The sequence below is a fragment of the Streptomyces sp. NPDC047982 genome, from assembly GCF_043204165.1.
Classification (GTDB): Bacteria; Actinomycetota; Actinomycetes; order Streptomycetales; family Streptomycetaceae; genus Streptomyces.
Genome location: NZ_JBIDBS010000015.1, coordinates 146,119 through 197,415 on the forward strand (window position 1 = coordinate 146,119; position 51,297 = coordinate 197,415).

The 51,297-nt window shown below is 71.5% G+C and carries 34 protein-coding genes; 15 read left to right on the forward strand and 19 right to left on the reverse strand.

All coding sequences use genetic code 11. The features are described from left to right. Positions 1 to 126: 126 nt before the first annotated feature. The 3 genes from prfB to ACGF2V_RS19990 all read right to left on the reverse strand — a co-directional run bounded on the left by prfB (position 127) and on the right by ACGF2V_RS19990 (position 4,534). Positions 127 to 1,233 (reverse strand): peptide chain release factor 2, encoded by a 1,107-nt coding sequence (prfB, locus tag ACGF2V_RS19980; RefSeq protein ID WP_362620802.1) that lies wholly within the window; start codon positions 1,231 to 1,233, stop codon positions 127 to 129. Positions 1,234 to 1,393: 160 nt separating this feature from the next. Continuing rightward, positions 1,394 to 2,632 (reverse strand): serine/threonine-protein kinase, encoded by a 1,239-nt coding sequence (locus ACGF2V_RS19985; RefSeq protein WP_362707280.1) that lies wholly within the window; start codon positions 2,630 to 2,632, stop codon positions 1,394 to 1,396. 201 nt (positions 2,633 to 2,833) lie between these two features. Next, positions 2,834 to 4,534 (reverse strand): protein kinase, encoded by a 1,701-nt coding sequence (locus ACGF2V_RS19990; protein WP_362620806.1) that lies wholly within the window; start codon positions 4,532 to 4,534, stop codon positions 2,834 to 2,836. Between the two features lie 533 nt (positions 4,535 to 5,067). On the opposite strand from ACGF2V_RS19990, the gene ACGF2V_RS19995 reads away from it, so the two are divergent. From ACGF2V_RS19995 to ACGF2V_RS20010, 4 genes are all read left to right on the forward strand, one after another. Further along, the gene (locus ACGF2V_RS19995) at positions 5,068 to 8,856 is read left to right on the forward strand and encodes an FHA domain-containing protein (RefSeq protein WP_362707460.1); all 3,789 of its coding nucleotides are present in this window, start codon (positions 5,068 to 5,070) and stop codon (positions 8,854 to 8,856) included. Between the two features lie 206 nt (positions 8,857 to 9,062). Next, on the forward strand, positions 9,063 to 10,430 hold the full coding sequence (locus ACGF2V_RS20000; RefSeq protein ID WP_362707278.1) for an ABC transporter substrate-binding protein: 1,368 nt from the start codon (positions 9,063 to 9,065) through the stop codon (positions 10,428 to 10,430). A 4-nt stretch (positions 10,431 to 10,434) separates the two neighbouring features. After that, positions 10,435 to 11,853: a sugar ABC transporter permease gene (locus ACGF2V_RS20005; protein ID WP_362620810.1), complete on the forward strand. Its 1,419-nt coding sequence runs from the start codon at positions 10,435 to 10,437 to the stop codon at positions 11,851 to 11,853. Beyond that, the gene (locus tag ACGF2V_RS20010; protein WP_362620811.1) at positions 11,850 to 12,749 is read left to right on the forward strand and encodes a carbohydrate ABC transporter permease; all 900 of its coding nucleotides are present in this window, start codon (positions 11,850 to 11,852) and stop codon (positions 12,747 to 12,749) included. Before ACGF2V_RS20005 ends, ACGF2V_RS20010 begins: the two co-directional genes overlap by 4 nt. A gap of 149 nt (positions 12,750 to 12,898) precedes the next feature. On the opposite strand, the gene ACGF2V_RS20015 is transcribed toward ACGF2V_RS20010, so the two are convergent. From ACGF2V_RS20015 to ACGF2V_RS20035, 5 genes are all read right to left on the reverse strand, one after another. Next, positions 12,899 to 13,273: a hypothetical protein gene (locus ACGF2V_RS20015; RefSeq protein ID WP_362620813.1), complete on the reverse strand. Its 375-nt coding sequence runs from the start codon at positions 13,271 to 13,273 to the stop codon at positions 12,899 to 12,901. A 133-nt stretch (positions 13,274 to 13,406) separates the two neighbouring features. Beyond that, positions 13,407 to 14,921 (reverse strand): bifunctional glycosyltransferase/class I SAM-dependent methyltransferase, encoded by a 1,515-nt coding sequence (locus ACGF2V_RS20020; protein ID WP_362620815.1) that lies wholly within the window; start codon positions 14,919 to 14,921, stop codon positions 13,407 to 13,409. Between the two features lie 129 nt (positions 14,922 to 15,050). Beyond that, positions 15,051 to 16,259 carry a hypothetical protein gene (locus ACGF2V_RS20025; RefSeq protein ID WP_362707275.1) on the reverse strand — a complete coding sequence of 403 codons (1,209 nt, stop codon included), beginning with the start codon at positions 16,257 to 16,259 and terminating at the stop codon, positions 15,051 to 15,053. 277 nt (positions 16,260 to 16,536) lie between these two features. Then, entirely contained in the window at positions 16,537 to 20,202 is a 3,666-nt protein-coding gene (locus tag ACGF2V_RS20030) for a CDP-glycerol glycerophosphotransferase family protein (protein WP_362707458.1), read from the reverse strand. Positions 20,203 to 20,558: 356 nt separating this feature from the next. Further along, positions 20,559 to 21,182: a TetR/AcrR family transcriptional regulator gene (locus ACGF2V_RS20035; RefSeq protein WP_362707272.1), complete on the reverse strand. Its 624-nt coding sequence runs from the start codon at positions 21,180 to 21,182 to the stop codon at positions 20,559 to 20,561. A 130-nt stretch (positions 21,183 to 21,312) separates the two neighbouring features. Here ACGF2V_RS20035 and ACGF2V_RS20040 point away from each other — a divergent pair, with 130 nt between their 5' ends. Then, positions 21,313 to 22,254: an ABC transporter permease gene (locus ACGF2V_RS20040; RefSeq protein WP_362620820.1), complete on the forward strand. Its 942-nt coding sequence runs from the start codon at positions 21,313 to 21,315 to the stop codon at positions 22,252 to 22,254. Beyond that, positions 22,247 to 23,044, forward strand: coding sequence for an ABC transporter ATP-binding protein (locus ACGF2V_RS20045; protein WP_362620822.1), 798 nt, complete (start codon positions 22,247 to 22,249; stop codon positions 23,042 to 23,044). The genes ACGF2V_RS20040 and ACGF2V_RS20045 overlap by 8 nt, the downstream gene beginning before the upstream one ends. A gap of 189 nt (positions 23,045 to 23,233) precedes the next feature. Here the strand turns inward: ACGF2V_RS20045 and ACGF2V_RS20050 are convergent, their stop codons facing one another. Next, positions 23,234 to 28,288, reverse strand: coding sequence for an NAD-glutamate dehydrogenase (locus tag ACGF2V_RS20050; protein WP_362707270.1), 5,055 nt, complete (start codon positions 28,286 to 28,288; stop codon positions 23,234 to 23,236). A 390-nt stretch (positions 28,289 to 28,678) separates the two neighbouring features. On the opposite strand from ACGF2V_RS20050, the gene ACGF2V_RS20055 reads away from it, so the two are divergent. Beyond that, positions 28,679 to 29,248: a DJ-1/PfpI family protein gene (locus ACGF2V_RS20055; protein ID WP_362620826.1), complete on the forward strand. Its 570-nt coding sequence runs from the start codon at positions 28,679 to 28,681 to the stop codon at positions 29,246 to 29,248. Positions 29,249 to 29,497: 249 nt separating this feature from the next. On the opposite strand, the gene ACGF2V_RS20060 is transcribed toward ACGF2V_RS20055, so the two are convergent. Then, a complete protein-coding gene (locus ACGF2V_RS20060; protein WP_362620828.1) occupies positions 29,498 to 30,169 on the reverse strand; it encodes an HAD family hydrolase in 672 nt (223 codons plus the stop codon). 129 nt (positions 30,170 to 30,298) lie between these two features. Beyond that, the gene (locus ACGF2V_RS20065; protein WP_362707267.1) at positions 30,299 to 30,805 is read right to left on the reverse strand and encodes a DUF6912 family protein; all 507 of its coding nucleotides are present in this window, start codon (positions 30,803 to 30,805) and stop codon (positions 30,299 to 30,301) included. Positions 30,806 to 31,094: 289 nt separating this feature from the next. Here ACGF2V_RS20065 and ACGF2V_RS20070 point away from each other — a divergent pair, with 289 nt between their 5' ends. Continuing rightward, positions 31,095 to 31,523 (forward strand): Rv3235 family protein, encoded by a 429-nt coding sequence (locus ACGF2V_RS20070; RefSeq protein ID WP_362620832.1) that lies wholly within the window; start codon positions 31,095 to 31,097, stop codon positions 31,521 to 31,523. Positions 31,524 to 31,811: 288 nt separating this feature from the next. On the opposite strand, the gene secA is transcribed toward ACGF2V_RS20070, so the two are convergent. Continuing rightward, positions 31,812 to 34,631, reverse strand: a complete 2,820-nt coding sequence (gene secA, locus ACGF2V_RS20075) for a preprotein translocase subunit SecA (RefSeq protein ID WP_362620834.1) — start codon at positions 34,629 to 34,631, stop codon at positions 31,812 to 31,814. A gap of 240 nt (positions 34,632 to 34,871) precedes the next feature. Here secA and ACGF2V_RS20080 point away from each other — a divergent pair, with 240 nt between their 5' ends. Further along, complete coding sequence (locus ACGF2V_RS20080) at positions 34,872 to 35,447, forward strand: GNAT family N-acetyltransferase (protein WP_362707264.1); 576 nt, start codon at positions 34,872 to 34,874, stop codon at positions 35,445 to 35,447. A 153-nt stretch (positions 35,448 to 35,600) separates the two neighbouring features. Further along, positions 35,601 to 36,776 (forward strand): DNA glycosylase AlkZ-like family protein, encoded by a 1,176-nt coding sequence (locus ACGF2V_RS20085; RefSeq protein WP_362620836.1) that lies wholly within the window; start codon positions 35,601 to 35,603, stop codon positions 36,774 to 36,776. A 178-nt stretch (positions 36,777 to 36,954) separates the two neighbouring features. On the opposite strand, the gene ACGF2V_RS20090 is transcribed toward ACGF2V_RS20085, so the two are convergent. The 7 genes from ACGF2V_RS20090 to mtnA form a co-directional block, all read right to left on the reverse strand. Next, positions 36,955 to 37,695 carry a response regulator transcription factor gene (locus ACGF2V_RS20090; protein WP_362620838.1) on the reverse strand — a complete coding sequence of 247 codons (741 nt, stop codon included), beginning with the start codon at positions 37,693 to 37,695 and terminating at the stop codon, positions 36,955 to 36,957. 185 nt (positions 37,696 to 37,880) lie between these two features. Beyond that, positions 37,881 to 38,570 (reverse strand): ribosome hibernation-promoting factor, HPF/YfiA family, encoded by a 690-nt coding sequence (gene hpf, locus ACGF2V_RS20095; RefSeq protein WP_362620840.1) that lies wholly within the window; start codon positions 38,568 to 38,570, stop codon positions 37,881 to 37,883. Between the two features lie 318 nt (positions 38,571 to 38,888). After that, the gene (locus ACGF2V_RS20100) at positions 38,889 to 39,668 is read right to left on the reverse strand and encodes a ComF family protein (protein WP_362707261.1); all 780 of its coding nucleotides are present in this window, start codon (positions 39,666 to 39,668) and stop codon (positions 38,889 to 38,891) included. Positions 39,669 to 39,823: 155 nt separating this feature from the next. Further along, the gene (locus ACGF2V_RS20105) at positions 39,824 to 41,647 is read right to left on the reverse strand and encodes an LpqB family beta-propeller domain-containing protein (RefSeq protein ID WP_362620844.1); all 1,824 of its coding nucleotides are present in this window, start codon (positions 41,645 to 41,647) and stop codon (positions 39,824 to 39,826) included. A gap of 34 nt (positions 41,648 to 41,681) precedes the next feature. Continuing rightward, positions 41,682 to 43,715 (reverse strand): MtrAB system histidine kinase MtrB, encoded by a 2,034-nt coding sequence (gene mtrB / locus ACGF2V_RS20110; RefSeq protein WP_362707258.1) that lies wholly within the window; start codon positions 43,713 to 43,715, stop codon positions 41,682 to 41,684. Between the two features lies 1 nt (position 43,716). After that, positions 43,717 to 44,406 (reverse strand): two-component system response regulator MtrA, encoded by a 690-nt coding sequence (mtrA, locus tag ACGF2V_RS20115; RefSeq protein ID WP_007448372.1) that lies wholly within the window; start codon positions 44,404 to 44,406, stop codon positions 43,717 to 43,719. A 4-nt stretch (positions 44,407 to 44,410) separates the two neighbouring features. Continuing rightward, the gene (gene mtnA / locus ACGF2V_RS20120; protein WP_362620847.1) at positions 44,411 to 45,559 is read right to left on the reverse strand and encodes an S-methyl-5-thioribose-1-phosphate isomerase; all 1,149 of its coding nucleotides are present in this window, start codon (positions 45,557 to 45,559) and stop codon (positions 44,411 to 44,413) included. 140 nt (positions 45,560 to 45,699) lie between these two features. On the opposite strand from mtnA, the gene ACGF2V_RS20125 reads away from it, so the two are divergent. Genes ACGF2V_RS20125 through ACGF2V_RS20145 form a run of 5 tightly spaced genes read left to right on the forward strand, consistent with a single transcriptional unit; the run spans position 45,700 to position 51,114 of the window. Continuing rightward, the gene (locus tag ACGF2V_RS20125) at positions 45,700 to 46,902 is read left to right on the forward strand and encodes a glycerophosphoryl diester phosphodiesterase membrane domain-containing protein (protein ID WP_362707254.1); all 1,203 of its coding nucleotides are present in this window, start codon (positions 45,700 to 45,702) and stop codon (positions 46,900 to 46,902) included. Positions 46,903 to 46,906: 4 nt separating this feature from the next. Further along, complete coding sequence (locus ACGF2V_RS20130) at positions 46,907 to 47,593, forward strand: DUF4129 domain-containing protein (RefSeq protein WP_362707252.1); 687 nt, start codon at positions 46,907 to 46,909, stop codon at positions 47,591 to 47,593. Continuing rightward, positions 47,590 to 48,795, forward strand: coding sequence for a DUF4350 domain-containing protein (locus ACGF2V_RS20135; RefSeq protein ID WP_362707249.1), 1,206 nt, complete (start codon positions 47,590 to 47,592; stop codon positions 48,793 to 48,795). Before ACGF2V_RS20130 ends, ACGF2V_RS20135 begins: the two co-directional genes overlap by 4 nt. Beyond that, positions 48,792 to 49,793: a MoxR family ATPase gene (locus ACGF2V_RS20140; RefSeq protein ID WP_362707246.1), complete on the forward strand. Its 1,002-nt coding sequence runs from the start codon at positions 48,792 to 48,794 to the stop codon at positions 49,791 to 49,793. Before ACGF2V_RS20135 ends, ACGF2V_RS20140 begins: the two co-directional genes overlap by 4 nt. A 10-nt stretch (positions 49,794 to 49,803) precedes the next feature. Next, positions 49,804 to 51,114 carry a DUF58 domain-containing protein gene (locus ACGF2V_RS20145; RefSeq protein WP_362707243.1) on the forward strand — a complete coding sequence of 437 codons (1,311 nt, stop codon included), beginning with the start codon at positions 49,804 to 49,806 and terminating at the stop codon, positions 51,112 to 51,114. Positions 51,115 to 51,297 lie beyond the last annotated feature (183 nt).

The window sequence follows — 51,297 nt, forward strand, 5'->3', positions numbered from 1 at the left end:
CCCCACCACCCCCGCCGGGGGGGGGGGGGCCCCCCCCCCCCCCCCCGCCCCGGGCCCCCCCCCCCCCCCCCCCCCCCCCCCCCCCCCCGTCAGGTCCGGGGCCGGGAAGCCGGCCGGTGGAACGGGCTACTTCTCCCGCTGCTTGCGCCAGCGGATGCCCGCCTCCAGGAAGCCGTCGATCTCACCGTTGAAGACCGCTTCCGGGTTGCCCATCTCGAACTCCGTACGCAGGTCCTTGACCATCTGGTACGGGTGCAGGACGTAGGACCGCATCTGGTTGCCCCAGGAGTTGCCGCCGTCGCCCTTGAGGGCGTCGATCTTGGCCTGCTCCTCCTGGCGGCGGCGCTCGAGGAGCTTCGCCTGGAGGACGTTCATCGCGGACGCCTTGTTCTGGATCTGCGAGCGCTCGTTCTGGCAGGAGACGACGATGCCGGTCGGGATGTGGGTCAGGCGCACCGCGGAGTCCGTGGTGTTGACGCCCTGACCGCCGGGGCCCGAGGAACGGTACACGTCGACGCGCAGCTCGGACTCGTCGATCTCGATGTGGTCGGTCTGCTCGACCACGGGCAGCACCTCGACGCCCGCGAAGGACGTCTGGCGGCGGCCCTGGTTGTCGAAGGGCGAGATCCGGACGAGCCGGTGGGTGCCCTGCTCGACGGAGAGCGTGCCGTAGGCATACGGGACCTGGACGGCGAAGGTGGTCGACTTGATGCCGGCCTCCTCCGCGTACGACGTCTCGTAGACCTCGGTCTTGTAACCGCGCTGCTCGGCCCAGCGGAGGTACATGCGCTGGAGCTTCTCGGCGAAGTCGGCCGCGTCCACGCCACCCGCCTCGGCCCGGATGTTGACCAGGGCCTCGCGGGAGTCGTACTCGCCGGAGAGGAGCGTACGGACCTCCATCTCGTCCAGCGCCTTCTTGACGGCCTCCAGCTCGGCCTCGGCCTCGGCCAGCGTGTCGGCGTCGCCCTCGTCCTGGGCGAGCTCGAAGAGGACTTCGAGATCGTCGATGCGGGAGCGGAGGGCCTCGGTCTTGCGGACCTCGGCCTGGAGGTGCGAAAGCCTGCTGGTGATCTTCTGCGCCGCCTCGGGGTCGTCCCAGAGGGAGGGCGCGGCCGCCTGCTCCTCGAGCGCGGCGATGTCCGCCCTCAGCGCATCCAGGTCCAGGACGGCCTCGATGGACCCCATGGTCGAGGAGAGGGACTTCAGCTCTTCGGAAATATCGACGACTGCCACGGGTCCAGCGTAACGGCTGTCGGAGCGGACCTTCCCCGGGCCGCGTGATCACGTCTTGGCGACACCGTCGACCGCGTCCCCTCGACGCCGGTGATCACAGCCGTGGTTCCGGCTCGGCGACCGGGTGCGCGGCGCGCGGGAGAGGCCCGGGCGGGCCGGCTCAGGGAGTCGCCGGTGCCGAGTTCTCCGTGTCCTGCGGGGGCGCGTCCGAGGAGTCGCCGCTCAGCGCCAGCCGGCCGCCCACGGCCAGCGCCGCCACCAGCACCAGGGCGGCGGCGCCCAGGGTGAGGCGGCGCTTGCGGACGGCCGCGGCCTTGTTGCGGGCCGAGCCGGGGCGGGGCGCGCCCGGGGAGCGCGGGGCGCGGGCGGTGCCGCGGGGGCCGCCGGAGAGCTCGTCGGGGGCCGGGACACGCATGCTGGTGTGGGTGTCGCGGTTGGAGTCCGTGGAGGAACCCGGGACCAGCGGGACCGCGCCGCGGCGGCGGGGCTCCTCGGAGGCGGGGGCGTACGGCTGCTCGTCGTACGTCCCTGGCTCGGGGTCGGTACCGGGCTCGTCCACGTCCAGCGGCGGGATGCCGGCCAGTTGCGGAAGCATTTCGCGCAGCCGGGACGCGAGCTCGGAGGCGCGCAGCCGGGAGGCCGGGGCCTTGGCCAGGCACTGGACGAGGAGCTGCCAGAGTTCCTCGGGGATGCCGGGGAGGGGGACGACCGTCTCCGTCACATGGCGGCGCAGCACGGCGCCGGAGTGTCCGCCGCCGAACGGGGTGAAGCCGGCGAGGAGTTCGTACAGGACGGTCGCGAGGGCGTAGATGTCGACTGCGGCGCGGGGCGGGAGGCCCTCGACTATCTCGGGGGCCAGGTAGTCCGGAGTGCCGATGATCTTGCTGGCTCTCGTGCGGCCCGGGGTGTCGATCAGCTTGGCGACACCGAAGTCGGTGAGCAGGGCCGGGTGCGCGTTGCCGGGGCCCAGCGGGCCCTCCATGTCGAGGAGGATGTTCTCCGGTTTGACGTCGCGGTGCACCACTCCGGCGGCGTGTGCGGCGGCCAGGCCGTCGGCGACGTCCGCGATGATCGCGACGGCGGCCTCGGGGGCGAGGCGGCGTTCGCGGTCGAGGCGGGTGCGCAGGTCCGTGCCGCGTACCAGGGTCATGACGAGGGCGAGGTCGTTGCCGTCCACCACGAGGTCGCGGACGGCGACGATGTGGGGGTGGTCCAGGCCGAGCAGCGCGGTGCGTTCCTGGACGAAGCGGCCCACGAGCTCCTGGTCGGACGCGAGGTCCTCGCGGAGCAGCTTGATGGCCACCGGGCCCTCGGGCCCCTCGCCGAGCCACACCGTGCCGGCGCTGCCACGCCCCAGGACCTGGTGGGCGGTGTACCGGCTGCCGATTTTCCGTGCCAAGACTGCTCCCTCAGCGGCTGGCGATGGATCGTCGCATGACCCCCGGCCGACAAAGTTACGCGTCGGCCGGGGGGTTGAGCGTCCGGGATGGCGCCAGCCCTCGCTTCCGCGGGCGAATTGCGGTGGAATCACGACGGATTCCGCCCCCGCGGAAGTCGACATAGATGGTGTTCCGGCCTCGCCGTCACGTCGGACGAAGCCTCAGGGACCGCTACCGGCACCGCCGTTGCCGCCGCCGGCGCTCTCACCGCCGCCGAGCTTCGAGATCCAGTCGGTGATGCCGGAGACCGTGTCGGTGATCGCCTGCCAGTAGCTCTTGCCCTGGCCGATCCAGTCCTGGAGCGGGGTCAGCTCCCAGATCAGCCAGCCCGCGACGAAGAGCAGGACCAACGTGAACAGGCAGCCCTTGAGGCAGCCGAGACCGGGGATCCGCATCGGGTTGGCGCTGCGCTGCCGCGGCTCGCGCGGCGGGCGCGGTGCGGGCTGCTGCGGGGGCGCGTACTGCTGGCGCTGCGGGGGCGGCGGCGGGGGCTGGTGGGGCTGGGGCTGCGGATGGTAGGGCTGGGGCTGCGGGGCGTACTGCTGCGGCGGGTAAGGCTGGTGCGGCGGCGGCTGCTGCCCCCGCTGCGGCGGGTACGGCTGGTGCTGGGGCTGCGGCCGTGGTTGGGGCTGCGGCTGGGGCCGCTGGGGGCGGCGTCGCAGCGGGTCCTGGCTGGGGTCGAGGTACTGGACCTGCGTCTGCTCGTTGCGGTCGCGGGCCGCCCGGAGCTGGGACTGCCAGGGGTGCGGGTCCTCCGGCTGCGGGGGGCCGTCCGGGCGCGGGGGCACGGGCGGCATGACCGTGGTCGGGTCGGCCTGCCCGCCGGGGTCGGCCTGGCCGGAGGTGTGCGGCAGGACGCTGGTCGCCCCGTCGGGGTCGTACGAACCGGCGTTGCTCGGCAGCACCTGCGTCGGGGCGGCGGCGCCGGGGGTCTCCGGCACGGGAGCGGGCGACGGATCGGGGGCGAGCAGGGTCCCCACCGCGTCGGCCGCGGCGATCTCGGCGGAGCTGGCGTGGACGCCGATGCCGGCCGCGACGGTGCGCAGCGCGCGGGCCAGGTTCTCGGCGCTGGGGCGCCGGTCCGGGTCCTTGCTCAGGCAGCGCTCTATGACCGTCCACAGCGGTTCCGGGACGGTGGTGGGGCGGCGGGGCTCCTCACTGAGGTGCCGGTGCAGGACTTCGAGGGCGGTGCCGCCGGCGAACGGCGGGCGGCCGGTGAGCAGCTCGTACAGCAGGATGCCCGCGCCGTAGATGTCGACCGCGGAGGTCTGCGGGCGGCCCTCGGCGGACTCGGGTGCGACATAGGCGGGCGTGCCGACGAACTCGTGGGTCCTGGTGAGGCCCGGGGAGTCGGCCAGGCGCGCGATGCCGAAGTCGGTGAGCATGGGGCGCATCGCGCCGTCGCGCTCGTCGAGCAGGACGTTGGCGGGCTTCAGGTCGCGGTGGACGATGCCGTCGGCGTGACTGGCGGCGAGCGCGTCCGCGATCTGCGCGGTGAGCAGCGCGGCGGCGACCGGCGTGAGCGGGCCGTTGTCGCGGAGGTACCGGTGCAGGTCGGGGCCGTCGACCAGATCCATGACGAGGGCGAGGAGGTCGCCCTCGACGACCAGGTCGCGAGTGCGCACGATGTTCTCGTGGGTGAGCCGGAGCAGCACCGAGCGCTCGCGCAGGAACCGCATCACGACGTCCGCGTCGTTGGCGAGCTCCTCCTTCAGGACCTTGATCGCCAGGGTCTCGCCGGGCTCGCCGGCGACGGCCGCCTCGGCACCCGCGGTCTCCCGCTGGCGGGCCCGCCAGACGGTGCCCGTGGCGCCGCGCCCCAGCGGCTCCTCAAGCAGGTATTTGCTGCCTACCGGCCGCACGTCATGCGCTCCCTGCAGATCGTGGTGTTCACGGTGGTCCCGGATTCGCACCGGAGTTCCGGCCCACTCTAGAGGCTGTCGTCAAACCGGCGTCGTCACCCGAAGGGCGGCCGGGCGGAGTCCGGCGCCGCGCCGTCACGGAACAAGACGCTCCTTTTCGGCCGATGGTTGCCGCACGCGGGCCGAACGGCCGTCGCGGGCGAGGCGGGCGGGTGCCGACGGAGCGGCTCCGGTGCGGCGGCAGGGCTTCGAACGGGTCCCGGAACGGTGCGGGCACCGTGGAACGCCCTCCGAGCAGGCACTCCCGCGGGCACTTATGGGCGCACACTCGGCCAATCAAGATCATTTTCCTGCGGTCGCCGGGCGGACCGACGGTGGCAGGTGCGAGGATGCGTACAGCACGGACCGTGGGAGGAGAAACCCGGCGGCTCGTGACGATCCTGTACCGGACGACGCGTCCGTGCCGGGTGGGGGGAGATCAACAGGGCGTTCCCCCTGCCCGGCGCCCCGCGCAGAAGGGACCGCTGACGGCGATGCAGATCCGGCTGACCGTCCTCGCGCCGCGCAGCGGCCAGACCCCGGCGCGCGCCTGTGACGTGCTGGTGACCGCCCCGTCGGGGACGGTGCTCGCCGCCGTGGCGCCCGAGCTGGCCTCGGCCGTCTCCGGGCCCGACGGACCGCCCGGCGGCGGTGCCGTGGTGCTGTTCGCCGGGCGCGAGCGGCTCGACGCGCAGCGGTGCGCGCTGGGCGAGCCCCCGCTGGTCGACGGGGCCGTGCTCTCGCTCCAGGTCCCGGGCGAGGACGAGGCCGGGGACGAGGTCGTGCCGGCCCAGTTGCACGTGGTGGCGGGGCCCGACGCGGGCGGGGTCCATCTGCTGCACGGCGGCCGGATCAGCATCGGCCGCTCCGCCGACGCGGACGTCCCGCTCGACGACCCCGACGTCTCGCGGCTGCACTGCGCGGTGACGGTCGCCGAGGACGGGCTGGTCTCGGTGGCGGACCTGGGTTCCACCAACGGCACCCTGCTCGACGGCAGGCCGGTCCGCGAGAGACCGGTCCGGCTGAAGCCCGGCGCCCTGCTGAGGCTCGGCGAATCGACTCTCCTGCTGACCTCCGGCGCGCGTACGCCGACGCTGGCGACGGCACCGGACGGCGAGGGACACCTGCGGGTGTCCGGCACGGCGGGCGCGGCCGGCGCCGACGGCGAACGGGCCGAGGAGCACGATTCCGGCCCCGCGTACGCCCCGGGCGCCTTCCCCGGGACAGGGCACGGTCCCGGGGCCGCACACGGTTCCGGTTCCGGGCACGGTTCCGGTTCCGGGCAGGGTCCCGGGTCCGGGCGCGGGACGGTCCCGCACGACGCGCGGGAGGGCGGCGACGGAGGGCGCGGCGGCGCCACGACCGGCCGCCGGTCCGCCCCTTCCGGCCCCCCGGACAGCGCTTCCGGTCCCTCGGACGCCGCTCCCGACCCTTCCTCCACCGCTCCGGAGGGCGAAGCGCCCCGGAAGGGCGGGATAGGCGCCTGGGCGCGCCGGCTCGCGGGCGGCAGGGGCGAGACCGCCCATGGGGCGATGCCGGACGGGGCGGGGGCCGCTCCGCCGGGCACGGAGTCCGCCGCACTCCCCACGAAGTCGGTGGCGGGAAGCGTCTGGCCCGATCCCGCGGCCGTGCTGCTGACCGCGCTCGGCCCCGGCCTCCGGCTCTGGGAGCGCGACACCGTGCATCCGGAGGCGCTCGTGGTGCGGCTGGGCACGACCGACCGGGCCGAGCTGCCCGCCGTGCCGGTGACGGTGGGGCTGCGGGAGGCCGGATCGCTCGGCCTCGCCGGGCCGCGGAACCGGCTCCTCGGTCTGGCCCGTTCGACGGTCGCGCAGCTCGCCGCGCTGCACTCCCCCGCCGATCTGGAGATCGTGCTGATCAGCACGGACCGGGCGTGCGGCGCCGAGGAACGAGGACGCGAGTGGGCCTGGCTCGGCTGGCTTCCGCATGTGCGTCCGACGCGCGGCCAGGACTGCCGGCTGCTTGTCGCGTACGACCGTGAGCAGGCCGCCGCCCGCACGGCCGAGCTGGTACGACGGCTGGACGAGGGCCCGCTCGGTCCCGGCTGGGCGAGCCTGGACCGGGCCACGATCGCGGAGGCCGCCGCGCGGTACGCGGGGCCGTTCACCGTGCTGGTCGTGGACGGCGATCCCGGTTCGGCGGCGCTGCGCGAGAGTACCGCCCGCCTGGCCACCGCCGGTGCCGCCGCCGGGATCCATCTGATCTGTCTGGCCGAGACACCGGCCGCCACGCCCACGTCGCCGGTCGCGGCGACGTACGAGGCCGCCTGCCACGCCTCGATCGCGTTCCGGGAGTGCGGGGCGGTCGCGATGTTGAGCGGCGACGTGGCCACGGCCCTGCGGCTGCTGCGCACGGCCGACGGCCGGGCCGCGGGCCGCGGCACGGTCGCCGCGGTGGACGCGGTGTCGGCGCACTGGGCCGAGCGGTTCGGCCGGGCCCTGGCCCCGCTGCGCACGGACGCCCCGGCGTCGGCGCACGGCGGGACCGCCTCGACCGCGCTGCCGCTCTCCGCCCGACTGCTGGACGAACTGGGCCTGGCCCGGGCCACCCCGGCGTCCCTGATGGCCCGCTGGGCCTCCGCGGCGGACGAACGGCCCACCACGCCTCCGACGACCGTGGCGGCCGCCGCGTCCGCCGCGGCCCGCCGTCCCGTCGGTCCTGCGGGCGCCGGGGGCGGTACGGGCCCGGCCGAACCGGACGGCCCCGGCTCGGGCCGTACGCGGTACCCCGCCCAGCAGCCGCGTGGGGTGACCCCTCGCGTGGCCGCCCAGCGCACGGTTCTCGGCCCGCCGTCCGGTCCCGGTGAGTACGGCCCCGGCCCGGGGCACGCCCCGTACCCCGGCAGCGACACCGTCACGCACGTCGGCACGGTGGGTCACGGCCTGGCCCGCGACGACGCACGTGGAGCCCACGGGGCCCACGGCTCGCCGGAGGACGACGAGGGGCACGGGGCACGCGAGAACAGGGACTCCGGGCGCACCCCGTACCCCGGCACCGCCGCCTCCGGGGCCGACCACGACGGCGGACGCTACGCCGGGGCGCCCGCGCAGGCGCCGGGCTCCCGCACCGTCGCCGGGTCCGGTTCGTGGAACGAGGCGAGCGGCGCGGACGGAGCCGCGGCCGGGCGTGTCACCGTGCCCGCGCACGCGGGCGCGGGCACCAGCACGGACACGGGAGCCAGAACCGGGAGGGGAAGGGACACGGCCACGGCCGTGCGGGGCCGTGGCGCCTCCGCCTACGGCCGCCCCTTCGTCGTGCTCGGTGCCGGGCCCCGAGGCGCGGTCGGCGTGGACCTGACGGAGGAGGGCCCCCACCTCCTCGTCGAGGGGCCGCCCGGCAGCGGGCGCACTGAGCTGCTGCGCGCCGTCGCCGCCTCGCTGGCCGCCGCCGACCGGCCCGACCGGCTGGGCATCCTGCTGGTCGACGGCGCCGGTGGCGAGGGCCTGGCCCCGTGCGCCGAACTCCCGCACGCCTTCACGCACCTGGTGGCCTGCGATCCGGTCCGGATGCGGGAGTTCGCGCAGGCGCTGGGCGGTGAGCTGAAGCGGCGCGCCGAGCTGCTGGGCGAGGAGGACTTCGGCGCATGGCACCAGCGGCGGGAGCTGGCGCGGCGGATGGTCGGCCAGCGTCCGCCGAGCGCCGCGGAGCAGCGCGGCGACATCGACTCCCCGATGAGCGGGACGCTCCGGTTGCGCCCCGCCGGTGCGCGGCCCGCGGCCCCCGGGCCGTCCCCGCTGCCCCGGCTCGTCGTCCTGGTCGACGACTTCGAGGCACTGGTCGCCCCCGCGCTCGGCAGTCCGGGCCGTCCCGCCGCCGGTTCGGTGGTACGGGCCCTGGAGGCCGTGGCCAGGGAGGGCGGCCGGCTCGGCGTCCACCTGGTCGCGGCTTCGGCCCGCCCGGAGCGAACGGAGGACACGGACCTCGCGCAGGGGGCCCGGTTGCGCATCGTGCTCGACGCCCCGGCCGTCCCGCGCTCGCCGGAGGACCCGGCGCCCGGGCGCGGCCGCCTGGGTCATCCGGACGGGCGGGTGACCCCGTTCCAGGGCGGCAGGGTGACGGGACGCATACCGCGTACGGCGACGTCGCGGCCCGTCGTCGTCCCGCTGGACTGGGAGCGGATGGGCGATCCGCCGGCCCGCCGCCCGGTCCGTGAGCTGGGCAACGGCCCGACGGACCTGGCGCTGCTGGCCAGTGCGCTGGAGCGGGCGGCCCGGTCGGTGAACGCCGACCCGGTGGCTCCGCTCGGCCCCGTCCACTCCTGACCCGCCCGTCCCTGCCCCGGGACCGTCCGCTCCTGACCCGCCCGCCCTGTCCCGGAACCGTCCGAATACTTCGCACGGGCCACTGATGGCACGTCACGAGCCCATCACGATCAAGGAGTTGACGCCGGAAGCGGTATTGCGGCCCACGTGGACCCGGCGTAGGACTGTGCGCACACGACGACGTGAGAGACGGGGACGGGGAAGCTATGCGCACGACCCAACGGATCAGCAGAGCCGCCGTGGTGTTGACCGCCATCGGCGCACTGGCCCTCACTGGTTGCGGCGGCAACGACGGCGGCGGAAAAGGAAAGTCCGGCCGGAACTCCGGGGGCGGCGGGGGAAGCTCGTCGGGCGTGGCCCTGCCGAAGCTGGACGGCGAGAAGCTCTCGGTCGCGGCGGTCTGGACGGGGGCGGAGCAGGCCAACTTCGTCAAGGTGCTGGAGGAGTTCGAGAAGCGCACGGGCGCGACGGTCACCTTCGTCCCGGCCCAGGACCCGATCATCAACTTCCTCGGTACGAAGATCGCGGGCGGTCAGCCGCCGGACGTCGCGATGATCCCGCAGGTCGGCGCGATCCAGCAGGCCGCCGAGAAGAAGTGGGCCAAGCCGGTCGGGGCCGAGGCCCGGGCCCAGCTGGCCAGGAACTACGCGAAGGTCTGGCAGGATCTCGGCACGGTGGACGGCACCCAGTACGCGGTGTACTTCAAGGCCGCCAACAAGTCCCTGATCTGGTACAACGCCAAGGCGTTCGAGAACGCGGGCGCGTCCGAGCCGAAGACCTGGAAGGACTTCCTGGCCACCGCCGAGACCGTGTCCGCCTCGGGCGTCACCCCGGTCTCGGTCGGCGGCGCGGACGGCTGGACCCTCACCGACTGGTTCGAGAACATCTACCTCTCCCAGGCGGGCCCGGAGAAGTACGACCAGCTGGCCAAGCACGAGATCAAGTGGACGGACCCGTCCGTCAAGGACGCGCTGACCACCCTCGCCGAGCTGTTCGGCAAGCCGTCGCTGATCGCGGGCGGCGCCGACGGCGCGCTCCAGACGGAGTTCCCCGCCTCGGTCACCCAGACCTTCACGGGCGGTGACCAGCCCAAGGCCGCGATGGTCTTCGAGGGCGATTTCGTAGGCGTCAACATCGCGCAGACAAAGGCGAAGATCGGGACGGACGCCAAGGTGTTCCCGTTCCCGGCGGTCGGGGCGAAGTCCCCGGTGGTGACGGGTGGCGACGCGGCGGTGGCGCTCAAGGACGGCAAGGGCGCGCAGGCCCTGCTGACCTGGCTGGGCTCGGTCGACGCGGCGAAGATCATGGCCGAGCAGGGCGGTTTCATCTCGCCGAACAAGGCTTTGGACGCCGCCGCGTACCCGAACGAGGTGCAGCGCACCATGGCGAAGGCGCTGGTCGCGGCGGGCGAGGCGGTCCGGTTCGACATGTCCGACCAGGCCCCGCAGTCGTTCGGCGGGACGCCCGGTAAGGGCGAGTGGAAGACCCTCCAGGACTTCCTGAAGAACCCGAAGGACATCGCGGGGACCCAGGCGCGACTGGAGTCCGACGCGGCCAAGGCGTACAAGAGCTGACGCGATGACGACAGCCGCAGCGGGGGGCGCCGACGCGGTGCCCCCCGCCGACACGCATGCGTCCGCGCCGCCCTCGGTGCCGGCGCCCAGGAAGCCGTCCGGCGGTTCGGCCGTCGGTCCGCGCCGCCGTCGCGGGAGCGTGACCGGCACCCGCCGGGTCGTCGCCGCGCTCTTCCTCGCACCGGCACTGGTGCTGCTCGGCGCGCTCGTGGTCTATCCCATCGGGTACTCCGTCTACCGGTCGTTCCTCGACCAGGCGGGCACAGGCTTCGCCGGACTCGACAACTACAAGGCGCTGTTCACGGACGAGACGATCCGTACGGCGATCAAGAACAACGCGATCTGGGTCGTGTTCGCGCCGACCGTCTCCACGGCCCTCGGGCTGATCTTCGCGGTGCTGACCGAGCGGATCCGCTGGGGCACCGCGTTCAAGCTGATCGTCTTCATGCCGATGGCGATCTCCATGCTCGCCGCGGGGATCATCTTCCGGCTGGTGTACGACCAGGCCCCGGAGCGTGGGGTCGCCAACGCCGTCTGGGTGGGCGTCCACGACACCTTCGCCGAGTCGGCGGGCTTCCCCCACGCGCACCCGCTGCCCGTCCATCCGTTGAAGCCGGGCGGCGGTGGTTCGTTCGTCACCAAAGCGCCGGTCCGGGCCGGGGAGCCGGTGCGGCTGCCGCTGGTCGGCGTGGCACCGGCGAAGATGCCGTCGGACGCGAAACCCGCGAAGGCCGCCGCGGCGGAGCCGGGCAGGATCACCGGCACCGTGTGGCTGGACTTCACCAAGGGCGGCGGCGGACGGCCGAACGTCATCGACCCCAAGGAGCTCGGGCTCAGGGGCATCGACGTCGAAGCGGTCAGGGACGGCAAGGTGGTGGCCTCCGCGAAGGCCGGCGCGGACGGGCTGTTCACCCTGCCCGCCTCGGCCGACGGCGCCGCACTCCGGCTCCCCGCCTCGAACTTCAGGGAGCCGTACAACGGTGTCGAATGGCTCGGCCCGACCCTCGTCACCCCGGCGATCATCGGCTCCTACGTATGGATGTGGGCCGGGTTCGCCATGGTGCTGATCGCGGCGGGCCTGGCGGGGCTGCCGCGTGAACTCCTCGAAGCGGCCCGGGTGGACGGCGCGAACGAGTGGCAGGTGTTCCGCCGGATCACGGTTCCGATGCTCGCACCGGTCCTCTCGGTGGTGCTGGCCACGCTGATGATCAACGTTCTGAAGGTCTTCGACTTGGTCTTCATCATCTCGCCGGGCTCCTCGCTGGCCGACGCGAACGTACTGGCGCTCCAGCTCTACCGCTCCTCGTTCGACACGGACGCGGATCTCGGCATCGGCAGCGCCATCGCCGTGCTCCTGCTGCTGCTGGTGCTCCCGGTGATGTACGTCAACATCCGCCGGATCCGGAAGGAGGGGCGCCGATGACGACCGCCTCGACCACGTCCACCGGGGCCGCGCCGGTGCGGGCCGGACGGTCCCTCGCCGCCCGGGTCGCGGCCCGCGCCGGGGGCGGCGCGATGCGCGTCTTCCTCGTCCTGGTCGGCCTGTTCTGGCTGATGCCGACCGTCGGGCTGCTGCTCTCCTCGCTGCGCGGCGCGGACGACATCGCCGCCGACGGCTGGTGGAAGGTCTTCGCAGCCCCGTCGCAGATCACCTTCGACAACTACGCCCGGCTGCTGGACAACTCGACGATCACCCACTCCGTCCTGAGCACGATTCTGATCACCGTCCCGGCGACCGTGCTCGTCGTCGTGCTCGGCTCCCTGGCCGGATACGCCTTCGCCTGGATGGACTTCCCCGGCCGCGACTGGTGGTTCCTGGTCGTGGTGGGCCTGCTGGTGGTGCCGGTGCAGGTCGCCCTCGTACCGGTCTCGAAACTCTTCGGCGCGATCGGGATCTTCGAGACGACATTCGGCGTGGTGCTCTTCCACACCGCCTTCGGCCTGCCCTTCGCGATCTTCCTGTTGCGGAACTTCTTCGCGGAGATCCCGAGGGAGCTGCTGGAGGCAGCACGGCTCGACGGGGCGGGCGAGATCCGGCTCTTCACCCGGGTCGTGATGCCGCTGGGCGGTCCGGCCATCGCCTCGCTGGGCATCTTCCAGTTCCTCTGGGTGTGGAACGACATGCTGGTCGCGCTGATCTTCGCGGACTCAGGTTCGCCGCCGATCACGGTGGCGCTCCAGCAGCAGGTCCGGCAGTTCGGGAACAACATCGACGTGCTGGCGCCCGGAGCCTTCGTGTCGATGGTCATTCCGCTGGCCGTGTTCTTCGCCTTCCAGCGCCAGTTCGTCTCCGGCGTGATGGCGGGCGCGGTGAAGTAGCGACGGCGGGACGGTGATGTACCGGCGAAGCGGAAGCGACACGTCGGCCGGACGGGCCCGAGGGCGGATGGTGCGCCGGGTGCTGCGGGGCGAGGGGGCGGAGCCGGTCGCCGGACGGGCCCGGGAGCGGAACCCGTCCGGCGACGCGGTCATCGTTTCTGGCCGGCCATCACCGTGATCAGGCCGACGACCACGAGCAGTGAGCCGCCCCAGGTCCACAGCGAGGTCCGCTCGTGCAGCACCGTCGCGCCGGCCAGCACGATCAGCAGGTACCCGAGCGCGTTGAAGGGGTAGGCGATGGACAGCGGCACCGTCGCCAGGGTGGTCATCCAGGCGACGGCGGACACCGCGAAGACCAGCAGCCCGAGGACGACCCACGGACTGGTCGCGGCGCGCAGGACGACGGATCCGCCGCCGTGCGCGGCGGCGGCAGCAGCCCCCTTCATCCCGTGCTTGAGCATGATCTGCCCGCCCGCCGACGAGAACACGGCGAACAGCAGCAGCAACAGACTGGGGACGGTCAAGGTCTTGCTCCTGACTGTGGCGGCCGGGGGCCCGGTCGCCGGGGCGAGGGTGGGACGGGGAACGGCGGCCTCGGACACGGGCCCGGTCGTCTCTGGCACCGGACAGGTCGCCCCGGTCACCGGCCGGGGCGTCTCAGACGCCGATCCGGTCGGCGGGTACGTACTGTCGGTTGAGGATGTCCTGTACATCGACGTGCTCTCCAGCGATGATCGTCTCGGCCGCGTGCGGGGTGAGCAGGGCGACGTGCTGATAGCCGAACAGCGTCGGCCGGATCCGGGTGAGCAGCTTCGACAGCCCGCCGAGGACCGTGGGGAGCGGCCCGCCACCGAGCAGGGCCCAGAACGGGGCCCCGGTGGAGGTGAGGTCGAGGACGTCGTACCCGGCGCCGCGCACGGTGCGGCGCAGACTGGCCCGGGTGAAGAAGCGCAGATGTGTTTCGTCGAGGATGCCGCGCCGGTCGTAGTCGAAGACGCCGAGCGCGACCCGCAGCCGGGAGTACCAGTGGCTGAAGTTCGGCACGGAGAGCAGCACATGGCCGCCGGGCCGCAGCACGGTGGCGACCTCGGCCAGGAGCCGTTCGGGCCGGGAGAGGTGCTCGATGACGTCGCCGGCGACCACGTAGTCGTAGCCGGTGCCGATCTCCGGGGGGAGTCCCGCCTCCAGGTCGGCGAGGTGGAAGTGGGTGCACTTCTCGCGCACACCGGGGACCTCGACGTAGTCGACGCCCGTCACCTCGTGGCCGAGGGCTTCGAGGCGCTGCGCGAACAGGCCGCCGGAGCAGCCGAGATCGAGGACCCGGCCGGGTGGCAGACCGCGCATCCGTTCCAGGATGACGGCGTGCGAGGAACCGTCGCCCTCCTTGAAGGCGTACTCGACGGGCTTGGGGATCCAGGCACACGTGCCGAACCCCTTGACGGCGAGCCGGTATTCGAGGACGTCCTTGATGACGTCCTTCGCGTATTTCAAGCCGTTGACGTAGCAGATCTCTTCGCCGTAGTAGGTGGGGACGGGGATCTCCTTGATCCGCATTCCGGCGTCGAGCAGCTGGACGATGATCTGGGTGTCGAAGTCGAACGCGTCGGTGTTCCGGTCGATCGGCAGTTTCGCCAGCGCGGCGACACTGTAGGCGCGGTATCCGGAGTGGAATTCGGTGAGCCGCGATCCGAGAAGGCCGTTCTCCAGCCGGGTGAGAATGCGGTTGCCGAGCCATTTGTACATCGGCATGCCGCCCTTGAGGGCTGATCCGGATTTCATCATCCGCGAGCCGAAGACGGCCTCGCATTCGCCGCGTTCGATCGGTGCGACCATCTCGGGAAGGAATTCGGGGGCGTACTGCCCGTCGCCGTGCAGCAGCACGACGATGTCGAGTCCATGGGCGGCGGCCAGGGCGTAACCGGCCTTCTGGTTCCCGCCGTATCCGAGGTTCTTGGTGTGCCGCATGACGACGGTCCGCGGCATTCCCTCCGTCTGCGACCAGCGGCAGCCCGCGGTGAAGGTCGCGTCATGGCTCGCGTCGTCGAGAATGAGAATCTCGGTGACCTTGGACCTGAAGTCCTCCGGGATGCGGTCGAGGGTCCTCTCCAGCGTCGTCTCGGCGTTGTACGCGACCACCAGGATGCCGATCCTGAGGCTCGGGCTTTCCTTCACGAAACGTTCTCCAGTTGTGCTCGGTGCTGGGTGCTCGGTGCTGGGTGCTGGGGGCTCGATGCCGGGAGGCCGGGATCCCGGTGCTCGGGGGGCCGGTCCCGGAAGGGGGCCGGGGACTCGGCGGGGCGGTCACCTGACGGGGGAACCGGCGGGGCGCGGGGAGCGGGGCACGGTGCGCGGGGCCGGCCCGGCGGCGCACGGCGGCGAGGGCACGGACGGCGGCGCGGCAAGGATCACGCGGACTCCGCAGACGAGCCCGACGGCGAGGACGGCCCAGCCCGCCTCCCCCAGATGCATCACGGTGTCGCTCCAGCGCACGGCGGAGCGCCCCATGTAGCCGAGGAGGGCGGTCAGTCCGAGCAGACAGCTGTACGCGGCGCCCTCCCAGAAACCGATGACGAAGAGCCCGGCCGCCGCCCAGGTCAGGTACTGGAGGGCGGACGCGGTGGAGAGGAGCAGCAGCAGTCCCATCGTGAGGCCGACGACGACGGGCAGTTGCGCGGGCCGCAGCAGGGCCAGCCACACCCCGGCCGTCACGCAGGCCAGCACGAACAGGAAGTGCCCGTCGCCCTGGACGAAGGTGATGAACGCGTCCGGCAGCCCGGCCAGGTCGGCGAACCGGACGATGCCCCAGAGGCGGTGGCCGCCCGCGTACTCCAGGACGTTCTCCTTGAGGTTCTGCGGCACGGTCGCCAGAACAGGCCCCCAGACGAGGGCGGTCAGGGCGGTGAAGGCTGCGGTGAAGCGGAGGAGGGCCGGGCGGCCCGCCCGCAGCGCGACGACGAACAGCGCCGGGACCGTCACCACCGGGATGAACTTGACGCTGATCGAGAGGGCCGCGGCCAGCCCCGCGGCCAGCGGTGACTTCCGGTCCGCGAGGAGGTGGGCGGCGGCCAGGGCGAAGGTGATCGCGACCGCGTCGGTGTTGCCGTGGTAGCCGGACGTGGCGATCAGTACCGGACTGAGGGCGACGCCCACCCCGCAGGCCACCGCCACACCCAAGGAGCGCCGCCGGCGGACGATTTCGAAGACGAGGAGCGCGCAGCAGAAATCGGCGATCGAGGCGGGCGCCCTGATAAGGCTCCCGAACGGGATTCCGATGTCGGAGAGTTCTTTCAGACCGAGCAGCATCCACCCGGCCAGGGGCGGATGGTTGTAGACGGGCAGCCCCGGAAGCGGTTGTTCGTAGATCCGAATGGGGCCGTAACGCGCGATGGCCGCGGCGAAACCACGGAAGATGTGCACGTCTGCCGGTCCGGGCTTGTTGGCCGCGATCAGCATTCGGGTGAGGAGACCCACGGCAGCGGCGGCGAGCACCGCCGTTCTCGCTCGTCGCACGCCCCAGGTTTCGCATCGCATTCGGATACCCATGAAAACAGAACGTAGCAACTCGCGGACGCTGAGTGACGCAATGCTGATCCCCTGCCAGTGGATCGCCGCGTCGATTCCCTGCGGAGTTGTACGGACCTCCGCATTCCCGAATCACTCGAACGGTTCAGACGGGCTGTGCTCGGCCCGGGGCTCGATCGCCCCGCGAGGTGCCCAGTCGGTCCGGGTGCGCGGTCGGTCCGGGTGCCCGGTCAGCCCCGGGCGCCCGTCGTTCCGGGTGCCCGGTTCAGTCCCGGTCGTCGGGCCCCCGGAGCATGCGGTCGACCACGTCCGCCGCCGCGTGCCCGCGGTCCAAGTCGCAGAAGTCCCGGCGGAACGCCTCGTACGCCCGCGCGTGCCCCCGGGTGGCGCGCTCCGGGTCGCGCAGCGCCTCGACGAGTCCGGTGGCGCCGGGAATCAGCGGGCCGGGGGCGCGCGCCTCGAAGTCGAAGCAGAACCCGCGCAGGTTGTCGCGGTAGTGCGCCAGGTCGTAGGTGTGGAAGAGCATCGGGCGGCCGGTCAGGGCGAAGTCGAACATCAGAGAGGAGTAGTCGGTGACCAGGGCGTCGCTGATCAGCATCAGCTCGCCGACGTCCGGGTGGCGCGAGACGTCACGGACGAAGCCACTGCCGCCGACCGGGAGCCGGTCGGCGACCAGGTAGTGACGGCGCACCAGCAAGACGGAGTCCGCGCCGAGTGCGCGTTCGGCGGCGGAGAGGTCGAGGCGCAGGTCGAGGGCGTACCGGCCGCCGCCGCGCGGCTGGTCGTCGCGCCAGGTCGGCGCGTACAGCACGACGCGCCGCCCCTCGGGGATGCCCAGGCGTTCGCGTACGGCCGCGGCGACCTTGGCCCGGTCCGGGGCGTGGAACAGGTCGTTGCGGGGGTAGCCGCACTCCAGGACCTCGCCCCGGTAGCCGAACGAGCGCCGCAGGACCGGGGTCGAGAAGCCGTTCGGGGAGACCAGGACGCTCCACTGGCGGGCGCGCCGCTCGATGGTGGCGATGTAGGCGGCGTCGGCCTGCGCGGTACCCGCGAGGTCCAGGCCGATGCGCTTGAGGGGCGTGCCGTGCCAGGTCTGGACGACGAACTGGCCGTCGCGCCGCTCGTACCACTCGGGGAGCTGGGTGTTGGTGACGATGTGACGGCTGGTCGCCAGTGCCTCGTACCAGGCGGCCGAACCGTGTTCGATGGCGGTGACACCGGCCGGGACGCGCGCCTGCTGGTCGCGTACCACCCACAGGTGCTCGAACTCGGCTCCCCGGCGCACCAGTTCCTCGTGGACGGCGCGCGGCGAGTCGGAGTACTGACGTCCGCCGAAGCTGCTGTACAGGACGGTGTCGCGCACGGGCGCGGTGCGCCGGCCCCGGTACGTCCCGCGCAGCAGCCGCGTGCCGCGCGGCCCGCGTTCGGCGGCGGGGAGCACCGGCGCGGAGTCGATCAGCAACCGGTCGTGGTGGCGCCGCTCGACGACGTACGCGCGTCCGCCGAGGGTGCGGGCGGCGGGCAGGGTGCGGTGGGCGGCGGCCGGGATGCGCAACGGGGTCTCGTACGCATCGCCTTCCGCGCCGGGCTCGCGCAGGAAGAGGTACCAGTGCCCCTGCCCCAGCGGCAGCGGTCCGCCGGGTCCGTCCACGGCGTCCGGCCGGAACGCGGCCCGGAACCGCCGTGCCCCGCCGGTCCCGGAGAACGCGACGGGCAGGACGGCCTCCTCGTCGTGGCCGCTGTGCCGGGCCACGAGTTCGGCGCGGCGCCCGGCGCGGCCGGGGAAGGTGCCCTCCAGGACGAGCCGGCCGTCGTCCGCCCAGGCCGCGAGGTCGACGGCGGGCTGTACGGTGCGGTCGGCGATCAGCAGGTTGCCGCGGGCGCTCGCGGTGAGCCCGAGTTCGCGCCCCGGGGCCCGGTCCTTCGCCTCCATGCCTCCGTCCCCGTCCGCGTCCCCGTCCAGCGGGTAGCGGCCCGGGAGCACCGGTCCCGGTACGTCGATCGGCGTGCGGCGCCCGTCCGGGCCGACGAGGTGCACGCTGTACGCGATCTGCGCGGGCGGCGCCCCCTCCCCCTCCCCCGCGCGCGTCCGGGCGGCGGCGCGGGCGGCAACGAAGGCGTCGAGGGGAACGGGGGCGGTGAAGCGGCGCCAGCCGGACGACGCGGGTCCGGTGCTCTCGCGGGCCGTGACCGGGCAGTCGAAGGACGTCCCGGAGGGGTGGTGGGTGAGGGCGAGGCGCAGTGGCCCCCCGGCGAGCCGGGCACGGACCATGCCGTCGATCACCACGCTGCCGCCCCGCCCATCCGCTCCACGCGCGCCGTCCGCGCCGTCTCCACGGCGTTCGCCCACCGGGCCGCCCGCCCGATGGGACTCGAAGCGGGCGTCGATCCGTTCCGCGTGCAGCACCAGCGTGCCGTCGTCGAAGACGGGCACGATGCGGTGGTCGCCGTCCGGCCGGTGCACGGGCGGCGGGACGGCCGCCTCGTTCGTGGAGAGGGCGGAGCGGCGCAGCATGCCGTGCCCCGCGATGCCGACCTCCGGGCGCCAGGTGAGGAACGCGGGCCCGCGGCGCGCGTCGATGCGGAGCCGGGCCGGGTCGACGACTGTCTCGAATCCGGAGCGGTCGTAGTCGTGCAGGCTCTGCCTCGACCGCGCGGTGGCCTCGGGATCGACGACGGTGCGCAGCCGCAGCGGCACCAGGTGCCGGCGCCCGGCGCGCAGCCAGGCGGTCCGGAACTCGCTGATGCGTGAGGTGGCGGGCAGGTTCCGGATGTACGCGTAGCCGGACAGGTGCAGCCTGCCGTCCCGCCACCGGGCGTCCCGCAGCCGGGCGATGAGCGGCAGGTCCCGTCCGGCGACCTCGAGCACGGGGCGCGGGACGGGACCGGTGAGCACCGGGTAGGCAGCGGTGCGCCGCCGCGTGCCCCGCACCGCGAAGGCGCCTGGTTCGGCCTTGTCGTGGCCCAGCAGCGCCAGCAGTTCGTCGGTCCGGCGTTCGCGTACGAGATGCCACATCAGCCGCAGCCGCACCGGCAGTGCGTCCAGGACGGCAGGGTCTGCGTGGTCGGTGAACTCGTTGGCGTACGTGAGGAAGGCGCGACGGTAGTCCTCGTCGCCGTCGGGCAGCGCCTCCATGAAGCACCAGAGGTCGTTGGCGAGGACGTGTTCCTCGTACCGCCGTTTGTCGGCGGCGCCGCGGTGCTCGTCGAGGAAGGCGGACACGCCGAGGACGTGCGAGGCACGGTCCTGGATGCCTCGGACGACGGCGCGGCGGGAGGTGACCGAGCCCGCCCGTTCGCGCCAGTGGTAGACCGTGTCCTTCAGGACGTCGACGGACCGGGCCAGGAAGTGGGCGGGCAGGACGACCGGGATGTCCTCGTAGAGCGCGCCGACGGGGAAGGCGAAGGCGTGCTCGTCCCAGAAGGAGCGGCGGAAGACCTTGTTGCAGGCGATCCGGTCGGCGGCGAGGTCCCAGTCGCGGGAGATGTGGGTGCGCAGCCGGGTCGTCGCCATCGGCCTGCGGAAGTCGGGCGACTGCTGGAGCTTCCCGGAGGGGCGCAGCCGCAGCACGTTGCCGGACGCGAAGTCGGAACCGGTCTCGTCCAGGGCCCCGACGAGGAGTTCGTACGCGCGGGGCGGGACCACGTCGTCGCTGTCGACGAACGCGAGGTGCCGGGCGCCCGGGTCGCAGTGGCGCACGCCGGTGTTACGGGCGTGGCCGAGGCCGCCGTTGGCCTGGCTGACGAGCCGGAAGCGGCGGTCGCGGGCGGCGAACCCGGTGGCCAGGTCCGCGCTGCCGTCGGTGGATCCGTCGTCGACGATCACCACTTCCAGATCGGTCATCGTCTGCTCAGCGAGGGACCGCAGACAGTCCGTCAGGAAGGGCTCGACGTTGTGGACGGGTACGACGACACTGAGCCGTGGCGGCATGGTGGGCACGTCCGTTCATCGGGGCCTGGCTGTCCGTACGGCTCAACCGCGTGGGCGGCCGGGGGTCACCGGCGTACTCCCTCCCGAACGGGTGACATCGGCGGCGCCGTGCTTACGCGCCGCCGTCCGGGTGCGCCGGTTTGCGCTCGGCGCCCGGCTGCCGCTGCCCCGGTACGGCACGGACCCGGCGGCCCCGGCGCCCGGCCGGGAATTCGCCCCGGAGCGCCGGTTCGGGGACCGGCTGGCGCTGCGGGCCGACCCGGTCCTCGCGCCCGGTCCCCGCACGGCCGCACGCCTCACGCACGCCTCAGGGCTTCACGCCTGGCCCAGCGTGCCCACGTGCCCGCATCGCGTCTTCACGCCCTGCCCGGATCGCCCTCCCGGAGCGCCGCGACCGCCGAGGCCGCCAGGTCGTCGAGATAGCCCTTGGGCAGCGGGGTGCGGACGACGGCGAGCCGCCAGTAGAGCGGGCCGATGATCAGATCCAGGGCCCGGTCCGGGTCGCTGTCCTCGGGCAGTTCGCCGCGCGCCACCGCGTCGCGCACGACCACGGCGGCGATGCCCTGCTGCGGGTCCAGCAGGGCGGCCTTGATCATGTCGGCGATCTCCGGATTGCGGGCCGCCTCGACCAGCAGGTCCGGAATGACCTGCGAGGCGACCGGGTGCCGCAGGGCGTACGCGGCGAGCTCCAGCACGGCGCGGACGTCCCCGTACAGCGAACCACTGGCCGGGGCCGGCATGCCCTGCACGGCCACGGCGGAGACCAGGTCGAGCACCAGGGCCAGCTTGGACTTCCAGCGCCGGTAGACGGCGGTCTTGCCGACGCCCGCGCGCCGGGCGATGCCCTCGATCGACATCCGGGCGAAACCCACTGCGGCCAGTTCCTCGAAGACCGCGCTGCGGATCGCGTCGGTGACGTCCTCGCGCAGCACGGCGGCTCCGGCGGGGGCACGGCGGCGGGTTCCGGGAGCGGTGGTCATGGGCTGAATCATAGTCCGTCACGACGAAACGGTTGCGTTGCGACGTCGGCGCGTCCTACCCTCAGCGTTGCGACGATACGGACCCGTTCCATCGGCCGATCCCGTATTCCCCCTCCCGTCGAAAGCGATCGTGGTGAGCCATACAACGACCCCTGCGGCCCCGGCCGACACCCCCGCCGCCGCGCCCCTCCCGTCGTACGCCCCGGGCGAGCTGGCCGCGCTCGCCGCCCGGCACGGCCTGACCGTGAGCGGGGCCCGGCCCTCGCTCAGTGCCTACGTCCGGCAGCTTTGGGACCGACGGCACTTCATCACGGCGTTCGCCACCGCCAAGCTGACCGCCCAGTACAGCCAGGCGAAGCTAGGCCAGATCTGGCAGATCATGACCCCGCTGCTGAACGCGACGGTCTACTACTTCATCTTCGGCGTGCTGATGGACACCAAGCGCAACGTCGAGGACTTCGTGCCGTTCCTCGTGACCGGCGTGTTCATCTGGACCTTCACCAGCAGCTCGATCACCGCCGGGACCCGTGCGATCAGCGGCAACATCGGGCTCGTCCGGGCGCTGCACTTCCCACGCGCCTCGCTGCCGATCGCGCTGGCCCTCCAGCAGCTCCAGCAGTTGCTGTTCTCGCTGGCCGCGCTGGCGCTGATCCTGATCGGGTTCGGGCAGTTCCCCAGGCCGTCCTGGCTGCTGGCGATCCCGGCGCTCTTCCTCCAGTCCGTGTTCAACACCGGCGTGTCCATGGCGGTGGCGCGGGTGACCGCCCGGACCCCGGACGTCGCCCAGTTGGTGCCGTTCGTCCTGCGCACCTGGATGTACGCCTCCGGTGTCATGTGGAGCGTGGACCAGATGCTCAAGGGCGACCGGGTCCCTCACATCGTCGAGCTGGCCCTGAAGTGCAATCCGGCCGCCGTCTTCATCGACCTGATGCGGTTCGCGCTCATCGACAGCTTCGACGCGTCCCATCTGCCGCCGCACGTGTGGGCGGTCGCCGCGGGCTGGGCGCTCGTGTGCGGCGTGGGCGGCTTCTTGTACTTCTGGCAGGCGGAGGAGCGGTACGGACGTGGCTGACCACAACGGCAACACCGGCGGCGGCGAGCGGGTGCCGACCGTCGTCGTGGACGACGTGCACATCACGTACAAGGTCAACGGCGCCCGTACCGGACGGGGCAGCGCCACCTCGGCGCTCAGCCGTATCGTCTCGCGCCGCCAAGCCCCCGGGGTGCGCGAGGTGCACGCCGTGAAGGGGGTGAGCTTCGCGGCGTACCGGGGTGAGGCCATCGGACTGATCGGTTCCAACGGTTCGGGGAAGTCGACGCTGCTGAAGGCGATCGCCGGACTGCTGCCCGCGTCCGAGGGCCGGGTGTACACCCAGGGCCAGCCCTCGCTGCTCGGCGTGAACGCGGCGCTGATGGGCGATCTGACCGGGGAGCGCAACGTGGTGCTCGGTGGCCTCGCGATGGGCATGTCCCGGGCCCAGGTCCGCGAGCGCTACCAGGAGATCGTCGACTTCTCGGGCATCAACGAGAAGGGCGACTTCATCACGCTGCCGATGCGGACGTACTCCTCCGGCATGGGCGCCCGGCTGCGTTTCTCGATCGCGGCGGCCAAGAGCCACGACGTGCTCCTGATCGACGAGGCCCTGTCCACCGGGGACGCCAGGTTCCAGCGGCGCAGCAAGGAACGGATCGTGGAGCTGCGCGAGGAGGCCGGGACGGTCTTCCTGGTCAGCCACAGCAACAAGTCGATCACCGAGACGTGCGAACGGGCGATCTGGCTGGAGGCGGGGACGCTGCGGATGGACGGCCCGGCGGACGAGGTCGTGGCCGCGTACGAGAGGTTCACCTCCGGCGGCAGGTGAGCGGGGGGCGGACCACCGGAAACCTCACGAGCGGCAACGACGACGAGGGCGGGGCGGTCACCGCAGATCCGGTGACCGCCCCGCCCTCGTCAGACGTCCTCCGCCCGTGCCGGGCGATCAGGCGTCCGGCCCCGTCGGGCGCCGCGCACCCTCGTCAGGTGTCGCGCACGCCCTGCGCCGGGGGCCTTCCTACGTGTGCGTGCGCAGGAGCGTCCGCATCGTCCGCATGGCCACCGACAGGTTCGCCAGGTCGAACGCGTCCGAGCCCTGGATCTCCTCCAGGGTGGAACGCGACCGGGTGAGGATCGCCGCGTTCTTCTCCTCCCACGCCTCGAACCGCTCCTGGGGCGTCGAGCCCCCGTTGCCCACGGACAGCACGTCCGCGGTGAGCGCGGCGTGCGCCGCGTACAGGTCCTCGCGGATGGAGGCGCGGGCCATGGACTGCCAGCGGTCGGCCCGCGGAAGCTCGATGATCCGGTCCATCAGCTGGGTGATGCCGAGCCGATCCGCGAGGTCGTAGTACACCGCGGCGACGGCGAGCGGCTCCTTGCCGGTGCGTTCCGCGATCGCCACGACGTCCAGCGCCGGGAAGGCGGAGGAGAATCCGGCGACCCGCTGGGCGAGCTCGCCCGGGACGCCCGCCTCGGTCAGCTCGTCCAGGATCGACTGGTACCACTCCAGGTCGGCGCCCTGGAGCACCTTCGGCAGCTCCGCCCAGACCTGCTCGACGCCCGACTTGAAGAAGTCGATCGTCTCGGCGATCGCCAGCGGCTGCGGCCGGTTGCCGAGCAGCCAGCGCGTACCGCGCTCGACGAGCCGGCGCGAGTGCAGCCGGATCCGGGTCTGGACGTCCGCGGCGACCTTGTTGTCGAGCGCCTCGACGGCGTCCCACACCTCACCGAGGCCGAAGATCTCGCGGGCCGCGAACTGCGCCCGCACGATCTCCTCGATGGACGCGCCGGTCTCTTCCTGGAACCGGTGCAGGAAGCTCGAACCGCCGGTGTTGACGGTGTCGTTGACCAGCACCGTGGTGATGATCTCGCGGCGCAGCGCGTGCCCGTCGACCGCCTCGGGGAACTGCTCGCGCAGCTGGCACGGGAAGTAGGCGTGCAGCAGCTTCTGGAGGTGCGGGTCGTCCGGGAGGCTGGTCCGGATCAGGTCCCGGGCCGCCGTGATCTTGGTGTAGGCGAGCAGCACGGCCAGCTCCGGCTGGGTCAGCCCCTTGCCGCTGTTCAGCAGCTCGCGGATCTGCCGGTCGCTGGGCAGGAACTCCAGCCCGCGGTCCAGGTCCCCGTCGCGGCCGAGCCGTCGCATGAAGCGCTGGTGGGCGTGGAGCAGGGACGCCGACTGGGCGGTGGCGTTGGCGAGCGCCACGTTCTGTGCGTAGTTGTTGCGCAGCACCAGGCGGCCGATCTCGTCGGTCATCTCGGCCAGCAGCTTGTTGCGCTGCTTGACGGTCATGTCGCCGTCGCGGACGAGACCGTTGAGCAGGATCTTGATGTTCACCTCGTGGTCGGAGGTGTCCACACCGGCGCTGTTGTCGATCGCGTCGGTGTTGATCCTGCCGCCGCCCCGGGCGAACTCGATCCGGCCGAGCTGGGTGGCGCCGAGGTTGCCGCCCTCGCCGACGACCCTGGCCCGCAGGTCCCGGCCGTCGACCCGGATCGCGTCGTTGCCCTTGTCACCGACGTCGGCGTTCGACTCGGCGGAGGACTTGATGTACGTGCCGATGCCGCCGTTCCACACCAGGTCGACGGGGGCCTTGAGGATGGTCTGCATGAGGTCGGCGGGCGTCATCTTGGTGATGCCCGGCTCGATGCCCAGGACCTCGCGCATGTGCGCGTTGACCGGGATGGACTTGGCGGTGCGCGGGTGGACGCCGCCGCCCGCGGAAAGCAGGTTCTTGTCGTAGTCGGCCCAGGAGCTGCGCGGCAGGTCGAAGAGGCGGCGCCGCTCGGCGTACGAGGCGGCGGCGTCCGGCGTGGGGTCGATGAAGATGTGCCGGTGGTCGAAGGCGGCGACGAGGCGGATGTGCTCGGAGAGCAGCATGCCGTTGCCGAACACGTCGCCCGACATGTCGCCGACGCCGACGACGGTGAAGTCCTGGGTCTGGGTGTCGTGGCCGAGCTCGCGGAAGTGCCGCTTTACGGACTCCCAGGCGCCCCGGGCGGTGATGCCCATGCCCTTGTGGTCGTAGCCCGCGGAGCCGCCGGATGCGAACGCGTCGCCGAGCCAGAAGCCGTATCCGACGGCGACCTCGTTGGCGATGTCGGAGAACTTCGCGGTGCCCTTGTCGGCGGCGACGACCAGGTACGTGTCGTCCTCGTCGTGCCGGACGACGCCCTCGGGCGGCACGACCTCGCCGGCCACCATGTTGTCGGTGATGTCGAGCAGCGCCGAGATGAACGTGCGGTACGAGGCGATGCCCTCGGCCATCCAGGCGTCCCGGTCGACGGCCGGGTCCGGAAGCCGCTTGGCGACGAAGCCGCCCTTCGCGCCGACCGGCACGATGACGGTGTTCTTCACCATCTGTGCCTTGACCAGGCCGAGGATCTCCGTACGGAAGTCCTCCCGCCGGTCCGACCAGCGCAGCCCGCCTCGGGCGACCTTGCCGAAGCGCAGGTGCACACCCTCGACGCGCGGCGAGTAGACCCAGATCTCGAACGCCGGGCGGGGCGCGGGCAGGTCCGGGATGGACTGCGGGTCGAACTTCATCGAGACGTAACCGTGCGGCTCGCCGTCGGCCCCCGGCTGGAAGAAGTTGGTGCGCAGGGTGGCCTTGATGACGGTGAGGAAGGACCGCAGGATCCGGTCCTCGTCGAGCGAGGCGACCTGGTCCAGGGCCCCGTCCAGCTCCTCCAGGAGTCCGTCGGTCAGCTCGGTGCCGGCGCTCTGCCGCTCCGGGGCCATCCGGGCCTCGAAGAGGGAGACCAGCAGCCGGGTGGTGTGGACGTTGTTGCGGAGAGTGCTCTCCATGTAGTCCTGGCTGAAGGTCGAACCGGCCTGCCGCAGGTACTTCGCATAGGCGCGCAGCACCATCGCCTGGCGCCAGGTCAGCCCGGCGCCCAGCACCAGCGCGTTGAAGCCGTCGTTCTCGGCCGCGCCGGTCCACACGGCGGCAAAGGCGTCCTGGAACCGGTCCCGGGCGTCGTCGGCGAGGTAGGCGCCGGTGCCGTTGGTCTGCGGCATCCGCAGACCGAAGTCGTAGATCCACGCGTGGGTGCGGTCCGCGCAGCGCAGCTCGTACGGGCGCTCGTCGACGACCTCGACGCCGAGCCGTTGCAGGGCGGGGAGGACCGCGGACAGCGAGACCTGCTCACCGGTCCGGTAGATCTTGAACCGGCGCTCGCCGGGGGCCGCGCCGACCGGCTCGTACAGGCTGAGGGCGAAGTCCTTCTCGTCCTTCTTGAGCGCTTCGAGGTGGACGAGGTCGGCCACCGCGGCGCGCGGCGAGTGGTCGGCCTTGTAGCCCTCGGTGAAGGCACGGCCGTACTGGCGCAGCAGCTCGGCGGCGCGCTCCTCGCCGCACTCGGCGGTCAGGGCCTCCTGGAAGCCGTCGGCCCAGGAGCGGGCGGCCTCGACGAGCCGGGCCTCGATGCGGTCGGCCTCGGCGTCGGTGAGGTCGGGCAGCTCGGTGCCGGGCGCGACCCGGACGACGAAGTGCAGCCGGGAGAGGATCGACTCGGTGTTCCAGGCGGTGAAGTCGACGCTGGTGCCGCCCAGCTCCTCCTTGAGGATGTCGATCAGCCGCAGTCGTACGCCGGTGGTGTAGCGGTCGCGCGGCAGGTAGACGATCGCGGAGTAGTAGCGCCCGTACTCGTCCTGGCGCAGGTAGAGCCGCAGCCGGCGGCGCTCCTGCAGGTACAGCACGGAGGTGACGACGGAACGCAGCTGGTCGACGGGCGTCTGGAACAGCTCGTCGCGCGGGTACGTCTCCAGGATCTGGAGCAGGTCGCGGCCGTCGTGGCTGTTGGGCGAGAAGCCCGCGCCGTCCAGCACCTCGGCGACCTTGCGGCGGATGACGGGCACCCGGCGCACGGACTCGGTGTAGGCGGCGGACGAGAAGAGGCCGAGGAAGCGGCGCTCCCCGATGACGTTGCCGTCGGCGTCGAACTTCTTCACGCCGACGTAGTCGAGGTAGCTGGGGCGGTGGACGGTCGCCCGGCTGTTGGCCTTGGTGAGGATGAGGAGCTTGCGCTCGCGGGCCTTGGCCCGGACATCGGCGGGCAGCCGGTCGAAGGACGGGCTGACGGGGTGGGCCTCGTCGATGCTGTGGTGCGGGTCGGAGCGCAGGATGCCCAGGCCGGTGCCGGGCACGGCGGCCAGCGCGTCGTCGTCCTTCAGCTCGTACTCGCGGTAGCCGAGGAAGGTGAAGTGGTCGGCGGCCAGCCAGCGCAGCAGCTCCCTGGCCTCGTTGACCTCCTCGTCGGCGAGGTCGTCGAGCGGCTCGCCGGGCAGGTCGTCGGCGATGCGGAGCGCGGCGTCGCGCATCTTCTCCCAGTCCTCGACGGCCTCCCGTACGTCGGACAGCACCCGCAGCAGGTCGGCGGAGATCTGCTGGAGGTCGGAGCGGTCGGTCTCGCGGTCGATCTCGACGTGGATCCAGGACTCGACGACCGCGTCGTGCGGCAGCTCGGTGCCCTTGGCACCCTTGACGCGGGTGGTCTTCGTCGCCTTGGCGCCCTTGGCCGGCTTGGCGTCCTTCCGGGCCTGCGGGGTCGGCTGGAGGCCGTTGCCCTCGGAGAGGACCTCGATGAGCTTGCCGGTGACGTCGCGGCGCACGACGACCTGCGGGTGGATCACGACGTGGATGCCGCGGCCCTGGCGGGACAGTTCGTTGGTGACGGAGTCGACCAGGAACGGCATGTCGTCGGTGACGACCTCGACGACGGAGTGGCTGGACGTCCAGCCGTTCTCCTCGACCGTCGGGGTGTGCACCCGGACGTTCGCCGTGCCCTGCGGGCGGACCTCCGCGAGCCGGTAGTGGGAGGCGGCGGCGCCGAACACGTCGACGGGGTCCCGGCCGCTGATGTCCTCCGGAGCGGTGTGCAGGTAGTAGCGCTGGAGGTACGCGAGGATCGTTTCCTGTTCGGGACGCTCCTGTCCCGTCCCGGTGCCGTCGGCCCCCGCGCCCGCCTGCGGGGCACCACCCGGGCCACCGACACCACCGCCCGGGCTGTGGTCAGCTACCTGGGCGGCCCGTGCGAGCAGCTCGGCCTTGGCTTCGTCCAGCTTGGTCTGCATGTCCTCTGGCTCCTGTCGCGCGCCGTTGCGTGACGTAGGTGTAAACAGTGACGTACCGCCATGACACGGGTTTTCCGGTCCGAGTCGACGGTATGCCGCTATGAGGGGTGTCCGGGGCGGTATCGGCAATTCTTGACCGTCGGCCCGGGTGGAGAGGATCAGGCATGGCCCGGGTGCTGAGGCACTCCGGGCGCAGGCCGGGGGCTCCGCTGCCCCCGAGGCATATCGCGCTGATCACGGGGTCCAGGCTATCTCGCTCGCCCCCATACCCGTCACGAGCCGCATGTGTACAAAAGATGGTCGGGAAGTTTGACACTCTGGACAGCGCTTCGCCCCGTGTTGCCGCACTCTGGTAGACGGAACAGGCCGACGACCCGTGGGAGCCCCGCGATGGCACCGAAGATCCTGATCGTCACCGGCGACGCCGCCGAGTCGCTGGAGGTCCTCTATCCCTACCAGCGGCTGCGGGAGGAGGGCTACGACGTCCACATCGCCGCCCCCGCCCGTAAGACGCTCCGCTTCGTGGTCCACGACTTCGAGCCCGGCTACGACACGTACACGGAGAAGCCCGGCTACACCTGGCCCGCCGACCTGGCCTTCTCCGAGGTCGCCCCGGGGGACTACGTGGCGCTGGTCGTACCGGGCGGCCGGGCCCCCGAGTACCTGCGCAACGACCCGGAGCTGCGCAAGATCCTCAAGGCGTTCTTCGACTCGGACCGGCCCGTCGCCCAGATCTGCCACGGCCCGCTGATGACGGCGGCGGTCGGCGCGCTGGCCGGCCGGCGCGTCACGGCCTACCCCGCTCTGGAGCTGGACATGCAGGCGGCGGGCGCCACCTTCGAGGATCACGAGGCCGTGGTCGACGGCACGCTGGTCTCCTCCCGTGCCTGGCCGGACCATTCGGCGTGGATGCGTGAATTCCTGAAGGTGCTCCGCACGAAGGCGCCGGTGACCGCCTGAGCACGAGCTCCCGAGGACCGACTGACAGGATGCGCGACACCTTCGAGGACACCCCGGGTGCGCGGCAAGCGCAGGCCCGGGGGTACGTGGGAGACCCGGGCGGCCCGTACCGCCTGCCGTGTCACCCGGTCACCCTCACGTACGAGGACGGACACCCCGGTGGACGGCAGGCCCGGGGCACACGGACGGCCCGTACCACCCGCCGTGTCGCCGGGCCGTCCTCACGCCGTCCGTATCACGCCGGTGGTCTCACCCGGTGATCCTCGTGGCCAGGTCGGCGGCCTCGGCCAGACTGTCCACCACCGGCACCCCGGCCGCCTCCAGGCTGGCCCTGCTGTGCGATCCCCCGGTGTAGAGCACTGCCTTGGCGCCGACGTGCGCCGCGGCCACGGCGTCGTCCACGGCATCGCCGATGACCACCGTGTACTCCGGGGATATTCCGTCCAGCGCGGCGATGTGCCGTTCCATGTGCCGCGCCTTGCTGCCGCCGGACGGGCCGGTGCGCCCGTCGACCCGCAGGAAGTGCCGTTCGATGCCGTATCCCCGCACCACGGGGACCAGCTGCTCATGCCCGTACATGCTCAGCAGCGACTGGCTCCCGCCGGTCAGCCGCCACTGCGAGAGCAGGTCCTCGGCGCCCTCGGTGAGCCCGCAGGCGGCGCGCTCCTCGGTGTAGTACTCGTGGAAGAGCACGTCCATCCGCTCCCACTCGGCGTCCGTGGGGAGCCGTCCCATCAGCCGCTCGTAGAAGCGGGGGATCGGGACGCAGTACATCTCGCGGTACTGGTCCAGCGTGATGGGCTCCAGCCCGACCGCGCCGAACGCGGCGTTGGTCGCCCCGACGACCGCCGCGTTGTCGTCGAGCAGAGTGCCGTTCCAGTCCCAGACCAGATGCGTGCGGTGCTTCCCGTGTGTCCCCATGCCCTAGAAAGTACCGCGAGGGTCCGACCATCCCTGCCGGAGCGGTCGTGACCGGGACGGTGGTGACGCACGAGGCGTTCCGCCCGGTGCCCTGCCCCGGTGCCCGGCCCGCGCTCCCGCCTCCGACGCTCAGCCGATCAGGTTCGGGATCTCCTGGATGCCGAACCACAGCAGCTCGTGGTCCTCGGCGCCGTCCACGGTGAACTGCGCGTCGTCGTCACCGAGGTCCGCCGCGCCCAGGGCCGCTGAGGCGGCGCTGACGTCCTTCTCGGCCTCGTCCGCGTCGACGTGCACCGAGGCCGCCACGGCCAGGGACACGGGAGACGCGATGCGCACCTCTCCGAGCGACGAAGCGTCGAGGCTGCGGTCCGGGTCGGCCACGGCCGCACCATCCGGTACGTCGACGGCGACGACGACCCTTCGGCGTACGGCGTCCGGGTCCCCGGCGATCAGTCGCAGCGAGGCGGCGGCGGCCCGGTTGAGCGCCGCGTACTCCAGCTCCTCGATGTCGTCGGAGACGTACCACTCGCGCAGCCCGGGAGTCACCGCGTAGGCGATCAGTGGACCGGGACCGATCTCGCCCGCCCGGTGCGCCGCTGCGAGACCGGAAAGGGTCAGGGGGACGTACACGCGCATGGCTGGCCGCTTTCGTAGTCGGAATCGCCCTCAGGATACGTGCGACGTCCTCCTTTGGGGCTACGCGCACCGGGGCCGTCCCCGTCCACCCGGCGACCGCACCTCACCCTCCTCCTGCCCGCCGCACACTCCGCGCGCCACCACCCCCGTCACCCGGATAGGTGATTCGCCCCGACCGTGTCAGACGCCACACCGGCGCTTGCGGGGGCCTCGTCGCCACCGTAGAAGGTCCCCATCGGAAGTTACCGCCCGGTATCGATCCGGGCCTGAAGCACGGGGGCAATGCGCGTTGAGCACGAACAGGACCCGGCCCGCCGGCCGCCAGGACCGGTGCAGGCCCGAAACCGTCCCTCCGCAGCGCACGAGGGCTCCGCGGCGCGTCCGGCCCCATCACTGGTTCGCCGAGCGCCTCCTGGCCGTTCTCAGCGGCCAGCGCCCGGTGCACTGGATGCTCGGGCACACCATCGGCGAGGCGTACGACCAACTGGCCGAACTGGCCCCGCACAGCCCGCTCAGGGCCCCTGGCGCGCGCCCCGTGATCCGGATGTGCCACGGCGCCCAGCCCGTTCCGGGTGTGGTGGAGGCGTGCGCGAGCATCGCGGCGGGCGAGCGGGTACGCGCCATCGCCTTCCGCCTGGAGCAGGGCAAGGACCTGCGCTGGCGCTGCGCGGCGGTGGAGATGGGCGACGACTGCCTGCCGGCGGCCACGCCCCGATGAGGACCGCGCCGATGTCCCCCCGGCATACGAAAAACCGCGTTCAGGACTGCGCGGTTCGCACTCCGGGAACACCCGCAAGCGCGCAGGGCCGGGGGGGGAAGCGCACTCCGAGCCGCGGCAGACGCGCCCGACCGTCACGCCCCGGCGCCGCCGGAGCAACCCCGGGACGGCCCCGCGTCCCCGCGTGGCCGACGGGGAACGCACCGGGGCCGGGCACCCGCGAGGAGTGCCCGGCCCCGGCCGCACCGTATTCCGGCCGCCACCGCCCGTACGCCGACGGGCCCGGCGTCACTTCTTCCGGCGGCGCCCGCCTCCACCGCTCTTCTGCGCCTTGCGCCGCTCCGCACGGGTCATGCCGTCCGGGGCGGGCACGGCGGCGCCACCGCCGTTGGAGAAGTCGCCCTCGACGACCCCGCCCTCACCGTCGACCGTGGGGGCGGAGAAGTGCAGCCGGTCCGGGCGCTGCGGAGCGTCGAGCCCCTTGGCCCGGATCTCCGGACGCGCCGCCGGCACGAGGTCCTCCTTGGCGAGCGAGGCGCGCTCGGCCTCGTCCTGCACCGGAACCTCCTCGACGTGCTGCTCGACCTGGACCTCCAGGTTGAACAGGTAGCCGACGGACTCCTCCTTGATGCCCTCCATCATGGCGTTGAACATGTCGAAGCCCTCGCGCTGGTACTCGACCAGCGGGTCCTTCTGCGCCATGGCGCGCAGGCCGATGCCCTCCTGGAGGTAGTCCATCTCGTAGAGGTGCTCACGCCACTTGCGGTCCAGGACGGACAGCACCACACGCCGCTCCAGCTCACGCATGATGTCCGAACCCAGCTGCTTCTCACGCGCCTCGTACTGCTCGTGGATGTCGTCCTTGATGGACTCACCGATGAATTCGGCGGTGATCCCGGCCCGGTCGCCGACCGCCTCCTCCAGGTCCTCGATGGTGATCTTCACCGGGTAGAGCTGCTTGAACGCACCCCACAGCCGGTCCAGGTCCCACTCCTCGGCGAAGCCCTCGGCGGTCTCCTGGCGGATGTAGTCGTCGATCGTGTCGTCCATGAAGTGACGGATCTGGTCCTGCAGGTCCTCGCCCTCCAGGACCCGGCGGCGCTCGCCGTAGATGACCTCGCGCTGCCGGTTGAGCACCTCGTCGTACTTCAGGACGTTCTTGCGCGTCTCGAAGTTCTGCTGCTCGACCTGCGACTGGGCCGACGCGATCGCCCGCGTCACCATCTTGTTCTCGATCGGCACGTCGTCCGGCACATTGGCCATCGACATGACGCGCTCGACCATCTGTGCCTTGAACAGTCGCATCAGGTCGTCGCCGAGTGACAGGTAGAAGCGGGACTCGCCCGGGTCGCCCTGACGGCCGGAACGACCGCGCAGCTGGTTGTCGATACGCCGCGACTCGTGCCGCTCGGTGCCCAGGACGTAGAGCCCACCGAGCGCCTTGACCTCTTCGAACTCCGCCTTGACGGCCTGCTCGGCCCTCTCCAGCGCGCCGGGCAGCGCCGCCGCCCACTCCTCGACGTGCTCGACGGGGTCGAGACCGCGCTGGCGCAGCTCGGCCTCGGCGAGGTCGTCGGGGTTGCCGCCGAGCTTGATGTCGGTGCCTCGTCCGGCCATGTTGGTGGCGACCGTGACCGCGCCCTTGCGGCCGGCCTGGGCGACGATCAGCGCCTCCCGGTCGTGCTGCTTGGCGTTGAGGACCTCGTGCTGGACACCGCGCTTGGACAGCTGCTGCGAGAGGTACTCGGACTTCTCGACCGACGTGGTGCCGACGAGGATCGGCTGGCCCTTCTCGTGCTTGTCGGCGATGTCGTCGACGACCGCGGCGAACTTCGCGACCTCGGTCCGGTAGATCAGGTCCGACTGGTCGACGCGCTGCATCGGCCGGTTCGTCGGGATCGGGACGACGCCCAGCTTGTAGATCTGGTGGAACTCGGCGGCCTCGGTCATCGCCGTACCGGTCATGCCGGAGAGCTTGCCGTAGAGGCGGAAGAAGTTCTGCAGGGTGATCGTGGCGAGCGTCTGGTTCTCGTCCTTGATGTCCACCCCTTCCTTCGCCTCGATCGCCTGGTGCATGCCCTCGTTGTAGCGGCGGCCGGCGAGGATACGGCCGGTGTGCTCGTCGACGATCATGACCTCGCCGTCGATGACGACGTAGTCCTTGTCCTTCTTGAAGAGTTCCTTGGCCTTGATGGCGTTGTTGAGGTACCCGACGAGGGGCGTGTTCACCGACTCGTAGAGGTTCTCGATGCCGAGCCAGTCCTCGACCTTCGAGACGCCGGACTCATGGATGGCGACGGTCCGCTTCTTCTCGTCGACCTCGTAGTCGCCGGTCTCCTCGACCCCCTTGAGGGGGTTGCCCGCCTCGCCCTTGGTCAGGCGCGTGACCAGCTTGGCGAAGTCCCCGTACCACTTGGTGGCCTGGTCGGCCGGACCGGAGATGATCAGCGGCGTACGGGCCTCGTCGACGAGGATCGAGTCGACCTCGTCGACCACGGCGAAGTTGTGGCCGCGCTGGACGAGCTCGTCCGCGGACCAGGCCATGTTGTCGCGGAGGTAGTCGAAGCCGAACTCGTTGTTCGTGCCGTACGTGATGTCGCAGGCGTACTGCTCACGGCGCTGGGCGGGCGTCATGTTGGCGATGATGCAGCCGACGGTCAGGCCGAGGAACTTGTGGACCCGTCCCATCAGCTCGGAGTCGCGCTCGGCCAGGTAGTCGTTGACCGTGATCAGGTGCACGCCCTTGCCGGACAGCGCGTTGAGGTACGCGGGCAGGGTGCCGACCAGGGTCTTCCCCTCGCCGGTCTTCATCTCGGCCACATAGCCGAGGTGCAGAGCCGCGCCACCCATGATCTGGACGTCGTAGTGGCGCTGTCCGAGGACTCGCTTGGCGGCCTCACGGACGGTCGCGAACGCTTCGGGAAGCAGGTCGTCCAGGCTCTCGCCGGCCGCGTACCGTTCCTTGTACTCGTCGGTGAGCGCCCGCAGCTCGGCGTCGGAGAGGTTGACGAAGTCCTCTTCGATGGAGCTGACCTGGTCCGCGATGCGGTGCAGTTTGCGCAGGATCTTGCCTTCGCCTGCACGCATGAGCTTGTTGAAGACGGACACTGAGGCTGGTCTCCTTGCCGGTCGGGCCTGGCACTGGGTCGGGTGTGGACACTGGCGCGGGCACGGCAGGCGGGCCCCACCGCAACGGCCATCGTAAGCGAGGACCCCGTCACACCGGGAGGGCTGCCGCCGCGTCGCCTGCGCCTGTCCCCCCGTCCGTCAACGGACGGGGGCGTCCGAAGGTGCCGGGAAGTCCGAAAAGTGTTCGCATACCGGCCGCAGCCTCACCACAATCCGTGCATGGAGCCGATCACCCTCACCACCGAACGTCTGCTGCTGCGCCCCTTCACCGAGGCCGACGTGGACGGGATCCACGCGGCCTGTCAGGACCCGGACATCCAGCGCTGGACGGTCGTGCCCTCCCCCTACCGCCTCGCCGACGCGGAGTTCTTCGCGCGGGAGCTGTGCCCGGGCGGCTGGCGCGACGACTCCATGTACAACTTCGCGGTGGTGCTGCGGGAGGGCGGCGCCCTGGCGGGCGCCCTCGGCATCACGCGCTGCAACCTTCCGGACACGTACGAGGTGGGGTTCTGGACCGCCGAGGAACACCGGGGCCACGGCTACACGGCGGAGGCGGTGTTGTCCGCCGCCCACTGGACCTTCACCTCGCTCGGCGGTGACCGGCTGGAGTGGCGCGCCGAGACCGGCAACGCCGCCTCGCGCGCCGTAGCGCTGCGGGCCGGCTTCCGGATGGAGGGCGAGCAGCGGTCGGGCCTGCTCAACAAAGGGGTTCGGCGCGACGCGTGGACAGGCGCGCTGCTCCCGTCCGACCTCGGCCTGACGGGCAACCGGGCCTATCTGCCCACGACCACCTGAGACCGATCGGCCACCGGCCCGTCGCCCGGCCGGTCGGCCGTTCCGCCTCCGCCCGTCATTCCTTGCCCGTCCGCCACGCAGCCGCACAGTCGCTCCGCGGCCGGTTGTCAGTGCCTGCCTCTGTTGTCAGTGCCTGCCTCTAAGGTGCGGGACATGACGCTCGTGCCTCCTCCCGCCGTCGAACTCTCCGCCGATCAGGCGCGCAGGATAGCCCTGCGTGCCCAGGGCTTCCTGGGTGTCCCGAACCGCAGGGCCGGGGTTCCGGGAGTGCTGCGACATCTCGGCGCCGTCCAGCTCGACACGATCTCGGTGCTCGCGCGTTCGCACGAGCTGATTCCGTACGCGCGCCTCGGCGCGGTCGGCCGGCCCTCGGTCGAGCAGGCGTACTGGTCGGGCGGCCGCACCTTCGAGTACTGGTCGCACGCGGCCTGCATCCTCCCGGTCGAGGAGTGGCCGCACTTCGCGTTCCGCCGCCGCGCCTACCGTTCCCGCTCCCACTGGCACCACGACCTGCCCGACGGCGCCTATGAAACGGTGATCAAGCAGCTGCGCGCCGAGGGCCCGCTGACGGCCACGGAACTGGGCGGCGCGAAGAACGGCGGCGAGTGGTGGGACTGGTCGGAGTCGAAGGTCGCCGTCGAGCGCGCCCTGATGTACGGCGAGGTGGTGTGCACCGAGCGCCGCGGCTGGAAGCGGGTGTACGACCTCGCGGAGCGGGCTCTGCCCGATGCCGTGCTGCACGACGATCTGGACGACGCCGAGTGCCTGCGCCGGCTGGTGGCGCTCGCGGGGCGGTCCCTGGGAGTCGGCACCCGCGCCGACATCGCGGACTACCACCGGCTCAAGGGAGAGCAGTTCGACGCGGTCGTGGCGGACTCCGGCCTGGTGCCGGTGACGGTACGGGGCTGGGCGAAGCCCGCCTGGGCCGACCCCGCGGCGCTGGCCTCGGAGCCGCGCGGGAGGTACCGCACGACCCTGCTGTCACCGTTCGACTCCCTGATCTGGGAGCGGGCGCGCACCGAGCGGCTCTTCGGCTTCACGCACCGCCTGGAGGCGTACGTCCCCAGGGCCAAGCGGATACACGGCTACTTCGCGATGCCGTTGCTGGCGGCCGGAAGGCTGCTGGGCCGCGTGGACCCGGCGCGTGAAGGCAGCACACTGGTCGCCCGTCAGGTGTCCCTGGAGGGCCGCAAGGCGGTGGTGCCGATGGCCGAGGCGCTGGCGGAGGCCGCGTCCTGGGTCGGCTGCACGGACGTTCGGCTGGAGCGGGTCGATGCTCCGGAACTGCGTGGGCCGCTCGTCCAGGAGGTCGCTCGCGCCCTGGCGTGACCCCGCCCCGCCGCCTTCCGCGTCCTCCTGCGGCGTACCCCGACTCGCCGGGCCCCCGTCACGCCCGGCGGCATCACGTCCGCCACCGTCGCTGCCCGGCGCCTTCATGTCCGGCAGCGACGGCTCCGGTACCGCCGGGCCCGGTGCCGTCACCCGGCCCGTCGCGTCACCGGACCGGTCACCTGATCTCCAGGATCTTCTCCCGCATGGCATAGACCACGGCCTCCATCCTGGAGTGCAGTTGCAGCTTCTCCAGGATGTTGCGGACGTGGTTCTTCACGGTGTTCTCGGAAATGAACAGTTCCTTCGCGATATCGCGATTGTTCATGCCGGTGGCGACGAGCTTCAGCACCTCGAGCTCCCGGTCGGTGAGCCGCGGTGCGGGTACCAGCCTGCGCTCGTCGGTCCGCTGGATCATCGACTTGAACTCGGTGAGCAGCTTCGACGCCATGGACGGGCTGATCTGGGACTGACCGTCGGCGACCGCGCGGATCGCCGTGGCCACCTCGTCCGTGGAGATCTCCTTGAGGAGGTAACCGGTGGCGCCTGCTTTGATCGCGTCGTAGAGGTCGGCCTCCTCGTCGCTGATCGTCAGCATGATGATCTTCGCGCTGGGTGCCACCTCCTTGATCGACGTGCATGCCTCGATGCCGCCGCGCCTGGGCATCCGTACGTCCATCAGCACGATGTCGGGCAGCAGGTCGGCCGCCTTGTCGACCGCCTCGGCACCATCACCCGCCTCGCCCACGACCTGGATGTCCTCCTCCTGGGCGAGGACGATCTCCAAACCTCTGCGGAAGAGCGCGTGGTCATCCACGACGAGGACCCTGATCGGCTCCTTGCGGGAACCGCTGCCCGCGTCCGCACCGGTGTCGTCGGCGTGATGCGCATCGCGCACGGGCCCGAAGGCGTCCGCCATCGTTCCTCCCCCTGAAGGCCATGGCCTGAAGTTCACAACGGTCCGCCAACAGCGGCTCTCCGGAAAGCCGTTGGCTTGGGACGACATGATTTCATGCCTGGACGCCCGAGCGGTGATCCCGCAGACCGCACACGTGTGCCCCTGGGGGCGCACAGACGCTCCAGGGGCACCGTGGAAGGGTGACGTCAGCCGCCGAGCGCACCGCCCGCGCCGCTCGCTCCGTCGGCCGCGAGCGGATCGGTCCTCAGGTGGATGACACCGTAGTCATAGGCATGTCGTCGGTAGACGACGCTGGGTTCCTTCGTCTCGGAGTCGACGAACAGATAGAAGTCGTGCCCGACCAATTCCATCTCGTAGAGCGCCTGGTCGAGCGACATCGGTGCGGCGACGTGCGTCTTCTCGCGCATCACCAGCGGCCCTTCGCCCTGGACCTCCAGGGAACCGAATCTGGTCGTCGGTACGGACGGAGCCGCCTCGCCGGGGACCAGCACGCCCTCGCCGTTGAACGACGCGGCATTCGGAACGGCCTCGGCCACCTCGGCGGCGGGAATCCGGCCGTTGCCCCGGCGGCTGTAGCGCTTGTCGTGCTGCTTGCGCAGCCGCGCCTCCAGCTTGCCGGTGGCCAGGTCCAGCGCCGCATACGGGTCGCCGGCCGCAGCTTCCGCCCGGATGACCGGACCACGGGACCGGAGCGTGATCTCCACCCGGTCGGAACGGTCGGCCTGACGGGGATTCGGCTCCTTGGACACCTCGACGTCGAGGCTGATCACCTTGCCGTCGAACTTCTGGATCTTGTCCAGCTTCAGCTTCTCGGCCACGTGCTTGCGGAACCGCTCGGGCACCTCGGTCTTGCGGCCCTTGACGACGATGTCCACGCAGAACTCCGTTCCCGGATCGCTCCGCTCAGCAGCGGAGCATCTCCCTTTTGCACCAGGCCCCGGTATTGACCGGAGCCGCGGACTGGGTGACGTCCACCTCCTCCCCCAGCGGTGGGGACTCGCCCCCACCGAATTCCCTTTTCCGGACTGTCGGTGAGTTACCTGCCCGAAACCTGGCGGTGCATTCATTGAGGTCCGGCATTCACCATTCCTCACCACTGAACATAGCCTGCCCGGGCGGATCTCGGCACCCGCTACTCGCGCGTACCTCCGTTCAGGTCTTTTTACTCACTCACTCCTTGCAACGATGCGGCTTCATAGAGAGTTCCGGTTTATTTCGAAGGCCGACGGGGATACGGCGACGACGGCTGCCCGCCCGTTGCCGTGCGCAGCCCCCGCGCGTCCTGCGCCGGGTGCGGACCGCCCGCCCCCGTGCCCGCACTGCGCTCCGACCGCCCGGGCCGCCTCGGCCAGCGAGGCACCGGTCGTCATCAGGTCGTCCACCAGCACCACCCTCCCCCTCGCAAGGAGCCGCCCGCCCCCGGCCACGACCGTCAGCGCCCCCGCGAGGTTCCGTTCCCGCTGCCGGGCTCCCAACCCCACCTGGTCGGCCACCACCCGCTGCTGCCGGAGCACCGGGACCACGCGCGCCGGAACACCTCCCCGCCGCAGCTCGGCCGCGGCCGCCAGCGCGATCCGTCGCGTCGGGTCATGCCCTCGTGCCGCCACGGAGCACCGCGCGGACGGCACGGGCACCAGCAACAGCGGTTCCGCGCTACCCGTTCGCCCCACGGCCCCTGTCCGCTCCGCACCGGCCCGTACGGCCCCGGCCAGCGCCCTGCCGAGGGCCCCGGCAAGGCCCATCGCGCCGCGCTCCTTGTGGGCCAGGAGAACCGCGCGCACCGCGTTCCCGTACGGGGCCGCCGCGTGCACCACCGGCAGGCCCGCGGGCTCGGGCACCGGCCTCACCCGCCGCGGCACCCCGCCGTACAGCTCCGCCCGGCACTCCTCGCACAGCTCCGTACGCGGCATGCCGCATCCACCGCAGGACACCGGCAGGACCAGTCCGGAGATCTCCCGCCACCATCCCCGCATGAGTCCACTGTGCACTCACCCGGAGCACCCGGCCACCCCTGTGGAAAACCCCGTACGGCCGACGAGATACGGCCGGGGCGCACCGCGCAGTGCTCACACGCGGCAAAACCCTGTTCCCAGCACTCCCGGCCCGGGCAGCCCGCGTTCTCAGCTCCTCAGCCCGGATAGACCAGCGACGTGCCCTCCTTGACCACGGTCTGCCAGTTGTCGCCCGGGGACAGCTTCACTATCCCGTCGTTGCGAGTCGCCGCCATCAGCGGCAGCTGCTCGTCGTCCGCCGCCGCGATCGACGACACCTCGTTCAGACCGGGCAGGGCACCGGAGGCGGGCGTCGAACCGTCCACCTGCACATACCGCACCTGCTGCACGCCGCCCTCCTCCTTGCCGACCACCGCGAGGCGGCTGCGGCCCGACCACGACATTGCGGTGACATCCGTCAACTGCGGTGCGGCCTGTCGCAGATCCACCACCGAGAGCTGCTCCGACTCCCCCGCCCCGTGTCGCTCGATCCGGCCGATCTTCAGGGTTCCGCGGCCGTCGTCCTGGGTCACCAGGAGCGCGATGCGCACCCCGTCCGTGGACAGCCGCAGGGCCTCGATCCGGTCGTCGGCGAGGCTCGGCACGGCGACCTCCTGCGGTTTGCCGGTGCCTCCCTGCATCCGCAGCAGCCGGGGCCTGTGCGGGTCCCGGTCGGCCACCCAGAGATCGCCCCGGCCGTCCCAGCTCGGTGCCGACAGCCGGTCGTTCTGATTCTTGGCCCTGCTGGTCACCAGGGCCGGGGAAAGCTCGCCCTCAGAGACGATGGAGGACACGTAGAGGGAGGTCCTGTCCCGCGAGACCGCCGCCGCCGATTGCTCGTCCCTGGCCACGCCGACCTCGCCCATCCGCAGTCCGTTGCCGAACGGCCCGGACACCGGCTCCGGCACACCACTGCCCTTGGTGCTGCCGGGGATGCGCTCCACATGGCCCTTGGCGTCGATGAAGTACTGGCTGTCCGGCCCGCTCGACGAACCGTCGGGCGCGAACTCCTCCGCCTGGTCCGCCTCGAGGACGCACAACTGGGAATCGTCCGAGCGCAGCAGCTGGACCTGCTCGATCCGTGCCGACGTCAGATCCCGCAGCGTGTAAAGGACCTGCGAGGCCATCATGCGGCAGGAGCGCTGCCCGGCGCCGTCCGCCTTCTTGTCGAGCGGGATTCTCAGGACGTTGCGGTCGTCCGGAGCCAGTGAGGTGACACCCTTCTTCAGCGTCGTGCCGGCGGGGAAACGGGAACCGACCACCGGACGCAGCCAATCGGTCGGCCCCGCCAAGAGACTGCGGACCGCCTGCGTCACGGTGTCCATGCCCGTGACGGGGTCCGTGCGGCTGCGCAGATAAACGGGATCGGCGACCAGCGTGGAGTGCTCCGCCGTCGGCCCTGCGGCGAAGTAGTACTTGTCGACCGAACGGTAGAGGCGTCTGAAGTCCGACTGTCCGAGCAGCAGCCCGTCCGGTACGGCGTCGATGCGCCACTCCTTGCCGTCCGGGCCGTTCTCGCGCACCAGGCGCAGGGTCTCGTGGTACTTCGTGGGCGCGAGCGGCTGATACGCGCTCTGGCTGTCGACCGTCGCCACCTTGTCGCCGGTCAGGGTGTAGGCGAGTTCGGTGACGCCGGGATCGCTGTCGTTCAGCGGGCGGTCGCTGCGGTTGGGCGCCTTGGCGAGAACGGTCGTGAACGCGCTCGGCTTCCAGGCGCTCGCCGCCTTCCGCGTCAGGTACTTGCGCGTCGTCATGAACTTCGAGTCGTCGCTGGTCATGGACTCCAGGAAGCCGTCGACGATCTCGTTGGGGGTGGCGTTGTCGCGCGGTGCCACGGCGTATACCTGCACCTGGGAGTCGCCGGGCTGCGAGCCCCCGCCGACGGGCCTGACCTCCCCGGTGACGGGCATCGAACTGCACGCGGAAAGGAACACGGCGCCGCATCCGAGCAGCGCGGACATCCGCGGTACGCGCGCACGCGCGCCCCCGCGACGGTCAGACCCCACGATTCGTGTCCCCCCGCTCCTGTTCCCGTACTGCGGAGCCGCTCCCGCCCCCGGGCTCGCCACCCACCCGCTCCTCGGCGGGGCGCGCGAGCACCCGCGCCCCATTGCCGGGCAGGGCCGCCGGATCCACCGAGGGCGGCGCCGCCGGGGGAACCGCAGCGGGGCGGGACGGCACCGGAAGCGCCGGCCGGTCGCTGTCGGCGGGCTGGACCGGCACCGCCGCCAGCCGGTGTCCTCCTTCGGAGCCGGGCGCGGCCCGTTCCCGCTTCTCGCGATTGCGGCGGGAGTCCTCCGGCTCCAGGGGTATCGGAGAGCCGCGGAGCGGTTCATCCGCCGTGCGCGGCAGGGTCAGCCGGAACTGCGAACCGCCGCCGGGCTCGCCCCACGCCTGCAGCCAGCCACCATGCAACCGGGCGTCCTCCACGGCGATGGACAACCCGAGACCGGTACCACCAGTCGTCCGCGCACGGGCCGGGTCGGCCCGCCAGAAGCGGTTGAACACGCGCGTCGCCTCGCCAGGCTTGAGCCCCACCCCGTAATCGCGGACGGCCACGGCGACCGCGCCGCCGGCCGCGCCCATGCGCACCACGACATCGCGTCCCTCACCGTGCTCGACCGCGTTGACGACCAGGTTGCGCAGGACGCGCTCCACGCGTCGCGCGTCGGCTTCCGCGATCACCGGCTGCGCGTCGCCGACCACCCTGATCCGGGTGCCCTTGCGCTCGGCCAACGGTTCGGCCCCGCCGATCACCCGGTGCACGACCTGCCGCAGATCTATCGGCTCGGCCTCCAGCGCCGCGGCACCCGCGTCGAAACGGCTGATCTCCAGCAGGTCGGAGAGCAGCGACTCGAACCGGTCGAGCTGGTCCCCGAGCAGTTCCGCGGAACGTGCCGTCACCGGGTCGAAGTCGCTGCGCGCTTCGTGGATGACGTCGGCGGCCATCCGCACGGTCGTCAGCGGTGTCCGCAGCTCGTGGGAGACGTCGGAGACGAAACGCCGCTGCATCCGGGACAGTTCCTCCAACTGCTGGATCTTCAGCTGCAGGTTCTGCGCCATCTTGTTGAAGGCCTCGCCGAGCCGGGCGATGTCGTCCTCGCCGGTGACCTTCATCCGTTCCTGGAGCCTTCCGGCGGAAAGCCGCTCGGCGACTCCGGCGGCCATCCGTACGGGGGTGACGACCTGGCGCACCACGAACCACGAGATGGCCCCGAGCAGCACGACGACGAACAGCCCCGCCGTCGCCAGCGTGCCCTTGATCAGGGTCAGCGACTTCTCCTCCTGCGTCAGCGGGAAAAGGTAGTAGAGCTGGTACGGGTTGTGGTCGATGTCGTAGAGCCGTTTGCCGACGACGAGTCCGGGCTGCGGCTCCTGCCCGTTCGCGTACCGGATCATGGAGTACGTCTGGAACGCGCCCGGGCCCTTGTTGACCGCGTCCCGCAGGTTCTGCGGGACGCTCGCCGCCTCGACGCTCCCCGAGCCACGCGGCGCACGTGAGCCCTCGTCCGCGCTGAGCGCCACCACGTTGAAGGCGTTCTTGCCGCCGCTGGCGAGCTGGTCGACCAGCTCGGTCCGCCAGGAGTTGTTGGCAGTCGTGCCGTCCGCGGTGTCGCCGCCGCCCTGCCCACCCGGGGCGAGTGGAGCGTTGGCCTTCTCCTGGGCGGCTGCGAAGCCACCGGCGGCCTGGGTCTCGGCGGCCGTGCCCTTCGCTTCGAGCAGGCCGTTGCGCACCTGCCCGATCACGACGATGCCGAGGAGCAGCACCACGGCGAGCGACATGAGCAACGTGCCCGCGACGACCCGCAGCTGGAGGTTGCGCCGCCACAGCCGTACGACGGGCAGCAGCGGACGCCGTACCCAACGCATCAGCAGTCGCGGCACCGGGCCGCCGGGCGCATGGTCGTGGAACAACCGGCCGCCCTTCAGGAGGCGCCCGATCCGGGACGATCTGCGCCCCGGAGCGGCAGCCCGCCCCGCACGGGCTCCCGGCTCCCCGGGCCGCGGAGCAGTACCGCCCAGGGGCATGTCAGCTCGGTCCGGCCTTGTAACCGACCCCTCGGACGGTCACCACGATCTCGGGCCGCTCCGGGTCCTTCTCGACCTTGGAACGCAGCCGCTGGACATGGACGTTCACCAGCCGGGTGTCGGCGGCATGGCGGTATCCCCACACCTGCTCCAGCAGCACCTCACGCGTGAACACCTGCCACGGCTTGCGGGCGAGCGCGACCAGCAGGTCGAACTCCAGCGGGGTGAGCGCGATCGACTGCCCCTCCCGTTTCACCGAATGCCCGGCCACGTCGATGACCAGGTCCCCGATGGTGAGCTGCTCCGGCGCCGGCTCCTCGGACCTCCGCAGACGTGCCCTGATCCGGGCGACCAACTCCTTGGGCTTGAACGGCTTCACGATGTAGTCGTCAGCCCCGGACTCCAGGCCCACCACCACGTCGACGGTGTCGCTCTTGGCCGTGAGCATGACGATCGGTACACCCGACTCGGCCCTGATCAGCCTGCAGACCTCGATGCCGTCCCTGCCGGGCAGCATCAGATCCAGCAGGACCAGGTCCGGCTTGGCCTCACGAAACGCGGCGAGTGCCTTGTCGCCGTCCGCTACGAACGACGGCTCGAACCCCTCACCACGCAGCACAATCCCGAGCATCTCGGCCAGTGCGGTGTCGTCGTCGACGACAAGGACGCGTCCCTTCATAATCGACATCATCCCATCAGCTAATCGTTACCTGCGATGACCTGGCACACAGCTCCGCGAGTCCGTCCCCCGTGACCGGGGAGACCACGCCCTCCTCCGTGACGATCGCCGTGACCAGCTCCGGCGGTGTGACGTCGAATGCCGGGTTGTACGCGGCGGTTCCGGCTGGTGCCACGAGCTGCCCGGCGTGCGCTCCTTCCGCCACCCCGCCCTGCAGGAATATGAACTCGGTCACTTCGCTCCCCCGTCGCTGTTCCACGATGATCGACGCTCCGTCCGCGGTGTCCGGATCCACGGTCGTGCTCGGCGCCACCACGATGAACGGTACGTGGTGGTACTTCGCGAGCACCGCCAGCGGATAGCTCCCCACCTTGTTCGCCACCGAGCCGTCGGCCGCGATGCGGTCGGCCCCGATGAGCACCGCGTCCACCTCCCCCGCGGCGAACAGCGACCCTGCCGCGTTGTCCGTGAGCAGGTTGTACGGCATGCCGTTGCGCGCCGCCTCGTACGCCGTCAGCCGGGCCCCCTGGAGCAGGGGACGGGTCTCGTCCACCCACAGCCGGCTCAGCCGCCCTTCCCGGTGTGCCGCGAGCGCCACCGCGAAGGCGGTGCCCTCGCCACCCGATACCAGCGCTCCGGTATTGCAGTGCGTCAGCAACCGGTGGTGTCCGCCGCCCGGCAGGAGCTCGTCCAGGAGGGCGAGCCCGTACCGCGCCATGCGCCCACTGGCCTCGGCGTCCTGCCGATGCAATGCCCTGGCCTCGGCCAAAGCCGCCTGCGCGGCCTTCCGGGGGTCCGCCCCCTTCTCCCCGGCGGCCCGGTACGCGGCCACGGCCCGCCGTACCCCGTACGCGAGGTTCACCGCGGTGGGCCGCGCCCCCGCCAGCAGGCCCGCGGCCTCTTCGACGTCGTATCCCCGCACGGCGGCGAGTGCCACCCCGTAGGCCCCGGCAATGCCCAGCAACGGCGCACCGCGCACCGCCAGTGTCCGGATCGCCCGCACCAGCGTCGGCACGTCGGGGCACACCAGCTCGGCCTCCTCCGCGGGCAGCCGTGTCTGGTCGAGAAGCACCAGCACGGGCCCTGCCGACAGCTCGTCCCAGCGGAGTACGGAAAGGGCGGGCGGCTCGTCGCCCACCGGCGGTTGCTCGTCCTGATCAGCCATCCGCCCAGTCTGCCCGGTGAGCCGCCCCGGATGAAGGTGCGCGGGAGACACCGCGCCCGGTCCCTCATGAGGCTGCGCGTGGCACGATGGGCTGCCGACCTGCCGTGCCGATGAGCGGACAGGACCGTTAAGGAGCGAGAATGAACGACACTCCGGGCTGGGCCTCGCCCGGATCTGCCCCCTCCGAGGGCCAGGGAGCGGATGTCCCCCGCCCCTCCGAGCCCGTCGCCGGCAGCGGCCCGGCAGGCAACTGGTCCCCGACCCAGCCGCCGGGAGCGCAGTGGTCCCCACCGACTGTCCCCGGTGCCGGCCCGGGCGCGCCTCCTCCCGGCCCCGGCTCGGGCGTCCGGCCCCAGGGGCCCGGTTGGGGGCAGCCGCCCGCCGCGGCCAAGCCTGGGGTCATCCCCCTGCGTCCGCTCGGCATCGGTGAGATCCTCGACGGCGCGGTCTCCACGATGCGCGCCCACTGGCGCACCGTGCTGGGATTCACGCTGGCCGTGTCGGTGATCGCCCAGATCGTAACGATTCTTGTGCAGCGCTATCTGCTGCCCGAGCCCGCCGTGGTCGACCCGAACGCCACCGGCCCCGAAGCACTCCGGCAGGCCACGGAATCCCTCCAGTCCACGCTGATCACCGGCGTGCCGTCCATGCTCATCACCTTGATCGCCACACTGTTCACCACATCGGTGCTGACCGTGGTGATCAGTCGCTCGGTGCTGGGCCGCCCGGTGTCGCTCGCCGACGCCTGGGCCGAGGCCCGGCCGAGGATTCCGCAGTTGCTGGGCCTGACTCTGCTGCTGACCCTGATGAGCGCCGCGATCATGGCCCTCGGCCTTCTGCCGGGTCTGCTGGTCGGTTCCACAGCCGGTGCCGGGCTCGTCGTCATCGGCCTCCCTGCGTCGCTCGCCGTCTTGCTCTGGCTGATGGTCCGCTTCTCTCTCTCCTCCCCCGCTCTGATGCTGGAACGCCAATCGATCACGACCTCCATGCGTCGCTCCGCGAAGCTGGTCACGAACGCGTGGTGGCGGACCTTCGGCGTTCTGGCTCTCACCTGGCTGCTGACTGCCATCGTCGCCATGATCATCGCCATCCCCTTCACCATCATTGCGGTGGTCGTGGACAGCAGCGGGGGCGACTCCCTCCTCTTCGACGGCTCCATGTTCTCCACCTGGCCGTACCTGATCGTCTCGGGCATCGGCCAGGTGATCACCGCGACGATCGTCTACCCGCTCTCCGCCGGAGTGATGGCCCTGCTCTACATCGACCAGCGCATTCGCCGCGAGGCGCTGGACCTCGAACTCGCCCGGGCAGCGGGTCTGCCCGGATACGACACCGGGAGCTGATGTCGTGTCGGGGGTGGGGGCAACAGCGGCACGGCTGACAATCGGCGCGAACGACGACGTACCTGTGGACATTCCGCGTGTTCCCGCCCGTGAGGCCGCGGAGCACGAGTTGTCCAAGCCGATGTACCACGAGAACGATCCCGGCCTCCTCCAGCGCGGTCTCGACCAGCTCTGGGACTGGATCGGCGATCTCCTGGGCATGGCGTCCAGTGCGGCACCGGGCGGCCCGCTCGGCCTGATCGTGCTCGCACTGGCGGTCATCGCTCCGGTGGCCGCCTTCTGGTGGCGGCTGGGCACCCCACGCCGCATGGTGCGCACCGCCGACTCCCTCTTCGAGGACACTCCGCGCACGGCGGCCGAGCACCGGGCGGCCGCCGAGACCTATGCGGCCACGCAGCACTGGACCGAGGCGGTCCAGGAGCGCACACGCGCCATCGTGCGCTCTCTGGAGGAACGGGCCCTGATCGACCCGCGCCCCGGGCGCACCGCCGACGAGGCCGCCGCCGAAGCCGCGCGCCTACTGCCCTCGCACGCCGCACGTCTTCGCGCCGCCGCCGGCCACTTCGACGATGTCACGTACGGCGGCCGCACCGCGGACCAGCGGGTGTACCTGTCCGTGCGAGAACTGGACATCGATCTCGAAGCCGCGAAGCCCCTCCTGACGACGGCAGCCCAGGGAGCGGCCGAATGACTGAGGCCACCACCGTCTCCGCCACCTCTGCCTCCCCCACCCCGCGCCAGGTCTGGTCCCGTGTGCGCGGCCTGCTGCTCGCCCTCCTCGTGCTCGTCGCCGCGGGAGTCGCTCTGGCATCCGTGCGCTCCGGCGACCAGCACGGCCGGCTCGACCCGCGCTCCGCCGACCGCTACGGCAGCCGGGCCGTCGCCGAACTCCTGAAGCAACGCGGCGTCTCCATTCGCGTCGTCACCACGTTGGACGAGGCCACGACCGGCATCGGCCCCGGCACCACGCTGCTCGTGACCTCCCCCGATCTCCTGGCACCTCAGCAGCAGGAAGAGCTTCGGGCCAGAACCGCGCACTCGGGTGGCCGCACCGTTCTCCTCGCGGCGGGCCCTCCTTCCGCGGGCACCCTGGTCCCCGGCGTCCGCGCGAGGTCTGCCGGGCCGGCGACCACTCATGCCCCCCAGTGCTCCCTGCCGGCCGCCCGAAGGGCGGGCCCCATCGAAACGGGAGGCTTCCGCTATGCCGCAGGCGACCTCACCACCACCGCCTGCTTCCCGAGCGACGGCCTCCCCACTCTGCTCCTGTTCGAGCAAGAGGCCGGAGAGACCGTTCTCCTCGGTTCCTCCGATCTTCTCCACAACGCCCGACTCGGTAAGCAGGGCAACGCGTCCCTCGCCCTGCAACTTCTCGGCTCCCGCCCCCATCTGATCTGGTACCTCCCCTCACTCACCGACACCGGTGCGATGACCGAGCACGACGGCGGCGGCGAACACGCCGACCGCAGCTTCACCGATCTGATCCCGCAGGGCTGGCTGTGGGGCACCCTGCAACTCGTCCTGGCCGCCGTACTGGCCGCCATATGGCGGGCCCGTCGTCTGGGCCCCCTGGTGACCGAACGGCTGCCCGTCGCGATCCGTGCGTCCGAGTCCGCCGAGGGCAGGGCTCGCCTCTACCGCAGGACGAACGCCCGCGGCCGGGCCGCCGACTCATTGCGTTGCGCCACCCGGGCCCGTATCGCCGCCCTCCTCGGCGTCTCTTCTCGGGACGCCCATTCCCCCGCAACGCTCATCCCCGCCGTCTCCACCCGTCTCGACGGCGACGAGAGCCGGCTCCGGTCCCTGCTTTTCGGATCCTCTCCGTCCGACGACGCCGCTCTCGTACAACTGGCAGATCAACTCGACACCCTCGAAAGAGAGGTACGCACCTCATGAGCGCCCCGCCCCCGGCGCCCGCCGGGACCACCGATCCCTTCGCGAACGGCGACACTGCGCGCGCATCCCTGGAAGCGCTGCGCTCCGAGATCGCCAAAGCCGTGGTCGGTCAGGACCCGGCAGTGACCGGACTCGTCGTCGCGCTGCTGTGCCGGGGCCACGTTCTCCTCGAAGGTGTTCCCGGTGTGGCCAAAACCCTCTTGGTCCGGGCCCTCGCCGCCTCGCTCGAACTCGATACGAAGCGCGTCCAGTTCACCCCGGATCTGATGCCGAGCGATGTCACCGGCTCACTGGTCTACGATGCCCGCACAGCGGAGTTCTCCTTCCAGCCCGGCCCCGTCTTCACCCATCTGCTCCTGGCTGACGAAATCAACCGCACACCTCCCAAGACACAGTCTTCCCTCCTCGAAGCAATGGAGGAACGACAGGTCACCGTCGACGGCGTCCCCCGGCCCCTGCCCGACCCTTTCCTTGTGGCGGCCACACAGAATCCCGTCGAATACGAGGGCACCTACCCCCTCCCCGAAGCGCAGCTGGACCGGTTCCTCCTCAAACTGACCGTGCCCCTGCCCTCCCGGGACGAGGAGATCAACGTCCTCACCCGTCATTCCGAAGGCTTCAATCCGCGCGATCTCGCATCAGCGGGCATACGCCCCGTCGCCGGGCCTGCCGACCTGGAGGCAGCTCGTGCCGCGGTCGCCCGAACCAAGGTCTCTTCCGAGATCGCCGGCTATGTCGTCGATATCTGCCGTGCCACGCGTGAATCTCCCTCGCTCTCCCTCGGTGTATCTCCCCGGGGCGCCACCGCCCTGCTGTCGACCGCCCGAGCCTGGGCCTGGCTCACCGGCCGCGACTACGTCATTCCGGACGACGTGAAGGCCCTCGCGCTCCCTACTCTTCGTCATCGCATCCACCTGCGGCCCGAGGCGGAAATGGAGGGAGTCACCCCCGACTCCGTCCTCACCTCGATCCTCGCCCACGTCCCCGTACCCCGATAAGGCGCTGACCGTGGTCCTTACCGGACGCACCGCCCTGCTGGCCGCCCTGGGATCACTCCCCGTAGGCATCCTGGCCCCCAGCTGGACCGGCCTGCTTGCCGCCAACGCACCGCTCTCCCTAGCAATTCTGTGCGACTACGCCCTGGCCGCACCAGTACGCACGCTTCAGTTCACCCGATCCGGTGATACAAGCGTTCGACTTGGTGAAACGGCCGAGGTGCAACTCACCGTGACCAATCCTTCCCGCCGCCGACTGCGGGCACACCTTCGCGACGCCTGGCCGCCCAGCAGCTGGCCCAGCGGCGAGGACCAGACTGCCTCTCGCCACGCCTTGACGGTTCCGGCGGGGGAACGCCGTCGGCTGACCACCTTTCTGCGCCCGACCCGACGCGGTGACCGCCGGGCCCAACAAGTCACGGTCCGTTCCTTCGGGCCGTTGGGGCTCGCCGCCCGACAGGGGAACCATCACGTCCCGTGGGCGGTTCGCGTTCTGCCTCCTTTCACCAGCCGCAAGCACCTGCCATCGCGACTGGCCAGACTGCGTGAGCTCGACGGCCGCACCAGTGTCCTCACTCGTGGAGAGGGCACGGAGTTCGACAGCTTGCGCGAGTACATTCCCGGCGACGACACCCGCTCCATCGACTGGCGGGCCACGGCGCGGCAGTCGGCACTTGCAGTGCGCACATGGCGCCCCGAGCGCGACCGTCACATCCTCCTGGTCCTGGATACGGGTCGAACCTCGGCCGGGCGTGTCGGGAACGTGCCGCGTCTGGACGCCTCTCTGGACGCGGCTCTCCTCCTCACTGCGCTCGCCACTCGCGCGGGCGACCGCGTGGCTCTGCTCGCGTACGACCGCCGCGTCCGGGCCCATGTTCAGAGAAAGTCCGCAGGAGAGGTTCTGCTGGCCATGGTGAACGCCTTGGCGCCGATCGAGCCGGAGCTCGTGGAAACAGATGCCCAGGGCCTCGGAGCCGCCGCACTCGCCAGCGCTCCTCGTGGATCTCTGATCGTGCTCCTCACGGGCCTGGACGCTGCTCCCGTGGAAGAAGGGCTGCTGCCGGTCCTGCGCCGTGTCGCGCGACGCCACACCGTGCTGGTGGCCTCTGTGGCCGACCCTCACATCAAGGAAATGACGGAGGCCAGGGGAACAGTGGACGCGATCTACGAAGCGGCATCCGGTGCTCAGACCCAAGCAAGACGCCTTCGGACCGCAGAGGAACTCCGGCGTTACGGCGTCCTGGTCGTCGATGCCACCCCGGACGAACTCGCTCCGGCACTCGCCGACGCCTATCTGGCCCTCAAGGCAGCTGGCCGTCTCTGAGCTCTTCCCACTCCCTCTCCGCCTCGGAAGAGCACCCCTCGGATACGAAGGGTTTCCTCAGGAACGAGGCGCTGAGGGAAAATGGTTGTGAACGCGAGAAAGCCCCGCACCACAAGGGTGCGGGGCTTCCCCACAAAAACTGTTCGGCGGCGACCTACTCTCCCACAGGGTCCCCCCTGCAGT

Bases quoted from the DNA above. Each gene is read 5' to 3' on its own strand.
- ACGF2V_RS19995 (WP_362707460.1), top strand. From the start codon at position 5,068: ATGCAGATCCGGCTGACCGTCCTCGCGCCGCGCAGCGGCCAGACCCCG.
- ACGF2V_RS20000 (WP_362707278.1), top strand. From the start codon at position 9,063: ATGCGCACGACCCAACGGATCAGCAGAGCCGCCGTGGTGTTGACCGCC.
- ACGF2V_RS20005 (WP_362620810.1), top strand. From the start codon at position 10,435: ATGACGACAGCCGCAGCGGGGGGCGCCGACGCGGTGCCCCCCGCCGAC.
- ACGF2V_RS20010 (WP_362620811.1), top strand. From the start codon at position 11,850: ATGACGACCGCCTCGACCACGTCCACCGGGGCCGCGCCGGTGCGGGCC.
- ACGF2V_RS20030 (WP_362707458.1), bottom strand. From the start codon at position 20,202: ATGCCGCCACGGCTCAGTGTCGTCGTACCCGTCCACAACGTCGAGCCC.
- ACGF2V_RS20035 (WP_362707272.1), bottom strand. From the start codon at position 21,182: ATGACCACCGCTCCCGGAACCCGCCGCCGTGCCCCCGCCGGAGCCGCC.
- ACGF2V_RS20050 (WP_362707270.1), bottom strand. From the start codon at position 28,288: ATGCAGACCAAGCTGGACGAAGCCAAGGCCGAGCTGCTCGCACGGGCC.
- ACGF2V_RS20055 (WP_362620826.1), top strand. From the start codon at position 28,679: ATGGCACCGAAGATCCTGATCGTCACCGGCGACGCCGCCGAGTCGCTG.
- ACGF2V_RS20060 (WP_362620828.1), bottom strand. From the start codon at position 30,169: ATGGGGACACACGGGAAGCACCGCACGCATCTGGTCTGGGACTGGAAC.
- ACGF2V_RS20065 (WP_362707267.1), bottom strand. From the start codon at position 30,805: ATGCGCGTGTACGTCCCCCTGACCCTTTCCGGTCTCGCAGCGGCGCAC.
- ACGF2V_RS20080 (WP_362707264.1), top strand. From the start codon at position 34,872: ATGGAGCCGATCACCCTCACCACCGAACGTCTGCTGCTGCGCCCCTTC.
- ACGF2V_RS20085 (WP_362620836.1), top strand. From the start codon at position 35,601: ATGACGCTCGTGCCTCCTCCCGCCGTCGAACTCTCCGCCGATCAGGCG.
- ACGF2V_RS20090 (WP_362620838.1), bottom strand. From the start codon at position 37,695: ATGGCGGACGCCTTCGGGCCCGTGCGCGATGCGCATCACGCCGACGAC.
- ACGF2V_RS20100 (WP_362707261.1), bottom strand. From the start codon at position 39,668: ATGCGGGGATGGTGGCGGGAGATCTCCGGACTGGTCCTGCCGGTGTCC.
- ACGF2V_RS20105 (WP_362620844.1), bottom strand. From the start codon at position 41,647: ATGTCCGCGCTGCTCGGATGCGGCGCCGTGTTCCTTTCCGCGTGCAGT.
- mtrB (WP_362707258.1), bottom strand. From the start codon at position 43,715: ATGCCCCTGGGCGGTACTGCTCCGCGGCCCGGGGAGCCGGGAGCCCGT.
- mtrA (WP_007448372.1), bottom strand. From the start codon at position 44,406: ATGATGTCGATTATGAAGGGACGCGTCCTTGTCGTCGACGACGACACC.
- mtnA (WP_362620847.1), bottom strand. From the start codon at position 45,559: ATGGCTGATCAGGACGAGCAACCGCCGGTGGGCGACGAGCCGCCCGCC.
- ACGF2V_RS20125 (WP_362707254.1), top strand. From the start codon at position 45,700: ATGAACGACACTCCGGGCTGGGCCTCGCCCGGATCTGCCCCCTCCGAG.
- ACGF2V_RS20135 (WP_362707249.1), top strand. From the start codon at position 47,590: ATGACTGAGGCCACCACCGTCTCCGCCACCTCTGCCTCCCCCACCCCG.
- ACGF2V_RS20140 (WP_362707246.1), top strand. From the start codon at position 48,792: ATGAGCGCCCCGCCCCCGGCGCCCGCCGGGACCACCGATCCCTTCGCG.